This is a genomic window from Gemmata algarum (assembly GCF_034097035.1).
GTDB classification, from domain to species: domain Bacteria; phylum Planctomycetota; class Planctomycetia; order Gemmatales; family Gemmataceae; genus Gemmata; species Gemmata algarum.
The window spans coordinates 1-57671 of the sequence record NZ_JAXBLV010000233.1 but is presented as its reverse complement, the minus strand read 5'-3'; the positions used below and the strand labels follow the sequence as shown (position 1 = coordinate 57671).

Annotated in this window: 35 protein-coding genes (1 of these 35 running past the window's edge); 18 read left to right on the top strand and 17 right to left on the bottom strand. The window is 67.4% G+C overall.

Going from position 1 to position 57671, the window contains the following annotated elements; translation table 11 throughout:
* Nucleotides 1–250: the 5' portion of a 50S ribosomal protein L21 gene (gene rplU / locus R5W23_RS29045; protein WP_261190191.1), read on the bottom strand. 131 nt of this gene lie to the left of the window's left edge; 250 of the gene's 381 nt are visible here — the first part of the coding sequence; it begins with the start codon at nt 248–250; its stop codon lies beyond the left edge, outside the window.
* A 181-nt stretch (nt 251–431) separates the two neighbouring features.
* Here rplU and R5W23_RS29040 point away from each other — a divergent pair, with 181 nt between their 5' ends.
* From R5W23_RS29040 to nadD, 3 genes are all read left to right on the top strand, one after another.
* Entirely contained in the window at nt 432–962 is a 531-nt protein-coding gene (locus tag R5W23_RS29040) for a hypothetical protein (RefSeq protein WP_261190192.1), read from the top strand.
* A 42-nt stretch (nt 963–1004) separates the two neighbouring features.
* Nucleotides 1005–2033 carry a galactose-1-phosphate uridylyltransferase gene (locus R5W23_RS29035; RefSeq protein ID WP_320689402.1) on the top strand — a complete coding sequence of 343 codons (1029 nt, stop codon included), beginning with the start codon at nt 1005–1007 and terminating at the stop codon, nt 2031–2033.
* A gap of 140 nt (nt 2034–2173) precedes the next feature.
* The gene (gene nadD / locus R5W23_RS29030) at nt 2174–2785 is read left to right on the top strand and encodes a nicotinate-nucleotide adenylyltransferase (RefSeq protein WP_261190194.1); all 612 of its coding nucleotides are present in this window, start codon (nt 2174–2176) and stop codon (nt 2783–2785) included.
* A 454-nt stretch (nt 2786–3239) separates the two neighbouring features.
* Here the strand turns inward: nadD and R5W23_RS29025 are convergent, their stop codons facing one another.
* The 3 genes from R5W23_RS29025 to R5W23_RS29015 all read right to left on the bottom strand — a co-directional run bounded on the left by R5W23_RS29025 (nt 3240) and on the right by R5W23_RS29015 (nt 7285).
* Nucleotides 3240–4022, bottom strand: coding sequence for a class I SAM-dependent methyltransferase (locus tag R5W23_RS29025; protein ID WP_320689401.1), 783 nt, complete (start codon nt 4020–4022; stop codon nt 3240–3242).
* Nucleotides 4023–4489: 467 nt separating this feature from the next.
* Entirely contained in the window at nt 4490–6406 is a 1917-nt protein-coding gene (locus R5W23_RS29020; protein WP_320689400.1) for a fumarate reductase/succinate dehydrogenase flavoprotein subunit, read from the bottom strand.
* An 84-nt stretch (nt 6407–6490) separates the two neighbouring features.
* Nucleotides 6491–7285: a succinate dehydrogenase cytochrome b subunit gene (locus R5W23_RS29015; protein WP_261186676.1), complete on the bottom strand. Its 795-nt coding sequence runs from the start codon at nt 7283–7285 to the stop codon at nt 6491–6493.
* Nucleotides 7286–7549: 264 nt separating this feature from the next.
* Between R5W23_RS29015 and R5W23_RS29010 the strand changes: the two genes are divergently transcribed.
* Together R5W23_RS29010 and R5W23_RS29005 are read left to right on the top strand one after the other, a co-directional pair.
* Nucleotides 7550–10792 carry a S41 family peptidase gene (locus tag R5W23_RS29010; RefSeq protein ID WP_320689399.1) on the top strand — a complete coding sequence of 1081 codons (3243 nt, stop codon included), beginning with the start codon at nt 7550–7552 and terminating at the stop codon, nt 10790–10792.
* An 808-nt stretch (nt 10793–11600) separates the two neighbouring features.
* Nucleotides 11601–12227, top strand: coding sequence for a TIGR03000 domain-containing protein (locus R5W23_RS29005; protein WP_320689398.1), 627 nt, complete (start codon nt 11601–11603; stop codon nt 12225–12227).
* Nucleotides 12228–12385: 158 nt separating this feature from the next.
* On the opposite strand, the gene R5W23_RS29000 is transcribed toward R5W23_RS29005, so the two are convergent.
* Nucleotides 12386–13333, bottom strand: coding sequence for a DUF1559 family PulG-like putative transporter (locus tag R5W23_RS29000; RefSeq protein WP_320689397.1), 948 nt, complete (start codon nt 13331–13333; stop codon nt 12386–12388).
* Nucleotides 13334–13530: 197 nt separating this feature from the next.
* On the opposite strand from R5W23_RS29000, the gene R5W23_RS28995 reads away from it, so the two are divergent.
* Nucleotides 13531–14796, top strand: a complete 1266-nt coding sequence (locus tag R5W23_RS28995; RefSeq protein WP_261186672.1) for a methionine adenosyltransferase — start codon at nt 13531–13533, stop codon at nt 14794–14796.
* Between the two features lie 299 nt (nt 14797–15095).
* Here the strand turns inward: R5W23_RS28995 and R5W23_RS28990 are convergent, their stop codons facing one another.
* On the bottom strand, nt 15096–15530 hold the full coding sequence (locus R5W23_RS28990; RefSeq protein WP_320689396.1) for a GNAT family N-acetyltransferase: 435 nt from the start codon (nt 15528–15530) through the stop codon (nt 15096–15098).
* Nucleotides 15530–16927, bottom strand: coding sequence for a sulfatase-like hydrolase/transferase (locus R5W23_RS28985; protein WP_320689395.1), 1398 nt, complete (start codon nt 16925–16927; stop codon nt 15530–15532). The genes R5W23_RS28990 and R5W23_RS28985 overlap by 1 nt, the downstream gene beginning before the upstream one ends.
* A 546-nt stretch (nt 16928–17473) precedes the next feature.
* Between R5W23_RS28985 and R5W23_RS28980 the strand changes: the two genes are divergently transcribed.
* Together R5W23_RS28980 and R5W23_RS28975 are read left to right on the top strand one after the other, a co-directional pair.
* Complete coding sequence (locus R5W23_RS28980; protein WP_320689394.1) at nt 17474–18172, top strand: fatty acid desaturase CarF family protein; 699 nt, start codon at nt 17474–17476, stop codon at nt 18170–18172.
* Between the two features lie 184 nt (nt 18173–18356).
* Complete coding sequence (locus R5W23_RS28975; RefSeq protein ID WP_320689393.1) at nt 18357–19139, top strand: hypothetical protein; 783 nt, start codon at nt 18357–18359, stop codon at nt 19137–19139.
* 180 nt (nt 19140–19319) lie between these two features.
* On the opposite strand, the gene R5W23_RS28970 is transcribed toward R5W23_RS28975, so the two are convergent.
* Nucleotides 19320–19838, bottom strand: a complete 519-nt coding sequence (locus R5W23_RS28970) for a hypothetical protein (RefSeq protein WP_320689392.1) — start codon at nt 19836–19838, stop codon at nt 19320–19322.
* Nucleotides 19839–20394: 556 nt separating this feature from the next.
* Between R5W23_RS28970 and R5W23_RS28965 the strand changes: the two genes are divergently transcribed.
* The 9 genes from R5W23_RS28965 to R5W23_RS28925 all read left to right on the top strand — a co-directional run bounded on the left by R5W23_RS28965 (nt 20395) and on the right by R5W23_RS28925 (nt 31304).
* A complete protein-coding gene (locus tag R5W23_RS28965) occupies nt 20395–21225 on the top strand; it encodes a hypothetical protein (protein WP_320689391.1) in 831 nt (276 codons plus the stop codon).
* A 72-nt stretch (nt 21226–21297) separates the two neighbouring features.
* A complete protein-coding gene (locus tag R5W23_RS28960; RefSeq protein ID WP_320689390.1) occupies nt 21298–21819 on the top strand; it encodes a hypothetical protein in 522 nt (173 codons plus the stop codon).
* Between the two features lie 45 nt (nt 21820–21864).
* On the top strand, nt 21865–23100 hold the full coding sequence (locus R5W23_RS28955; RefSeq protein ID WP_320689389.1) for an MFS transporter: 1236 nt from the start codon (nt 21865–21867) through the stop codon (nt 23098–23100).
* Complete coding sequence (locus R5W23_RS28950; RefSeq protein WP_320689387.1) at nt 23097–24791, top strand: CHASE3 domain-containing protein; 1695 nt, start codon at nt 23097–23099, stop codon at nt 24789–24791. The genes R5W23_RS28955 and R5W23_RS28950 overlap by 4 nt, the downstream gene beginning before the upstream one ends.
* A gap of 17 nt (nt 24792–24808) precedes the next feature.
* A complete protein-coding gene (locus R5W23_RS28945) occupies nt 24809–26095 on the top strand; it encodes an MFS transporter (protein ID WP_320689386.1) in 1287 nt (428 codons plus the stop codon).
* Nucleotides 26092–27150: a metallophosphoesterase gene (locus R5W23_RS28940; RefSeq protein WP_320689385.1), complete on the top strand. Its 1059-nt coding sequence runs from the start codon at nt 26092–26094 to the stop codon at nt 27148–27150. Before R5W23_RS28945 ends, R5W23_RS28940 begins: the two co-directional genes overlap by 4 nt.
* 16 nt (nt 27151–27166) lie before the next feature.
* Nucleotides 27167–28429 (top strand): anion transporter, encoded by a 1263-nt coding sequence (locus tag R5W23_RS28935; RefSeq protein WP_320689384.1) that lies wholly within the window; start codon nt 27167–27169, stop codon nt 28427–28429.
* Between the two features lie 14 nt (nt 28430–28443).
* On the top strand, nt 28444–29928 hold the full coding sequence (locus R5W23_RS28930; RefSeq protein WP_261188938.1) for a sensor histidine kinase: 1485 nt from the start codon (nt 28444–28446) through the stop codon (nt 29926–29928).
* On the top strand, nt 29925–31304 hold the full coding sequence (locus R5W23_RS28925; RefSeq protein WP_261188937.1) for a sigma-54-dependent transcriptional regulator: 1380 nt from the start codon (nt 29925–29927) through the stop codon (nt 31302–31304). The genes R5W23_RS28930 and R5W23_RS28925 overlap by 4 nt, the downstream gene beginning before the upstream one ends.
* A gap of 369 nt (nt 31305–31673) precedes the next feature.
* On the opposite strand, the gene R5W23_RS28920 is transcribed toward R5W23_RS28925, so the two are convergent.
* From R5W23_RS28920 to R5W23_RS28880, 9 genes are all read right to left on the bottom strand, one after another.
* Nucleotides 31674–34532 carry a DPP IV N-terminal domain-containing protein gene (locus tag R5W23_RS28920; protein WP_261188936.1) on the bottom strand — a complete coding sequence of 953 codons (2859 nt, stop codon included), beginning with the start codon at nt 34530–34532 and terminating at the stop codon, nt 31674–31676.
* Between the two features lie 735 nt (nt 34533–35267).
* On the bottom strand, nt 35268–36209 hold the full coding sequence (locus R5W23_RS28915) for an ABC transporter ATP-binding protein (protein WP_261188935.1): 942 nt from the start codon (nt 36207–36209) through the stop codon (nt 35268–35270).
* Nucleotides 36210–36354: 145 nt separating this feature from the next.
* The gene (locus R5W23_RS28910) at nt 36355–38700 is read right to left on the bottom strand and encodes a hypothetical protein (RefSeq protein WP_320689383.1); all 2346 of its coding nucleotides are present in this window, start codon (nt 38698–38700) and stop codon (nt 36355–36357) included.
* 39 nt (nt 38701–38739) lie between these two features.
* Nucleotides 38740–39042 carry a MazG nucleotide pyrophosphohydrolase domain-containing protein gene (locus R5W23_RS28905; RefSeq protein ID WP_261188933.1) on the bottom strand — a complete coding sequence of 101 codons (303 nt, stop codon included), beginning with the start codon at nt 39040–39042 and terminating at the stop codon, nt 38740–38742.
* A 287-nt stretch (nt 39043–39329) separates the two neighbouring features.
* Complete coding sequence (locus R5W23_RS28900) at nt 39330–41828, bottom strand: sensor histidine kinase (protein WP_320689381.1); 2499 nt, start codon at nt 41826–41828, stop codon at nt 39330–39332.
* Between the two features lie 64 nt (nt 41829–41892).
* Nucleotides 41893–42633: a response regulator transcription factor gene (locus tag R5W23_RS28895; RefSeq protein WP_320689380.1), complete on the bottom strand. Its 741-nt coding sequence runs from the start codon at nt 42631–42633 to the stop codon at nt 41893–41895.
* Nucleotides 42634–43454: 821 nt separating this feature from the next.
* Nucleotides 43455–45320 carry a DUF4139 domain-containing protein gene (locus R5W23_RS28890; RefSeq protein WP_320689379.1) on the bottom strand — a complete coding sequence of 622 codons (1866 nt, stop codon included), beginning with the start codon at nt 45318–45320 and terminating at the stop codon, nt 43455–43457.
* Nucleotides 45321–45589: 269 nt separating this feature from the next.
* On the bottom strand, nt 45590–46783 hold the full coding sequence (locus tag R5W23_RS28885; protein WP_320689378.1) for a vWA domain-containing protein: 1194 nt from the start codon (nt 46781–46783) through the stop codon (nt 45590–45592).
* A 200-nt stretch (nt 46784–46983) separates the two neighbouring features.
* Entirely contained in the window at nt 46984–47796 is an 813-nt protein-coding gene (locus tag R5W23_RS28880) for a 3-keto-disaccharide hydrolase (protein WP_320689377.1), read from the bottom strand.
* A gap of 552 nt (nt 47797–48348) precedes the next feature.
* On the opposite strand from R5W23_RS28880, the gene R5W23_RS28875 reads away from it, so the two are divergent.
* On the top strand, nt 48349–57612 hold the full coding sequence (locus R5W23_RS28875; protein WP_320689376.1) for a cadherin-like domain-containing protein: 9264 nt from the start codon (nt 48349–48351) through the stop codon (nt 57610–57612).
* Nucleotides 57613–57671 lie beyond the last annotated feature (59 nt).

Genomic DNA, 57671 nt, shown 5'->3' with positions numbered 1-57671 from the left:
GGCGGGACGCCTTGCGGCGACGGAGCCGCTGGGTCAGGGTCTTCACGCGCGGGAAGTCGATCACTTCCGCCAGCACGCGGGCGCCCTCGACCAGCGGGCGGCCGATGACGGTGTCGGCTCCGGTCGAGAGGAGCAGCACCTTCGGCAGCTCGAGCCGCTGGCCGAGTTGGGCCTCGCGGAAGTCGATCTTGACCGTCGAACCCGGCTCAACGCGGTACTGCCGCGAGCCGTCTTCAAAGATTGCGTACATCTCAACTCACCTGAATCGTAATTCTCAGCGCATGTGCTGAAGAACTTCAGGATACGGACCGGTGCCCACACCGGCCACCTGCCCGACGGCATAAACTACGCTCGACACGATCCGGAAAGTTGTTATAGCCCGCCGGTTCGGCGGCTTCGGGGGAAGCCCGCCGGTTCGGAGGGGGGCACTGATGACGCGGTGCGGTTCGCTGCTGCTGGTCGCGGCACTCTCGGCGGCGGGCGGGTGCGCCTCGTCCGCGAAGTACATCGAGCGGAAGCCGGATTCGGGTGTGGTCGCGGTGCCCGACGACTCGGACGCCTGGCCGAATCACAACATGCGCGAGGCCCGCCGGCTGATCGAGCAGCACGTCGGGCCGAACTACGAGATCATCGACCAGCGCACCGTGAAGACCGGGCGCCAGACGCGCAGCTCGCTGCCCGACACCAACGAGACGTTGAACCCGCGGCGCCCGGGCTCGCCGGGCTACCAGTCCTCCACGCACGCGACCTCAATGCCCGAGGCGACCGAGTTCCGAATCACCTACCGGCGGAAGGACGGGGCGGCGGTCGGCGACGCCGGCACCGGGGCGCCCGCGGTGGTGCCGGCCGGCGGCGCGGCGCAACCGCGCCCGCAACCCGCCGGGGCTGTCCCGGGCGCGATGTCCTCGCCGTTCAACCGCCCGACGGTTACGCCGGTGGGCGGTGCCGCGTGCGACACCTGACGGTTCAAATGACCGAGCGCGGTCGCGCTCTACGCTATGAACATGAAGGATGATCCCCAACTGCGCCGCGCCCCGGTCACCGGGCGGTGGGTGCTGATCGCCCCGCAGCGCGCCCAGCGGCCCATCAACCTGCCCGGGCACGCACCGACGCACCGCACCAACGGCGAGCGGCACCCGTGCCCGTTCTGCCCGGGGCAGGAGGCCGACACCCCGAACGAGGTGTACGCGGTGCGCGACGCCGGGACCGCGCCCGACGGCCCCGGCTGGCACCTCCGCATTGTGCCGAACATGTACCCGGCCGTTCGCCCCGATGTGGATGCGCAAGCGCCCGCCACGGCAGACCTGTTCGTGACCGCGCCGGCGTTCGGCACCGCCGAGGTGCTCATCGACTGCGCGCAGCACTACGACGACCCCACGCAGCTCAGTGACAAGCAGTTCGCCGACGTGTTCCGGGCGTACCGCGCGCGGATGACGGCACTGGCGGCCGACCCGCGCCTCGCACACGTGTCGGTGTTCAAAAACGTGGGCGCGGAGGCGGGGGCGTCGCTCGGCCACTTGCACTCGCAGATGATCGCCACGCCCGTGGTGCCCGAGCTGATGCGCACCGAGCTGGACGGCGCCGAAGGTCATTACGCGCGCACCGGCCGGTGCGTGTTCTGCACCCTGGTGCGCGACGAATTGGCCGACGGATCGCGGGTCGTGGCCCGGTCGGAGCGGTTCGTGATCGTAACCGCATTTGCACCGCGGTTCGCGTATGAAATGTGCTTCCTACCGGTCGCGCACGAGTCCCGGTACGAGGCGCTCACCGACGCAGGGGCAGACGAACTCGCCGCCCTCCTGAAGCGGGCGCTGGTTGCACTCGACCGCGTTCAGAACGCGCCGGCGTACAACTGGTTCCTGCACACGTCGCCCTTACGCACCGGCGAACTACCGCACTACCACTGGCACCTCGAAGTGCTCCCGCGGACCGCCCGCCCGGCCGGTCTGGAATGGGGCTTCGGGTGCCACATCACGACCGTCGCACCGGAACAGGCCGCGGCCGAGTTACGGGACGCGCTGCCAAAGTCATAAGAAGAGTAATGGCCGCAAAGAAACACAACAGGCCCCCAAAAAGCCAAGGAATCGAGGGCGAGCGCGTTTGCGTCGCTCGCCTTCTTCTGAGCCTGTTGTGCTTCTTTGCGGCCATTACTCCTGTTCTTGATGGCCTGCATATGCGCATCGGTATTTTCGGCGGCACGTTCGATCCGGTTCACATGGGCCACCTGATTCTGGCCGAGCAGTGCCGCGCGCAGGCCGGGCTGGATCAGGTGTGGTTCGTCCCGAGCTACGCGCCGCCGCACAAGGCGAAGGACATCACGCGGTTCGAGCAGCGCTGCGAGATGATCGAACTGGCGACCGCCGGGCACCCGGCGTTTCAGGTGAACCGGATCGAGAAGGAACTCCCGCCGCCGAGCTTTACGGCCAACACGCTCGCGGAACTGCACGCGCGCCACCCCGGGAACGAGTTCTTCCTGCTGATGGGATCGGACTGCCTCCCGGACCTGCCCGGCTGGTACGAGCCGCGTCAGGTTGTGGAGCGGGCCGGGTTGGTCGTGGTGCCGCGCCCCGGCGTGATGCTCTGGACGGCAGCTAGGCTCGCGCACGCAATGGGTTTGCCCGAATCGACGGTGCGGTTACAGTTCGTGGCGTGTCCGATGATCGAGATCGCGAGCCGCGAATTGCGCCGCGCGATCACAGACGGGATGAGCATCCGCTACTTGGTTCCGCGGGCGGTGGAGGAATACGTTCGCGAGCGCAAGCTCTACACTGCGGCGACTCCGTGACGAAGGACGAGCGGCTCCGAATTCCTTATGGATCGGAACCAACGGCCAGTTGAATTCCGATGTTGATGAGAAACTTGAATCACTTGCAGAGCTGAGTGGGCCGATGGGTCTTGTCCGGGCTCAATCGCTCCGCTCACTTGGACGAGCACCGATCGGATGGTCGCCGGCTCTGGCACTCAACTCACACACGATTCGGCTGGCTACGTCTGATTCTTCTGGCACCGATCTTCCTACCTGGACTGAACTCGGAAGTTGCACAGGGTAGGAAGGTTGATGCCACAAATGAATCGGCCACAAACGGGCACAAACAACTGGACCGTGAATCAGGAGGTTCGGCGAGTCCCCGCCTGCCCAGAGGCCAATGTTGACCCGATCTCGTAGTCGAAACAAGAGGCCTGTGAACCGCGGGCGAGGTGCATTTCAAATCCGCCTAACATTCACAATAAGAAAACATCTAAGCTGGGCGTTCAGCGACACACACGATACAGTCCGACGCGCCGGCGACGTAACACAACCACGCCGCCAGTCGTGACGCGGGTTTCCACTGAAGAAGGCGAGCGAACGGCTCTACCGCTCCGGTGTCAGCCGCCCGTCGCGCGCTCATGCGGAGCCAGTCGCTGTGTCGGAACTGACGCACCGGGGTCGCACGGAACCCGGCCGCCCGGAGCATGGCCGTCAGTGTGCCGGGGGTGAAGTGCGTGAGGTGCCGCGGCAGATCCAGCCCGAACCACGCCGGACCGAACAGCCGATACGGAGCGCTCTCGATGTTCGGGGTCGCAACGATCAGCTTCCCTCCCGGTATCAAAAGCTTGAACGCTTCGCGCAGCAGTTCGAGGGGCCTGTGGACGTGTTCAAGCGAGTGCCACAGGGTCACCACGTCGAACGATCCTGGGGAAAGGCCGGGGTGAGGCAGTGTCCCTACCAGAGCGGGCAAGCCGTAGTTGGCACGTACGGCATCGATTACCCCAGGGCAGGAATCTATCCCGGTGACCGCCCAGCCCCGATCGGCCATCGTTTTGAGAAACCCACCCGTGCCGCACCCGAAGTCGAGGAGCCGTCCGGGACCGGGCCAGGGCAGCGCGCCCCGACGTTCGGCGCACGGGCGGCCGAATAACCGCGAGAGGAACGGCCGCACCCGGCGCGACCGGCGCGACGCCCGGGGCCGGCGGTGTGGCTCGTAATCCGGCGGGTAGAAGCGGGTGATTGCGCGTTCACTCGGCCGTGGGTTCGTGAACATGAGGCCGCACCGCCGGCACTTAACGACGGCGAATACCAAGCCTGTTTTTGGTGGTGGGAGCGGGTCCGGAGCTTCGAGCACCGGCGGCCCCGTGTCCGCGTCAGACCCGCACAGCGGGCACGACGACTCGTCCCACGCGACGGGAGACTCTCTTGCGGGCGCCGGTGCGCTGTCGGCTGGGATCGCGAGGGGCGGGCGGTTCATCATCGGCAACCCGTCCGTGGGCCGGCTGTGCGGGAGTATTCGGAAAACTTAACCTACCGCCCGTTTAGGAGTCAATATCCCTTCGAGTCAGAGCCAGCCCGACGGTGAACACCTGCCGACTACCAAGGGCCATATGCCTATGCCCAATCGCGTGTCCGACCAATCCGGCGCCTTTTGCCCTCTACCGGCAGACCTTGAGAAAACGGGCTGAAAATCCACAACCAGTGCGGCTCGTGGTTGTCAACCACGGGCCGCTCGCATTTTTACTTGTAGCTGCGCTCGACCAGTTTAACGGTTTCGAACGTGAGCGGCTCTTCGTTGCGGATGGGCGTCTTTCCCGGCCCGGCGTATTCCCACGCGGCGACGTGACAGAACCGCTCGTCGTTGCGCTTGGCCTCGCCGTCCGGAGTCTGGTGTTCGACCCGGAAGTGACCGCCGCAGCTCTCCTCGCGCACCAGGGCGTCGCGGGCGAGCAGTTCACCGAACTCCAGGAAGTCCGACACGCGGTTCGCACGTTCTAGCGCCGTGTTCAGGTCCGCCTCGCTGCCGGGGACGGAGAGGTTCTCCCAGAACTCCGCCCGGAGCTCCTGCATCCGCTTGATGGCGGCCTCGAGCGACTCCTTCGAGCGCGCCATGCCCACCTTTTCCCACATCACGTGGCCCACCTCGCGGTGGAACTCGTTGGGCGTCTTCTTCCCCTTAATGGACAGCAACTTCTTGATCCGCTCCGTAGCCTCCGCCTCGCACCGCTTGAACTCGGCGTGGTCGAGCGGGGTAACGCCGGCCTTCTCGCCCGCGAGCCAGTGAGTGAGCGTGTACGGTAGCACAAAGTAGCCGTCCGCGAGGCCCTGCATGAGGGCCGACGCGCCCAGGCGGTTCGCCCCGTGGTCGGAGAAGTTCGCCTCCCCGGCCACGAACAGCCCCGGGATGTTGGACATCAGTTCGTAGTTCACCCACAGCCCGCCCATCGTGTAGTGGACGGCGGGGTAAATGCGCATCGGGCGATCGTAACCGCTCTCGGCGGTGATGCGCTCGTACATCTCGAACAGGTTGCCGTACTTGGCCTGAATCCGGTCCCGGCCCTGCTTCGCGATGGCCGCGCCGAAGTCGAGGTACACCCCGCGTGCCCCCGGCCCGACCCCGCGGCCGTCGTCGCACGCCTCCTTGGCGGCCCGGCTCGCGATGTCGCGGGGCGCGAGGTTCCCGTAGCTCGGGTACTTGCGCTCCAGGTAATAGTCGCGCCGGTCCTCGGGGATCTCGCTCGGGTGCTTGCCGCAGTCCGCCTTGTCCCTCGGCACCCACACGCGGCCGTCGTTGCGAAGGGACTCGCTCATCAGCGTGAGCTTCGACTGGTGGTCGCCGCTCACCGGGATGCAGGTCGGGTGGATCTGGGTGTAGCACGGGTTGGCAAACGCGGCCCCGCGCTTGTACGCCCGGTACGTCGCGGTGACGTTACAGCCGATGGCGTTGGTGCTCAGGTAGAACACGTTGCCGTAGCCGCCGGTGGCGAGCACCACGGCGTCGGCGGAGAACGATTCGATTTTGCCGGTTTCGAGGTGCCGGGTGACGATGCCGCGGGCGCGACCGTCGATCACCACGAGGTCGAGCATCTCGCACCGCGGGTACATCTTCACCGCGCCCAGCCCGATCTGCCGAGACAGCGCCTGGTAGGCGCCGAGCAGGAGTTGCTGGCCGGTCTGCCCGCGGCAGTAGAACGTGCGCTGGAGCTGCGCGCCGCCGAAGCTGCGGGTGTCGAGCAGGCCGCCGTACTCGCGCGCGAACGGAACGCCCTGGGCCACGCACTGGTCGATGATGTTCACCGACACCTCGGCGAGCCGGTGGACGTTGGCCTCGCGCGAGCGGAAGTCGCCGCCCTTCACGGTGTCGTAGAAGAGCCGGTGGACGCTGTCGCCGTCGTTGCGGTAGTTCTTGGCGGCGTTAATCCCGCCCTGCGCCGCGATCGAGTGCGCCCGGCGTGGGGAGTCCTGGAAACAAAAGCTGTGGACCTTGTAGCCGAGCTCGGCCAGCGACGCCGCGGCAGCCGCACCGGCCAGACCTGTGCCGACCACAATGACGTTGTACTTCGCCTTATTGGCCGGGTTGATGAGCCGCTGTTCCTTCTTGAACCGGGTCCACTTCTCGGCGGTCGGCCCGCCCGGAACTTTCGCGTCGAGTTGCATGGTGGTCTCCGTCAAGCCCCGACCGCGTCGGCGGGGTGCTGTGCGTGAGGATACGACGGACGCCGCTCGGCAATGTGGTGCGCCTCAGGCGCCCTTGTACAGCGGCGGGGCAAGGGTGCCTTCCCAAACGCCGATCACGATCGCCAAGTTGCCTGCGAGGATCAGGGCCGCGACGGCGAACCCCACGAACCAGATCGCGGGGGCGAACCGGTTGTTCTTCAACCCGAGCGTCTGGAACGCGCTCTGGACGCCGTGCAGCAGGTGGACGAACAGAACCAGGTTGGCCACGATGTACAGCGCGCTCAGCCACGGGGTGCGAAACCCAGCCACCAGCATGCTGTACACGTCGTGCCGGCCCTTCGCGTCCTTCAGGTCGAGGTAGTTCACGACCTTGCCGGGTTCAACTTCGGCGCCGGACACGGCACCAAACGTGTAATGCGCCAAGTGGAAAACGATGAACAGGCCCACCACCACGCCGCTGTAGATCATGGTGCGGCTGGCCGCGCTGGCCTGTACCCGTCCCGGGTACAGGTACGGCACCGGCCGCGCGGCCCGCGACCGCATGCTTAACCGGATCGCGAGCGTGAGGTGCAACAGGAAGATGCCGAGCAACCCGGCCCGGGCGATCCAGATCAGAAGTCCCAGGTCATGTTTCAGGAAGTACGCGTAGCCGTTGATCGCGTCCGGCCCGCTGAACACCTTCAGGTTGCCAATCATGTGAAACACGGCAAACCCAGTCAGCCCCAGCCCACTGAGTGCCACGATCACCTTCGCGCCGACGCTGGAGTCGAACACCGCCCGGAGGAACGCGTTCGCCGCCGTGAGTGAGCCGTCTTTCTTGTCCTTGGGGTGCCGAACGGTGGAAGTCGAACCGGCCATTTGGCTGCTCGCGTGCCGTTGTGAGTGAGCGTTTTAAGGTATCTTACGTGCCCGGCGTCGGATCGCCCAAGAGCGCGCAATCGGGCGCTCCGGCGCCGGCGAGCAACTGACCGCAAGCGCGGTACCGTGCGCAACCGTAACCGACCCGCGATCCCGCGCCAGCACCGCACGCATCACGGAGCGGGCGGCTCAGCCGTGGTGTTGACGCCCGGCGCCGGGCCACGACAATTGGCACATCACGTTCGCTCTCAATCGGGACCCCTTATGCATCGATCCCTGCTGTTCGCACTAACGGCGGTCACGCTCGGCGCCGCGCACGCCCAGGCCGTGCCGGACGAAGCGCGGCTGCTCCGTTTCCCGGCGGTCCACGGCGACCAGATCGTCTTCACCTACGCCGGCGACCTGTACACCGTGCCCGCGGCCGGCGGCACCGCGCGGCGGATCACGTCGCACCCCGGGTTCGAGATGTTCCCGCGGTTCAGCCCGGATGGCTCACTGGTCGCGTTCACCGGCCAGTACGACGGCAACACCGAGGTGTTCGTGGTGCCCGCCGCCGGCGGCGAGCCGAAGCGGCTCACCTACACCGCCACGCTCGGGCGCGACGAGGTGTCCGACCGGATGGGGCCGAACAACGTCGTCATCGGGTGGACCCCGGACGGGAAGAGCGTGCTGTTCCGGTCGCGGATGCGGTCGTTCAACGACTTCGTCGGGCAACTGTTTACGGTCCCTGTCGAGGGCGGGGTGCCGGAGGAGTTGCCGCTGCCGCGCGGCGGGTTCGCCAGCTACTCGGCTGACGGCAAGAAGCTCGCGTACAACCGCATCTTCCGCGAGTTCCGCACCTGGAAGCGGTACCGCGGCGGCATGGCCGACGATGTGTGGCTATACGACTTCGCTACCAAGAAGACCGAGCAGCTTACGGACGACCCGGGCCAGGACATCTTCCCCATGTTCATCGGGGACAAGGTGTACTTCATCTCGGACCGCGACAAGAGCATGCGGTACAACCTGTACTCCGTCGATCCGGCGACCAAGAAGACCGAGCGTCACACCGACTTCACCGAGTTCGACATCAAGTTCCCGTCGGCCGGCAAGGACCTGATCGTCTTCGAGAACGGCGGGTACATTTACAAGTTCGACCCGAAAACCAACAAATCCGAGAAGGTCACCGTTCACATCCGGGAGGACCGCGCCGGCGCGCGCGGCGCGCTCACCGACGTGAGCAAGTCGGTCACCGCGTTCGAACTCTCCCCGGACGGCAAGCGGGCGCTGTTCGCCGCCCGCGGCGACGTGTTCACCGTCCCGGCCGGCGACGGCGTTACCCGCAACCTGACCCGCACGCCGGGCGCTCACGACCGCAACCCGAAGTGGTCCCCGGACGGCAAGAGCGTCGCGTTCGTCTCGGACGCCACCGGCGAGGACGAGATCCACGTCGGCCCGGCCGACGGCAGCGCGCCCGCCAAACCGGTCACCGCCGCCGCGGACACGTACAAGTACGAGCTCCAGTGGTCACCCGACTCGAAGAAGATCCTCTGGGGCGACAAGAAGCTCCGGCTCCAGTTCGTCGACGTGGAGACGAAGAAGGTGACGCTGGTGGACCAGGGGAAGGCGTGGGAGATCCGCGACTTCACGTGGTCGCCGGACTCCAAGTGGGTCGCGTTCGGCCGCCAGGAGGTGGACACGCTGCCGAAGGTCTACCTGTACTCGCTCGAAACGGCCAAGACGACCGCGGTCACCGACGGCTGGTACGCGTCCAACACGCCCACCTTCAGCGCCGACGGCAAGTACCTGTTCTTCGTGTCCGCGCGCGACTTCAACCCGGTGTACAGCAGCACCGAGTGGAACCACACGTACCGCGACATGCAGCGCGTCTACTTCGTGACCCTCGCGAAGGACACGCCGAACCCGCTCAAACCCAAGCTGGATGACGAGCCCGCCGAACCGAAGAAAGACGACAAGAAGGACGAGAAGAAAGACGCCCCGGCGGTGCGGGTCGATCTGGAGGGGCTGAGCGGGCGCGTCGTCGCGCTGCCCGGCCCGGCGGCCAACTACGGCAGCCTGCACGCCGCCGGCAACGCGATCTACTATCAGCGCAGCGCCAGCGGCAGCCCGGGGCAACTGTACGTGTTCGATCTCAGCAGCCGGAAGGAAACCGCCCTCGGGTCGGTCAGCGGGTACGAGGTCTCGGCCGACGGGAAGAAGATGCTCGTCCAGAAGGACGGGAAGTACGGCGTCATCGACCTGCCGAAAGGCCCGATCGCGATCGGCGAGGCGCTGAACCTGTCCGGGCTGGAGGTGTTCCTCGACAAGAAGGCCGAGTGGAAGCAGATGTACGCCGAGTGCTGGCGGCAGATGCGGGACTTCTTCTACGACCCCGGCCTGCACGGCGTGGACTGGGGGGCGGTGCGCAAGAAGTACGAGCCGCTGGTGGAGCACGTCGGCCACCGGGCCGACCTGAGCTACATCATCGGCGAAATGATCGCCGAACTGAACGCCGGGCACGCCTACATCGGCGGCGGCGAACTGCCGGAGGTGCGGAAGGTGCCGCAGGGGTTGCTCGGGGCCGAGTTCAAGCGCGACCCGCAGACCGGGTTCTTCCAGATCACCCGCGTGCTGCCGGGCGAGAACTGGGTCTCGAAGCGCCGCTCCCCGCTCACCGAGGTGGGCGTGAGCGTGGCCGTCGGCGACTGGATCGTGGCCGTGAACGGCCAGCCCACCGACGGCGTGAAGAACATCAACGAGTTGCTGGTGAACGCCGCCGGCAAGCCGGTGGTGCTGTCGGTCGCGGCGAAGCCGTCGGTCGCGGGCGCGCGCCGGGTGGTCGTGACCCCGACGAGCGACGAGAGCGACCTGTACTACTACGCCTGGGTGCAGGCGAACATCAAGAAGGTGTCCGACGCGACCGACGGTAAAGTCGGCTACCTACACGTCCCGGACATGCTCGCGACCGGGCTGAACGAGTTCGCCAAGCACTATTACCCGCAGCTCAAGAAGCAGGCGCTGGTGATCGACGTGCGCGGCAACGGCGGCGGCAACGTGTCGCCGATGCTGATCGAGCGGTTGCGGCGCGAGACCGCGATGGTGGGCATCGCCCGCAACGCCGAGCCGAGCATCGACCCGAACGGCACCTTCGTCGGCCCGCTGGCGTGCCTGCTGAACGAGTACTCAGCCTCGGACGGCGACATCTTCTCGTACCGGTTCCGGCACCACAAGCTGGGGCCGCTCATCGGGAAGCGGAGCTGGGGCGGGGTGGTCGGCATCCGCGGCTCACTGCCGCTCCTCGACGGCGGGTCGCTGAGCAAGCCGGAGTTCTCGCGCTACGACCTGGCCGGCAAGGAGTGGATCATGGAGAACGTCGGCGTGGCGCCCGACATCGTCGTGGACAACGACCCCGCCAAAGAGTTCGCCGGGGAGGACCAGCAATTGAATAAGGCGATCGAGGTGCTGCTGGCCGAGCTGAAGAAGAACCCGCCGAAGGTGGTCGCCCCGCCAGCGTACCCGAAGCGATAACGGTCGCCATCGGCAGACACAAAGCTAGAGCCGAACTTTGTGGCAATTCGCTCGTGCCACAGATTCAGGCGTAATGCGCCGAGAATGTTAGCGAACGTCGGGGCGTACGCGGTGTTGTGATGCGGCTTCGCGGCAAGACCGGTGGCGTGCCCGACCTCGAAAATGGTGCGTGGCCCGGGAAAGATGCCCCAGGCAACGAACCATCGTCGTGAGCGTGCCGAAGACCTGGGTTCGGAAAGCACGCCGCGAAGAACTCCAGGAGGCACGCGAGAGAGAGACGATAGGACAGACCTTCGGCGGGTTACTCTGTTATCGGATCGGGTGGCGCATGTGGTACCTTCCACCTGGTCCCAGCACAGGTAGCCCGCCGCTTTGTCCACCGCTCAAAACTCGAAAACAACAGCCACGAATGGCATTACTTTTGCTTAACAATCTGTAAAAGTTTAGTTATAGCGCCTTTCATTTCCGATCGTAGCGACATCCCGGTCTACCTATCTCACCCAGTTTGCGCCGTTTCCCTTTGACGAGTTTTTGCCACCGACCTACCATCGTGAACATCCGGGGCGTTCTCCGCGTCTCCGTGTTTCGGTCGTAGAGGTTGCAACTTATGTACAGCATCGTGATGCTTACTGCCATGTCGGCGGGAGCTGACGTCACCCCGCCCCCTGCGCCCGCGGTTGCCGTTCCGGTTGCTACTGGCTGCTGTGGTGCGATTCCGGTCGGGTGCCACGGCTCGTGCACCGGCGCCTATTACTACCGTTCATCGTGTCACGGTTCCTGCCACGGTCACGTCGCGCGCAGCGCATTCTTGGGCCTTCGGTCCTCTTGCTACGGATGCAGCGGGTACTCGTGCTCCGGCTTCAACTGCTTCGGCTCGTGCTACGGCTCGTACGTCGCGAGCTACGGTTCCTGTTCCGGGTGCTCGGGCACCTTCAGCTACGGTTCCACTTGGGGACCGCCCATCGGGATGCCGCCGTACACGCTGCACGGTTACAACACCGGACTCGCGGGCTACGGGCCGGGCGCCCCGGTCGTGGCCGGGTACACCGATCCGAATGCGGTCTGGGGCGTTTACCTCACTAGCCCGAACCGCCCGCCGGTAATGACCGTCCCGGTGGCCCCGCCGCCCGCCGCGCCCAAGTCGTCCGACGGCGGTACGATGGGTGCGAATCTGAAGTTCGTGGTCCCGGCCAACGCGAAGCTGTTCGTTGACGGTCGGCCGGCCCCCGGCACCGGCACCGAGCGCACGTTCTACACCCCGCCGCTCGTAGTCGGGCAGAAATTCTTCTACGACGTGAAGGCCGAACTCGTGGTCGATGGTAAAACGATTACGGAAGAGAAGCGGGTGATCGTGGAGGCCGGCGTGAGCGTGACCGAGTCGTTCCCGAAGTTGGTCGCCGCCGTGAAGCCCGACACCACCGTTGCTGGTAAGTAAACCAGAAGCCGGACTGGCCGCAAAGAAGCACAAGAGGCACAAAAGGAATCCAAAGACGAAGACAGAAGATGTGATTTCAACCCACGTCTTCTGCTTTCTGGCTTCGGTTTCCTTTTGTGCCTCTTGTACTTCTTTGCGGCCAGTCCGGCTTCTGCTTTTCAAAAGTCGGCCGGAACCACTTCGCCGCCGCCCCGGGTGCCGAGGGCGGCCAGCGTGCGGATCGCCATCCCTTCGCGCAAGAAGCGGACGCTTCCGTCGGCCATCGCGACGTTCGCACCGCCGGTGTGAAACGCATAGATTTCGAACGAGTTGTTGCAGTTGATCGCGCACGGCCCCACGAACGTGTTCCCGTCGGCGGAAGTGCCTTCGATCCCGAAGCCCTTGTCGTGATCCGCCCAGGTGCCGCCGATCAGCATACCGGTGGCGGTGCCGTCGCCGCCGAACGACGGGTCGCGATCGGTGACCCGTTTGCCTTTCACCCAGTACTCGGGTCTGTTCGCGTCTTCCACAAGTAAAAGCGTGTTCGACAACCCGTCGGTGATCTGTGCGACCGTTGAGCCCTGTGAGCTCATCACCCCGCGCCACACGGCCGACGGGTCCTGGTACCCGAGGTCGGTGAGGAGAGCGAGGGCCACGACCGCGACGTTCGAGTAGTCCCAGGCCGCCGCCGCGTAGGACGCCGGCCCGCCCGGCGCAGCGGACCGCGCGGTACGGAGCCCGTTCGCGCTCGGGCACAGGAACGTTTTCACCTTGCTGTTCCGCGGCACCTCGTTGACCGCGTCGTACCAGTTCGCGGTCGCCACGTAGGTGTTGCGCACGGCCTCCTGTTCGAGGTCCGGCAGGATCAGCACCGGCCACCCGTTGTACGGCCCGAACGTGTTCGACCCAGGGTACTTGCCGTTCCGAACCTCGTAGTTAGTCAGGGCCAGCGCCATCTGTTTGAGGTTGTTCTGGCAGCTCATGCGGGCGGCGGCCTCGCGCACCTTTTGAACGGCGGGCAGCAGCAACCCGATCAGGACCGCGATGATCGCGATCACCACCAGCAGCTCGATCAGCGTGAACCCCGCGCGACGCGAGGTGTGAAGGGCCGGGGAGTAAGAAGGCACGAAGTGCATTGCGTGAACAGCCTCACTCAGATGCGACCGGGCGAGACGGGATTTCTAGTGGCGGCCCGCGCGAGCGAACACCGCGTCGAAGCGAATTGCCCCGCCCCTCCACCAGCCGTATAACACGCGCATCCTTCCAAACAGGAAGTCCACGCCGGTGCGCGCACCGCCGCGACCGTCCGAACGAGAGGATTGCCGTGTCCACGAGCCGCTATCTGTTCACAAGTGAATCGGTGTCGATGGGCCACCCCGACAAAGTGGCCGACCAGATTTCGGACGCGGTCCTCGACTTCTGTTTGAAGACCGACCCGGCGAGCCGGGTGGCGTGCGAAACGCTCGTCACCACCGACCTCGCGGTGGTCGCGGGCGAAATCACCACCAAGGCCCCGCTGACGCGACAGGCGGTTGACGCGCTGGTGCGCGATGTCATCACCGAAATCGGGTACGTCGCAAAGGACCAAGCCGAGCGCGAGGAGATCGGGTTCACCGCAGACGCGTGCCAAGTTGACTGCCGGCTCCACGCGCAGAGCCCGCACATCAGTCAGGGCGTCGACGTGGGTGGCGCCGGCGACCAAGGGCTCATGTTCGGGTTCGCGTGCGACGAAACGCCGACCCTGATGCCGCTCCCCATCGACTTGGCGCACCGGCTGGTGTCGAACCACGCCGACATGCGTAAAACCGGAAAGCTGAAGTGGCTCCGCCCCGACGCAAAGAGCCAAGTGACCGTCGAGTACAACACCGACGGTACTCCGCACCGCATCCACACGGTGGTGCTGAGCACCCAGCACACCCGCGAGGTGATGACCACCCAAGACGGCAAGGACTACTTCACCGACGACGCCCGGCAGATCATCATCGATCAACTGATCCGCCCCACGCTCGAAGCCGACCGGAAGGACCTGATCAAAGGCAAGCTGGTAATGATCCCGCCGGGCCAGAAGGCACCGGCGCTGGGTGAGAACGACATCGCTTGCCACATCAACCCGACCGGTTGCTTCCTCCAGGGAGGCCCGCACGGCGACTGCGGGCTGACCGGGCGCAAGATCATCGTCGACACTTACGGCGGTCGCGGCCGGCACGGCGGCGGCGCGTTCAGTGGCAAGGACCCGACCAAGGTGGACCGCAGCGCCGCGTACATCTGCCGCTACATCGCCAAGAACATCGTGAAGGCCGGGCTGGCGCGCGAGTGCGAGGTGCAACTCTCCTACGCGATCGGGTATCCCGACCCGCTCAACATCTGGGTCAACACCAACGGCACCGCGAAGGTTCCCGAAGCGAAGCTGATCGAGCTGATCCGCACGCACTTCGAGCTGACGCCGAAGGGTATCATCGGTTCGCTGGATCTGCGCCGCCCCATCTACCGCGAGAGCGCCCGGCACGGCCACTTCGGCCGCGAACTGCCGCAGTTCTCTTGGGAGAAGACTGATAAGGCCGACGCTCTGCGTAAGGCGGCGGGAGTGTAACTTCGCAACCGGCGACACGCGGTGCGTCTCGCGCACGTTCCGCGTTTCGTCGGCCTCGGGATGGGGCTTCAAAAGTGGGCGACGTCAACCCGGCGGACGGTGCCCGAAGTCCGGGTCCTGTTGGTCGCTGTGGTCCGGGTATGGATGCCTGAACCTGCGCACGCGGTGGCGTGGTCGGTGTGGTACCGCGAGCGCCAGTACCGCGTCCGCAACTGCATTTACAGGGCTCGCAGAGCGAAGCCTCCCCAAACCGACTCGAACGGTAGTAATACCGGGTGCTGTCTGGAAAATTAGTCCGCCTACGTGTTATCACTTCGCGGCTGGCGCGGGATCGTCCAGCAGGAATCACGTTTCGTCAACCCGACGTGCGGGTAATAGGACTCGGCTTTCGGCGCCGCGAGCAGCACCAGCATGGTGTGTAGCCCAGCGGACTCGTGGGTGTGTCGAATGAGCTCGCGCCCGATCCCGCGCCGCTGGAACGCCTCATCGACTGCGAGATCTGACAAGTAAGTGCAGTAGGCGAAGTCGGTGATGGCCCGGCTGACGCCGACCAACACACCTTCGACCCGGGCGGTCAGGACGAGTTGCGCGTTGGCCAACATCCCGCGGATCACCTCACGGTCGTGGATCGGGCGACGTTCGGCCAGCGAGGATCGCACCAGGACATCGATGAACTCATCGACCGACAGACCGGGTTCCGTTTGGTATCTCACTCCGATCGGTTCGGTGCTCATTACTTTTCCTTCTTGGACGGCGGGGTCCATTCGGCTCGGAATGGTTTGGCTACGCTCAGCGGCGCCGTGTCGTCGAACCGCTGCTGTTCGGTCCCGAGCAGGGTGAGCAACTCCTTCACCCGCGCGGCATGTTCGGGCTTGGCGGACAGATCCGTCACTTCGTCCGGATCGGTTCTGAGGTCGAAGAGCTGGGTCGTGCCGACTTGCGGGTAGCGGATCAGCTTCCAGCGGTCGTCGCGCACCGCCCGCTGAACGTTCTTGTACCCGAACACGAGGTGCGGCCGGGCAGCGCGGGTCGGGTCGGCCAGAGCCTGCGAAAACTCGAGCCCCTCACTCGTTCGCGGGGGCGGTACGCCGCACAACTTACCGAGCGTGGGCAGCACGTCGAAGAGGTAACACATCGCGGCCGTTCGCTTGTGCTGCGCGATCGCAGGACCGGCGAACACGAGCGGTACACGAAGCGAATGCTCGTAACAGTTCTGCTTGCCGATCAGTCCGTGGCTGCCGCGGGCGACGCCCGAATCGGCCGCGAACACGACGATTGTGTTGTTGGCGTGTGGGGACTTGTCGAGGGCATCGAGCACGCGGCCGATTTCGGAGTCGAGGTACGAAACGTAGCGGAAGTACTCGGCGATCAGTTCCCGCACCTGCTTGGGGTCGCGCGGCCACGCGAGCAGGGTCTCGTCCCGAATGCTCATCTCCCCGTTGTTGAACGGGTGCTGAGGTAAGAAGTTGTGCGGTAGTGGGATCTGTCCCGCATCGTACCGAATGGGAAAGTCGTCGGGCACGATGTGCGGGTCGTGGGGCGCGTCGAACGGGACGTAGCAGAAGAAGGGCTTTTCGTGCTTGCGATTCAGGAACTTGATGGCCTCATCCGCGAACACCGTGCACGCGTGCTTGGACCCCAGTTTCGGCGCCGTCAGTTTTCCGCCCTCAACGTCCGCGAGCGGCGCCTTCAGCGGGTTCGTCATACCGCCGACGAAGATCCCGCGGGCCTCCGGGAAGCAGCGCACGAGCGACTTCTCGCCGTTGTGCCATTTGCCGGTGGCGAACGTGGCGTACCCCGCTTTCGCGAACGCCTCCGGCCAAGTTTCGTCGCGCAGGAGTTTCTCATCAATGCGGAACAGGCACCGACCCGACAGAAGCATTGCCCGCGACGGCACGCACGTCGCACCGTTCAGCCCGCCCTGCATGTACGCGCGGTCGAACGACACCCCGCGCCTCACCAGCCGGTCGAGGTTGGGGGTTCGAATGTGTCGGTTGCCGAGGGCCGCGATCGTGTCGGCGCGCTGGTCATCGGCGAACAGGAAAAGGACGTTCGGCCCCTTCGCCCCCGCGCCTCGAACGGTTCCCGGGGTGCAAACGGCAAGCGCGAGCATCGCAATAGCGCAACGCATGAACGCCTCCAGGAATCGGGGCTGGGGTGCTGTGAAAACGCAAAAATAGTAAGGCGAATGGCCCTTGTCCAGATGCCGCAGGCGCCACGATTTTTGGTGCTTTCCCAAGTTTCTCAGATTCAGCGACCGTTACAAAGATCGATTCCCGCCGGCGATACCATTGGTTGTGTCATTTCGTTGAAGCGAATGACGGCAAATGGGGCCTACGCTGACATCCAATATCATTCCGATAAATTCGCACTACGCGGTCCAGTCGAACGGCGTTCGTAATGCGCCGCACCGCCGAAATCTGGCTGACACACAGAGACAGTCAAGAGCGCAGGAGTGGCTAATTTTTCAGGAATCCGTTGCCGCGCTGGGCGGCATGCGGTGGGGAATACGTACAACGGAAAAGGTGCGCGCCGGATCTCACTGCGGTTCGGTGCAGACTCGTGGCACACTGTGAGACACACTGGAATGAAAATACAGCGGACCCGGGCAGCGGATGTATCGGAGTTCCCGGTACTCCCGAGCGAGGTGTTTTTTGTTCTGGCTGGGGTCACGTTGGTGATCGTTAGCCTGGTCCGTTTCGTTGCCGCGCCCGGCTTCTGGGACTGGCCGACGCTGGTTCTCATCCCCCTAGGGTTGCTCGGTGCGGACTTCGTTTCCGGCTTTGTACACTGGGCCGGCGACACGTGGGGTACCCCGAAGACGCCGCTAGTCGGTTGGCGGTTCGTGCGGCCGTTCCGGTTCCACCACGCCTACCCGCTTGACATGGTCAAGAGCAACTTCTTCACCACTAATGGGGACAACGTTCTCGGCGCGTCGCCGTTCCTGATCGCGCCGCTGTTCTTCCCGACCGAACCGATCGGCTGGCTGTACGCCGGGGTGTTCGTTTGGGCGATCGGTGCGTTCGCGATGTGGACCAGCCAGTTCCACCTGTGGGCACACATGAAGAACCCGCCGCGATTTGCTCGCGTGCTCCAGAGCTGCCGGCTGATCCTGACCAAGGACCACCACCAAAAGCACCACAAGTTGCCATACCAAGCCAACTATTGTATCACCACCGGATGGTGCAACCCGTTCCTAACCGCCATCCGCTTTTTCCCGGCGATGGAATGGGTCGTGTCACGCGCAACTGGCATGACTCCGCGCCCGGACGAGGGCGGCAACGACCCAGAGTTTTACGAGAAGATCAAGGCCGCTGCCGCCGCGAAAGAGGCGGAAGCCGCGGGCACCTCGAAGACTCAAGACGCGGCACATTGAGCTGCCACTCACTTTCATAGCTTCCTCCAGCGGCCCGCGCAGTTTGGGCCGCTGTTTCATTTCGGTCTAACTACTATCCGATCCTTTTTGTGACTTGTGGTCCCAACGCCCTGAAAACTGCAGCGAACCTTTTCCGCGCCGGCAGCCTCCGTCCCCCACTACCGTACGGGCGCAGGAGGGCGTGGTGTTTCGCGGACACTTTTGTCGGTCGGGCACGTTGCGGAGCATCTGGCACGGCCGCGAGCGGAAACGGAAACCGCTTGGTGGGGCACCCGTTACAGTTACGGGTACGCGCCACCGGTTCCGCTACCTGCCGAGCGAGGGCGACTGGCTGAGCGGCGAGCCCGGAGCCATGATGCGGTGCCTCGTCACCCTCGCCACCCACCGCGGGATCGCATTCCACCAGTCTCGCAGGGCGGTCGTTCGTAAGCTGCGCCTGCTCTGGTGCGGCTGCGCGAGAGCGCGATGGTGTCATCTGCCGGATGAGGGGCGACGCGCGATCGAGGTGGTCGAGCGGTTCGCCGACGGGCGCGCCGCGGCTCGGGCATTTCGCGAAGCGCGTCGCGCGGTCGCGGAATGGCTGCGTGGGGCGCGTCGGTTCCCGCCGGGGAGCGCGACTCCCGAGGCAGCGGAGGCGATGCGGTTCGCTGTGACTGCCGGTGAGGTACACGCGCGCCTGAGCGACAGATACGCGGTCGCGGCACCGCCGGGTGCGATTGGGTTCTTGCAAGACCTGTTCGGTAACCCGTTTCGTCCGGTCGAAGTTGCGCCCGCGTGGCGCACGGCCACGGTCGTGGGGCTCGCACGGGCGATTTACGCTGAACGCGCGTTCGACCTGATGCCGGTGTTGTGCGACGCCCTTCAGGACGCAGGATGCACAAACGAGGACGTACTCTCGCACTGTCGGGACAGAACCGATCACGCCCGCGGCTGTTGGCTGCTTGACGCCCTGATCGGAACCGAATAGCGTCGAACCAGTACAGAAGCTCAATCCGAGTCAAGCATGGTGCGGCGATTGACGCACACGTGACAAACTAAAAATTCTAATTTTATAACAATTACAAAAAACTTACTCGGCCGCCACAATGGCGATCGGGGTGATCAGGCGGCATACATTTTTAACGATTTGACAGCCCGCAGCTATACTTTACGCGGCTAGGAATGAGTCTCTGTCGAACGTCTGGAACTTCAGCCTTATGAGCGAGGCGAGAACCTCGCGGCGTTCACGAAGAACACGCTCCGTTGCCCTGCCCGCGCCTGCGTCAGCACAGGTTCCAGTTCGTCTCGAAGGAACGCGGTCTGGGCGCTCGTCGATCACTTTTTCGGGGGCAGTGGGATGGCCCCATCCGACGCCATCTCGAGCCGCGACTGTTTTGAGGAACACGCGCACCTGTGTCTCCTTCCGCCGCACCTCGGTCAACGTCGCGATCCGCTCGGTCGCTTCGGCGACGGTATGCGGCGGGCGCTCGCGGAACTCGGCCTCCAGGGTCGTCCGATGCGCCTCCAGCGCGCCGACCAGCTTACCCCACTGTAACGCCCTCAAACCGGCCACCCGGTGCCGGCGGAAGATCCCGATGTACCGGGCCACCGTGGCTTTCGAGACGCCCGCCAGTTGACCGCTGCGGACTTGGATCTCACCTTGGCTGATGAGCCACAGCACTTCCATGCGTTACGGCACGCGCGGGTCCGGGTACTCGTATCGCTCCGTGCCGAGAGTTGCGAGATCGGCGGCGGAGAACGTCAGTGTGGTGCGTCGAGCCGATCACACCAACGATCGAAAGCGCCGCGTCAACTGCCGATTCCGCATCAACGACGTGCGCCCGAAACTGAAATCGCTCTACTCCAAAATTAGAACCTGACGCAGCACTCGAACCCCGGTAAGTCCTGACGCAGCAGCCCCGCACCGCGAGGGCCGAAATTCAAATCGGTGCCACATCACTTTGGGTGGGTGGGGATCCCCCGCCCACCGGGCGAGTACCGCCCAACCTCGCGTGTGCGTGACTCCTGATCCGGAGGTGACGGCGGGAAATTACATGGCTCCAAAGCCTACAAATGTCGCGATTTTCTCTCAATTCACACGTCCGCATCTAGCCCTGCGTTTGGTCCGGCGTCCGGTTTGCTTTGGGTCCGGCGGCTCCGGCACGCTTCCCGAATCGTGACCGCTCGCGCCACCCGGCCGGACCGCAACGGCGCAGACTGTCACATGCACAACGGAGACGATCATGCGATTCACCCCCGGCCGGCTTCTCGCGCCGGCCCTGTTCCTGGCCACCGGCTTGCTGGTGGTCACCGGCGGGGCTGCCGGTCAGCCCGCCAAAGACAAAGAACCCGGCAAGGAGAAGAAAGACAAGAACAAGGGTCCGAAGGACGGTCCTAAAGGCGGACCCGAAAAGGGCGCGAAGGAGTTGCGGAAGGCGTTCGACGGGATCACCGAGATCGCCCAGACGGCTCCGGCGGGCAAGGACGCCGCACGGCTGCTGGACCACGCGAAGGCGTTCTACCGGGCCGCACTGAATGCGCACCCCGATGACCCGCGCCGGGCGGGTGAACTCGCGCTCGCCGTCAACGACGCCGTTCGTGGTCTCGAACACCTGCGGCGGTCCTCGTTCCAGCCGGTCGCGGGGGTGCCCGAACCGCCGCTCGACCGCGACGGCCCGCCCGCACCGAAGGACGGTCCGAAGGGCAAGGGGGCGCCGCCGCCGCCGAAGGACGGTCCGAAGGGCCGCGACGACGCCCAGGCTGAACGAGGGCCGTGGTCCCCGTCGCTCGACGCGCTCACGACCGTCCAGGATCAGTTCGCGGGAACCGACGCGCCGCCAAAGGGGGCGGGAAGGGATTTCTTCGACACCGCGAAAATTGTGTACCGCCAAGCCCGCACCGCTTACGAGGCGGGTGACTACCGCAAGGCGGCCGAGCTTGCGCGGGCGGCTGGCGCGTGGCTTCGGGTGAACGAGCACCTCGCTCGCGCCGAGTGGGACGGCGCCGCGGTGCCGCCCGCCGCACCCGAACCAAAGGGCCAGGGCGCGCCGCCGTTGCCGCCCATCAAGGAATGAGCCCAGCCCGTCGCGCGCCGGCCGTTCGGCGCGCCTCTCTTCACCACTCGAACCGCCAAAGGAACCTGACTCGTGGGCAAGCACCGCAACCCCGCAGGACCCGAAACCCGACCGCTCGCCGGCACGGTCCGCCAGCACAACTTCAGCCCGAAGGGCGAGATCGAGGGCGTGCTCCTCGATACCGATTCCGGCCCGGTGCAGGTGAACTTTCCGCACGGACCTGGAGCCGCTCGTTCCGTGCCGACGCCGGGCGCGCTCCTTCGCCTGATCGTCGCACCGGACCACCGGACCGCCGACCACGCCCCCGGCGACCATCCCGTGTACGAGTTCGTCTCCGATGCCGACGCCGCGGCGCCGGTTGCCGAGGGTGTCGTGGCGCGCCTGAACTACGCGCGGCACGGCGAGCCGAACGGGGTGGTCCTAGACACCGGCGACTTCATTCACCTGAAGCCGCACGGCATGCGGCAGGTGGCGCTCGCCGTCGGCACCCGCGTGGTGGCCGAGGGAACCGCGCGGCCGACCGTCACCGGTCACCGGGTGATCGAAGCGACCGTAGTCAACGGCACCGAACTCGCCCACGGCGGGCCGCACTGACGCCCGACGCAGATCTGTTCGCCGCACCATCTACTGGAGCCACACGTGTCAACCGTCGCCGGACCACCGACCGCACCGACCTTTGTTCCGGGAGCTGCCCTGCGCGACCGGGTCGGGCTGAACGCGGCCAACTTTTTTCTCGCCGAGCTCACCGGCGTAATCATGCCGTTCCTGGCGAAGCTGCTGGCCGGGGACGGGTGGCGCGACGACGCGATCCAGTTCACCGCCGCCGCGTGCGGCCTGGGCGTGTTCCTGATGCAGACGCCCGCCGGCGTCCTGACCGATCACGTCCGCAACCGCCGGCTCCTGCTCGCAATTGTGTCCCTCGCGGTCGGCGCCTGCTTCGGTGTCCTACCGCTGGTGCCTGCGACCGGGTGGGCGATCGGGCCGCTCGTGTTCGTCGGCGGCGCGGCGCAGGCGTTCTTCGTTCCCCTCCTGGGCGCGCTGGCGCTGGGGCTCGCGGGGCACACGGCCCTGCACCGGGTGATGGGCGAGAACCAGGGGTGGAACCACGCGGGTAACATCGCCGCCGCCATGACGGCGATGGCGGTGGCGAGTTGGCTCGGGCTGAGCGCCGTGTTCTACACCGTTGCGGTCGTGTCCGTGCTGGCCGCGGTGAGCGTGTTTCTGATCCGCCCGGGCGACCTCACGAACGAACCCGCGGCGCGGACCCAAGCCGGTGCGGGCCTCCGGGACCTGTTCCGCGACCGGCGGGTCCTCGTGCTGTTCGCGTCGGTGGCCCTGTTCCACCTGGCGAACGCGCCGGTGATGCCTCTGGTGGGCCAGTACATCGCCCGGCTCGGCGGCTCGGACACGCAGGTGGCCGCTGTCGTGCTCGTCGCTCAGGTGGTGATGGTGCCGGTCGCGGTGCTCGCGGGGCGCTGGTGCCACACGTGGGGCCGCAAGCCGGTCTTCGCGGTCGGGTTCGTGGCGCTGCCGGTCCGCATCCTCCTCTACTCGTTCACGTCCGACCCGTGGGTGCTGGTCGCGCTCCAGGTGTTCGACGGGATCGGTGCCGGCATTTACGGCGTGGTCGTGGCGGTGGTGTGCGCCGACCTCACCCGCGGGCGGGGCGGGTTCAACGCGCTCCAGGGCCTGCTCGCGACCGCGCTGGCGGTGGGCGGGGTGCTCGGCCCGCTCGTCGCCGGCCCACTGGTTCAACACCTGGGGTTCGCGTCCGCGTTCCGGGCGTTCGCCGCCGCCGCCGCCGTTGGCGCGGTCGTGTTCCTCGCTCTCATGCCTGAAACCCGTCCGGACGACCGCGCGGAGAGGCGACCGTGACGCTAACCCATCCGACCCCGCTCGCGCGCCTCGCCGGGCTGGCCGATCGCAACTTCCTCCCGCTGCTGCTCGCGGCCTACGTTCTGGCGGTCGTAGCCCCCGGGCCGGGGTGCCGGCTGTGCCGGTGCGAACTGGGTGCGGTGGCAGCCGTCCGCGCCACACCGCCGGTGATCCTGCTGGCAGTGCTGTTGTGGAACGCGGGCGTGTGCACCCCGGTGGGGCAGTTCCGGCAACTGCTCCGCCGCCCGTGGGTGCTCGGCGCGGGGCTGGCCGCGAACGTGGTCGCCCCGTTGCTGTTCGTGGCGGCCCTGGCGGGCGTGCTGCGGCTCTGGTCCGACCCAGGCGACCTCGCCGCCCTGCTGATGGGCTTGGGCGTGGTCGCGTCAATGCCCATCGCCGGCTCGGCGACCGCCTGGGCGAAGAAGGCCGAGGGCGACTCGGCTTTGAGCCTCGGCTTGGTACTCGGTTCGACGCTGCTCGGCCCGCTCACCACCCCGGCCGTGCTGTTCGGCGTCAGCCTGTTCCTGTCCGGCGACGACGCCAACGCGCTGCGGGCGCTGGCGACCGGCGGCGGGGGGGCGTTCCTGTTCCTGGCCGTCCTCCTGCCCACCGCCGCCGGCCTGCTGACGCGCCGGTTGGTGCCCGACCTGCCCGAGCGGGCCGGACCGGCTCTCAAGGTGCTGAACGCGGTCGTGCTGCTCGCCCTCGTCTACTCCGGGGCCTCGGCCGCGCTGGATGCGACCCTCGGCAAGGCGTCGCCGGACTTCCTGGCCGCGATGCTGGGCGTGGCGGTGAGCTTCTGCGGGGTCGCGTTCGCGGCCGGGTGGCTGGTCGGCCGGCTCACCGGCGCGACGCCCGGCGAGCGCACGGCCCTGCTGTTCGGGCTGGGTATGAGCAACAACGGCTCCGGGCTGGCGCTGGCCGCGACGGCCCTCGCCGGGCGCCCGCAGGTGCTGCTCCTGGTCGCCGGTTACAACCTCGTCCAGCACCTGGTCGCCGGCGGGGTGGACGCGGCCCGGAAGCGGTTGCCACCGACCGGGTCGGCCGCGGCGGAGTCGCGGTGGGCGCTCCTGCGGCCGGTCGCGTCGTTCGGGTTCGCGCTGGCGGCCGGGGCGGTGGTGGCCGCCGCGTGCGGCTCATACTTCGGTGTCCGCGGGCTGGCCGACACGCACCGGCAGGTTGTCCACACCCACGAGGTGCTGACGGAGGTGCGCGACACACTGTCACTGCTGAAGGACGCCGAGACCGGGCAGCGGGGGTACCTGCTGACCGGCGATGCGAAGTACCTGGAGCCCTACGACGCGGCCGTCGCGCAGGTGCGCCAGCGGTTCCGGCGCTTGCGGGCGTTGACCGCCGACAACGCGGACCAGCAGGAGCGCCTGGGCGCGCTGGAGCGGGTCACCGCGGTGCGGCTGGGGGAACTCGACGAAACGATCCGGCTACGCCGGGAAGCGGGGTTCGAAGCGGCCCGGCGGGTGGTGGTGGAGGACCGGGGGAAGAACCTCATGGACGAGGTGCGGCGGCTGACCGGCGAGATGGAGGCGGCGGAACAGGGCCTCCTAGAGGCCCGAGCGGAAGCGGCCGACGCGCGGGTCCGGCGGTCCGGCGGCACGGTGATCCTATTGGCCGCGTTCGCCGTCTTGTCCGTCGCCCTGCGGCGGTTCGACGCGGCGCGGGAGTCGAAGTCATGAACGGGGGCCGAATACACATGGACCGCGAACGACTGGAGCCCGACGCCCGTGCCTGGACGGGCACCGAAGGCCGATCCGCTCCCGACCCGGTGCCGGGCTGGCGGAACCGGGGCGCGTTGCACTCCGCGTACTTCCTTGGAATGACCGGGATCGGCTTCTGCCTGCCGTACCTGCCGCTTTACCTGAAGGAAGAAAAGGGGTTCTCGGACCGGGGCATCGCGCTCGTGTGGGTGCTGGCCGCGGTCGCCGGGCTGGTGCAGTTCCCCGTCGGGCTGTGGTCCGACCGCGTCGGCGTCCGCAAGCCGTTCCTCGTCGTCGCCCTCGCGGTGCTGGCGGTTGCGACCGCGCTGCTCCCGGCCGCCGGGCCGACCGGGGCCGGCGGCGCGGTGCTGATCGGGCTGCTCGTCGTGCTGTTCGCGGAGAACGGCCCGTGCCGGGCGACGGTCGAGAGCATGGCCGGGGCCGAGGCCACGCGCTTGGCCCCGCCCGGCGGGGTCGGCGCGGCGCTGGGGGCGCTGCGGCTCTGGCGGCCGGTTGCCGTCGTGCTGACGGCGCTCGTCGGTGGCGCGGTCGTGGAGGAGCGCGGCATCGGTTGGCTCCTTGGGCCGCTCGCGGTGGTGCAGGCCCTGGCGGTCGGGGCGGCGCTCCTGATTCGCGAGGGCGGCCGGAAGTTAGAACCGACCGTCGAGGTCCCGGCCCGGCGGGCCGACGCGCGCCGGAACGATCCGGTTCTCTGGGCGTTCGTCGCGGCGATGGTGCTGTTCCACGTCGCCAACGCCCCGCCGGGCGCGTACCTCGGCCTGTTCCTCAAGAACGACCTCGGCGCGCCGGCCCGCGACCTGTCTTACGCCTTCGTCGTCAGCATGATCGCCTGGACGGCCTGCGTGCGCCCCGTCGGGCGGCTCGCCGACCGCATCGGCCGCAAGCCGCTCCTGGTCGCGGGCTGGGCGGTGATGGCTCTGCGGCTCGTCCTACTCGCGCTCGCGCGGGAGGGCTGGCAGGTGCTGGCGATTCAAGTGCTCGACGGCTTGGCCCAGGGCCTGTTCGCGGTGGCCGCCGCCGCGTGGGTGACAGACCGGCTCGGCGGCGCCCGCCGGGCCGGTGAGGCGCAGGTGCTGGTCGGCAGCGCACTGGTCGTCGGCTCTGCGGTCGGCCCGGCGCTGGCGGGGCTGGTAGTGACCGACCTCGGATACCGGGGCACGTTCGGCCTCCTGGCGGGCGTGGGGTGCATCGCGACGCTCGTGGTGGCGCTCGCAGTGCCCCGGGAGGTCCACCGCGGCGGCAGACACGGAGAAGGTGCATGAATCCTGATGACACTGTAACGGTCCTGATCCCCGGCGATCTGCACCTGACAGAAGCCGGGCTACCGAACCACGCCGCCGCGGTCCGCACCGTCGCGGACGCGAACGAGTTGATCCGCCCGGATTTCGTTCAGTTCATCGGCGACAACGTGCAGGACGGCACCGACGAACAGTTCAGCCTGTTCAGTGACCTGTGCGCGCGACTGCGGGTTCCCTGGTTTGCGCTCGTCGGCGACCACGACGCGCAGGGCGACCCGGCGGCGTGCCGGTTCCGCGCCCGCGTCGGCGACCCGTGCGGTTCATTGTCCGTTCGCGGGTTCCGGTTCGTGCGGCTCAACACCCAAGAGGCGCACCCGGTCGGGCTCTCGGCCAGGCAGATGACGTGGTTCCGGGCGGAGGTCGATGCGGCCCGAGCGGCGGGCGAGCGGGTCGTGGTGCTTCAGCACAACTACCCGTACCAAATCTGGGAGGACTTCGCCGGGGCCGGCACCGACGCCTGGCGCGAGGTGGTCCAGACGCGCCGCGTTCACGCGATCGTGTCGGGGCACACGCACTACTGGCAGCTCGCCAACGACGGCCGCAACGCGGCGGTCGCGGTACGGTCGATCGGCGACCCGGAGGGCGGGCCGCCGGGATACGCGGTCGCGGCGTTCCACGGCGAGGATTTTGCTGTTGCGTACCGCCCGGTGGACGATTGCGGCCCGCTGGTCCTCGTCACCCACCCGCGCGAGGCGATTCTTGCGACCGGCCCGGCCCACGTCGTGACGAGTGCCGACGAGGTCCGGGCACGGGTGTGGTCGGCCGAACCGGTCCGGGCGGTCGGGCTGTGCGTGGACGGGGGCGCGTGGGTACCGATGGGGCCGTGCGGCAACGGCTTCTGGCGGGCGCCGCTGCCCGGTTCGCGGCTCGCGAAGGGCGTGCACCGCTTGGTAGTGCGCGCCGAGGACGGCACCGGTGGCGCCGGTGCCCACGAGGTCGAGTTTGCGGTGGACCCGACGGGTCGCTACACCGCCGTGCCGATGGTCCGTCCGCTCGTGACATCAACCGCTTTCTGTTGAGCGAAATGGAGGAACCGTGTCGGGAAGTGCCGCTCTTTGGCTGACGCTGTTGTGGTTCGGGCTGACCTATTTGGGGCTGGCTCTCGGCCGGGTTCCCTGGCTGCGCACCGACCGGACCGGGGTCGCGCTGGTCGGGGCGGCCGGGGTGCTGGGGTGCGGCCTGTTGTCGTTCGACGAGGCGGTGCAGGCGGTCGACTTCGCCACCATCGCCCTGCTCCTCGGCATGATGGTGGTGGTCGCGTTCCTGCGCCGCGCCGGGTTCTTTGCTCGGCTCTCCGGCTTCGCCCTCGGCCGAGTGCGGTCGCCGAAAGGGCTGCTGGCGGTCACGATGATCCTCTCCGGAACCCTGTCCGCCGTCCTGGTGAACGACGTGGTGTGCCTGGCGCTGACGCCGCTGGTGGTGCACCTCACGCGCCGGCTCGGGCTGGACCCGCGCCCGCACCTGGTGGGCCTCGCGGTGGCGAGTAACCTCGGCTCGGCCGCGACCCTGACCGGGAACCCGCAGAACATGATCATCGGCGGGCTTTCGGGCATCTCGTACCTCCGGTTCGCCGCCAAGCTTGCCCCCGCCGCCCTCATCGGCCTGCTCATCGGGTACGTCGTGGTGCTGGCCGCCTACCGCACCGCGCTGAGGGCCAAGGACGCGGGCGGGCTCGCGCCGGAGCCGGACGTGAAACCAGACCGCGTCCCTGCCGGGCGGCGGCACACCGCGCTCCTCGTGAAGGGCATCGTAGTGACGGGCGCGGCCGTCGCCCTGTTCTTCGCCGGGCACACGATGGCGGTGGTCGCGCTCGGCGCGGCCGCCGTGCTGCTCCTCGACCGGGTAAACCCGGCGAAGGTATACCCCCACATCGACTGGGGCCTGCTGCTCATGTTCGCAGGGCTGTTTGTCGTGGTCCGGGCGTTCGAGGTCCATGTCCTTTCAGTGTCCGGCGTGGACGGGTGGGCGGCCCGGGCGGACCCGGTGTGGGCGCTGTCGGGACTGTCGGCGGTGCTGTCGAACGTGGTCTCGAACGTGCCCGCGGTGCTGCTGTTCAAGCCGGTGGTCGCGGCGATGCCGGAGGCGGCCCGCGAGACCGCGTGGCTGGCGCTGGCGCTCTCCAGCACGTTCGCCGGGAACCTGACCGTTCTCGGCTCGGTGGCGAACCTGATCGTGGTCGAGCAAGCGCGGAAGGAAGGCGTTACCATCGGGTTCTGGGACTACTGCCGGGTTGGCATCCCGGTCACGCTCCTGACGCTCGTGGTCGGCGCGGCGTGGCTGGCCGTTGCACGGTACTAACGGGGCGGGATGAAATGGGCCGGGCGCGGGTGGTTGTCGTGGTACTGGTGTTCGTGGTGTCCCTCGCGGCACTGGCGGCTAGTAGCGGGCTAGCCCTGTGGCAGGGCACCGACGAACTGGCGACCCGAGATCAGCTCCGTGCTGCCGCCACCGAGCTGGCGGCGGCTCTCCCCGAACTCCCTCCAGACCACCCGGGTGCCGTCCTACCTGAGCCCGACAACCGGCGGCTCGCGGCGGCCGCCCGGCGCGCGTTGGAAAACTACCCCGGCGCGGAGGGCGGGTTCTACTTCACGGCCTCGGACCAGTTCGCCGGGGCCGTAGTGGGCGGAACTGACCCACCCCCGGACCCGCCAGCCGGGGCGGCGAATGGGGGCGGTGAGAAGCAAGACAAGAAGGGCGATAAGAAGAAAGACGCCGACAAGAAGTTGCCTCCAAAGAAAGACGCGGAACGGGGCAAGGGGGCCGTTGCGGCCCGGCGGGAACCGCCCCCGCTGGAAACAGCGTCCATCCGCCAGCAGTGCCGCGAGGCCGCGCTTGCCGAGGCCGGGTGGCCGCCGACGGTGGAGGTCCGCGACGTGGGGCCGAGCCGGGTCGCCGTAGCCGCGGCCGGCGTCGGTGGGGAGCGGCCGGCTCGCGCGGCTGTATGGGTCATGGTCCGGCTCACCGGCCCGGAGCAGCAGAAGACCCGGCTCGGGCGGCTCCAACTGGCGACCGGTCTGTCGCTCGGCGGCGTCCTCTTGGCTCTGACGCTGGCCGGCTGGCTGGTCGCCTCCCTGCGGGCCGAGGCCCGGCGGCGCGAACGCCTCGGGGAGGAGCTGCGGAAGTCGGAGCACCTCGCGGCGCTGGGCCGGTTGCTCGCGGGCGTGGCTCACGAGGTTCGCAACCCGCTGACCGCGATCCGCTCGACTGTTCAACTGTGGGAGCGGTTGCCCGCCGCGGCCCGCACCCCGGAATCACTGGCCGCGGTGGTCGGCTCGGTGGACCGGATCAACGAGCTGGTCGGCCGGCTGCTCCTGTTCGCCCGCGCTGGGCACGAGGCTCGCCGTCCCGTGGACCTGAACGCTGTCACGGCCGAAACGCTCGAACTCGTCCGCGCCCGCGCGGACGCGCTGGGCGTGGCAATCGAGTCGGACCTCGCGCCGGGCCTGCCGCCGGTGCCCGGCGCGGCTCAGGCCGTAGGTCAGGTGGTGCTGAACCTCGTGACCAACGCGCTCCAGGCGATGCACGCCGGCGGGCGGCTCACGTGCCGCACCCGCGCGACCGGCGGGCGCGTCGAGCTGGCCGTGGCGGACACCGGCCCGGGCGTCCCGCCGGAGGCGTGGGACCGCGCCTTCGAGCCGTTCTTCACCACCCGCGCCGACGGCACCGGGCTGGGCTTGGCCCTGTGCCGCGAGGTCGCCCGGCAGCACGGCGGCGACGTGACCCTGGACCCACCGGGCGGCACCGGTGCGACGTTCCGGCTCACGCTTCCCCTCACACCGAGCGGAGAATCCACATGAGCCGGCACGCGCAAACAGTCTTAGTCGCCGACGACGACCCCGCGACCCGCTCGAACCTCGCGCTACTGCTCCGCTCGGAGGGCTATCGCGTGGTCGAGGCGGCCGACGGGGATGCGGCGGCCGCGGCACTGGCCGATCCGGCCGTTGCGGCCGCGTTGCTCGATCTCCGAATGCCCCGGCGCGACGGCCTCGCGGTCCTCCGCGCGCACGCCGACCGGCTGGACGAGGTGCCGGTAGTGGTCGTCACGGCCTACGGCGGCAGTTCGGCGGCCATCGAGGCGATGAAGCTCGGCGCATACGACTACTTGACCAAGCCGTTCGACCTCGACGAGGTGCTGTTCACCGTTCGCCGGGCGCTCACGCAGCGGTCCCTCGTGGCCCAGGTGCAGGCGCTGTCCGCCGACCCGCTGCGCGACGACCCCGACCCGGACGACGACGAACTGGTGGGCCGCTCGCCGGCAATGGTCGCGGTGTTCAAGGCCGTCGGGTTGGTCGCCCCGGCCGACGAGCCGGTGCTGGTGCTGGGCGAGAGCGGCACCGGTAAGGAGCTGGTCGCCAACGCCATCCACCGGAACTCGCACCGCGCGGCCGGGGCGTTCGTCAAGGTGAACTGCGCGGCACTCAGCCCGACGCTCCTGGAGAGCGAGCTGTTCGGGCACGAGAAGGGCGCGTTCACCGGGGCGGTGGCGCGGCGCCGGGGCCGGTTCGAGCAGGCCCACGGCGGAACGCTGTTCCTTGACGAGGTGGGCGAGTTGGGGCTCGACCTCCAGGCGAAACTGCTCCGGGTGCTCCAGAGCGGCACGTTTGACCGCGTGGGCGGCGAGGAGACCCTGACGGCCGACGTGCGCGTGGTGGCCGCGACCAACCGCGACCTCAAGGCGCGGGTGGGGGCCGGTGAGTTCCGCGAGGACCTGTACTACCGGCTCGACGTGGTCGCGGTCACGCTCCCGCCCCTGCGCGAGCGCCGGGATGACATCCCGCTCTTAACCGACCACATCGTAAAGCAGTTGTCCCGGAAGCACGGGTGGCCGGGTCTGGCCCTCTCTCCGGAGGCGGTCGCGGCGTTGACCCGGCGCGACTGGCCGGGGAACGTCCGCGAGTTGCGCAACGCGCTGGCGCGGGCCGCGATCCACGCGCGAGGCCGCGTTGTGCGCACCGAACACCTCGCCGGCGATCACGAGGCCGGTGCGGTTACCGCCCCCACGCCGGGCGCCGATCCTCTCGACCTGCGGGCCGCGGTGGCCGAGACCGAACGGCGGGTGATCCGCCAAGCCCTCGAGCAGGCCGATGGGAACCGTACCCGCGCCGCCAAACTGCTCGGCATCAGCCGCCGACAACTGTTCGAGAAGACACGCGCCTACGGCCTCGACCGGTAATCCGGTCGGGTTCAGCCAACGCGCCCATTTGTAACCGTTCACGGGGTCAACGCGCTGATTTTCAAGGAGTGGGCGAGCTGATAGTGACACTTAGAGGCCTAAAAGCGCTCCATAATCCCGCAAATGCTTGATTTTCCAACGATTTATATCGTAGACGGTTAAAAATAACACAAACACAATCGTAAATATATCAGACACTCAGCCTCCCAAAAATCCGAAAGGCGAGGCAGAGAAAGACAGTAAAAGAGGGTTGGTCTTCTCTCTTCGTCTCTTCTCTGCGCACTTTCATGCCCTCTGCGGCGAACCCTCCTCAGCTTTCTTTCTGCGGTCAGCTCGCTTCAGCTTCCTCTCCGCAGTCAAATCTGCCTGTTACTTTCGCTTCACGTCCTTGATGTTGATGTCCGCACCGGTCTGGCGGTCGCCGAGCAGGTGCTCGGCGAAGAAGTCCCACATCCGCTGGTTAAAGTATGGCTGCGCCACACCGAACCCGTGCCGCGCCCCCGGGATGATGAGCAGGTCGAACCGCTTGTTCGCCTTAATCAGCGCATCAACTAAGCGCATCGTGTTCGCCGGGTGGACGTTGTTGTCGATCTCGCCGTGAACCAAGAGCAGGTGCCCCTTTAGGTTGTCGGCCAGTTCGGCGTTCGTCGGCACCTTGATCTCGAACTTGGTCAGCGGCAGCACGACTGCCGCGGCGGCCGACGCCAACGGTGGCTTAGTGCCCGCGAGACGTGGCGGAGGGGCCAGCGCAAGTTGCGACTTTGCCGCTTCGGCCTGCTGGAGCCGGGCGAGCCGGGCCTTCAGCGCAGTGATCTGCGCCTCAAGCTCCTCGACCGACCGCTGGTCCTCGGGATCGAACCGCTGCATCAACTCGATCAGTTCCTCCTCGATTAACTCCTCTTCCGCCGGCCCCTTTTTGCGCCCGCCGAAGCCTTTGCCCCCAGTGCCGGCGCCGGTCGATCCGGTCGAGCCCTCCTTTTTTTCACCCTTTTCGGTGGCCACGGGCACCTCTTTAAGGCCGTGGTACGTCTCCGACCAGTTGTCGTTGTAGATGTTGTTGTCGTGGTTCCCGGCGCTGGCGACCGCCACCTTGAAGAAGTCGTTGTACGGCTTCTGAAGCAGCGCCGCGGCCGACATGAACCCGCCGCCGGAGTGCCCGAAAATGCCCACCCGGGACACGTCAAGGAAGGAGTGCCGCGCGGCAAGCGCTTCAATGGCTGCCTTCTTGTCCACCAGCCCGTAGTCGCGCAGGTTGAAGTACCCAAACGAGTGATACGCCTTCGACCGCTCCGGGCTACCGCCGCGGTGCCCCACCTGGATCACGACGAACCCGAGCTGCGCGAGCTGCATGTTGGTGCTGTACGCCGAGAACCGGTACACCACGCCTTCGGTCTGCGGCCCCGGGTACACGTGCGCGATCACTGGGTACTGCTTCTTCGGGTCGAAGTCGAACGGCTTCCACATGTTGCCGTACAGGTCCGTGGTGCCGTCCGCGGCCTTCACGCTGAACGTTTCCGGCATCTTCCAGCCGGCCTTCTCGAGTGCGCTCAAGTCGGTGGTTTCCAGCAGCATCAGCGATTTGCCGGTGTCGTCGCGGACCACCGCGAACGGCGCCCGGTCCACCGCGGTGCTGTTCGTGACGACGAACTTCTTGCTCGGCGACAGCGTCGATGTCTGGTTCAGCCCGCGCTCGACCGACTGGCCCATCCGGTCGCTCGGGTCGAGGCAGGTGAGTCCGGTCCCGTCCAGCTTCACGCGGTAGGTGTGCGTGTAGTACGGGTTCTCGCCCGACTCGCGGGCGTTGCCGATCAGGTAGACGAACCCGGCCTTCGCATCGACTTCGACGATGCGGCTGGCCCGCCACGGGCCGCTGGTGATGGCGTTCTTGAACGTCCCGTCCCGGCCGTACCGGTAGAAGTGCCCCCAGCCACTCCGCTCGGACCACCAGATAAACTCGTCGGTCTCTTCGAGGTACCGCGGCGACTGCGTTTCGAGGTACGCGGCCTCGAACCCCTCGCCGAACATGCACTTGCACTGTCCGCTGAACACGTCGAACGCGCACACCTCCAGGTTGCGGCGTAGACGGTCCCGGCGGATGAACCGCAGTTCACCCGGACCCTTACCCCAGCGGACATCGGAGTACCGCTCGTCACGCCACTTCGGGCTGACCTTCGTAAGCGCCTTCTTCTCGGTGTCGCAGTAGTACAGCTCGGTCTTGCGGATCTCGGCCTCAGCGGGCATCGGGTACTTGTACTGCTCGAGCTTCGGTCGCGGGGTCGCGATCGAGTCCACGAGGTACAGGTCCTTGATCCCGCGGCTGTCGGTCCGGGTGACGTAAAAGGCTTTCGAGTCCGGTGACCATGTCACGTTCGCGCGGGTCTTGCGGTCACCCGAAGTCGCCCCCTTCGAGCCGTCGTTACCGCCCTTGTTGAAGGCGCCGCCAAAGCCACCGAACCCGCCGAAGCTGTACTCGTCGGCGCCGTCGGTGCTGAGCTGCGTGGCCTTGTCTTCGGGCTGTCCCTCGTCACACAGGTACAGGTTAAACTTGTACACGTAGGCGTACTTCTTCTTGTCCGGCGAGTAGTTCTTGTACGAGCCGGGACCACCCGGGTTTGCGGGGGGCTGCATGCCACCTTTGCCCGTGTCGTCTTTCTTGGTGTCGTCCTTCTTTTCGGTATCGGTCTCGCCTTCGCGCATCCGGCGGAGCATCTCGTTCACCCTCTCGTCGCCGAGTTGGCCGCGCATCCGCTCGATCGCCTCAGGTGACATGCCCCCCTGTGTCGGCGGCGCCTTCCCGAGCGATTTGAGCTTGCCCGCTTCGAGGTCGTACTCGTACCGGCCCTCCCCGAAAACGAAGTTGAGCTTCTTTCCGTCCGGCGTAACGGACACACGGTCCATGCGGAAAGTGTCTGCGTCAAGCGGCTGCTTAGACGCCTCGGACAGCGCGGCGGCCAGGCGGCTATGGTCGAACAGCGGGGTGCGTTCCAGTTTGGCCGGGTCCACCTTCCAGTACTGGGCGCCGGATGCGGTGCGGGCCGAGTACCAGAACACGTCCGTCTTGCCAATCCACTGGGGCGAAACGGACGCCTCGCGCGCGTGCTGCGCGACGAATTCCTTGCTGAACTTTTGTGCGAGCGGGTAGTTAGCCCCGGTCACACGCTCCTGAGCGGCAACCAGCGGGGCCAGCGCAATCAAAAGCAGCGCAGCTAGCGCGTGGTATCTAGTCATGTTGAGAATCCGGAATGTTGAGCGGGGGAGGGTGTTAGTTTACCCGCAATTCAGATCCGGCGGCAACAATGCAAGTCTGCGGATCTGGGAAATGTGGGAGAACCAGGCCGCCCACACTGAATCCAGTATCGCGTCGAAGCCGAGATGTGCGATCGGTTGTTCTCTGTGACCGCGGATCTTCCGTTCTCCGTTCCGGGACTTCGAGCGCTCGGCGGAATACTCTTGCCACACGCTTCACACGCATATCAGTAGGCGGCACGCCCGTGATCCCCAACACCCCTCGGAATCCCAGACGCCCCCTCGGATTCACTCGCATTCGTTTGTGCGCAACCCGTTTCCGTGCAATGGACCACACAGCGGAACCGGTCCGCCGTTCGCTGACACGCCAAGGCAACAAAATCAGTATCTTTCGAGTATTGCAATACATCTGGTAGCGCCCTTCGGGCTGTCAGCCAGCGACAAGGACGAGAAGATAGACGCAAAATTACTGGCCGGGGCGCCCCGGCCGCCCGAGGTGATTCAGCCTCTCCTCGCAAACTGTTGATACATCACAGCGTCACCTGTGAACGGTTACTCCAAACGAGTTGAACAGGCCTGTGAGGCAGGTATGCGGCTGACGACAGGCGGAAACGGTACACAGTCAACGTCGAACGAAGTGGCGCCGAAGTACAAGAAAACGCGTTCGGGGCTGGCGAACGAAATGGTTCCCCGTTCGCCAGCCCCGAACGGACGCAATCAGCTCGTGATGCCCTTCGTGATGTTCAGGAAGATGTGCTCGATGTTGATCTCTTCCTCGCGGAAGCTGTGCAGCTTGAACCGCTCGGCGATGAGCCGTTCCGGAATGAAGCTGCCGTCGTCCAACCCGGCCCGCAGCGCGACGCGGACCACCCCCGCCTTCGGGTCTACTGCCGCGGATGACACCTCTTTGTAGGTGCCGAGCTTGTTGGCGGCGTCGGGGTTGCGGTCCCCCACCGACACCAGGAACACCCGCCCGCCGCGGATCTTGCGGACTTGCTCCTCGGCCGCTTCCACGCTGCCATTGAAGATCAGCTTCCCGCGCTCGATGATCCCGAGCGTGTTACAGATCTCCGCCAGCTCCGGGAGGATGTGCGACGACAGCATGATCGTCTTGCGTTCTTGCCGAAGCCGCTTGATCAGCTCGCGCATCTCGATCCGCGCCCGCGGGTCGAGGCCGCTGGCCGGTTCGTCGAGGAGGAGCACCTGCGGGTCGTGCAGCAGCACGCGGGCCAGCCCGAGCCGCTGCGTCATCCCGCGGCTGAGGCTCGTGACCAGCGCGTCCCGCTTGTACCCCAGGTCGACGTAGTCCAGAACCTGCGCCACCTTCTTTTTGCGCGCCTCGCCCTGAATGCGGTACATGGCCGCGAAGAACTCCAGGTACTCGGTCACCTTCATGTCGTCGTACACGCCGAACGCGTCCGGCATGTACCCGATGGCCCGGCGGATCTCCGTGGACCCGGTGTAGATCGAGTACCCGCACACCGTGGCCTCTCCCCAGCTCGGGTTGAGCAGCGTGGCGAGCATCCGCATGGTGGTGGTCTTGCCAGACCCGTTCGGGCCGATGAACCCGTACACGTCGCCCGGCTCCAGCTTCAGGGACAGCCGGTCCACCGCGAACAGCTCGCCGTACTTCTTAGTCAGGTCGCGGCACTCAATCATGGCTCGCTTCGCTCGCAGTGTTTGGTATTTTCGTGTGTTGTGTTTGGTCGGATCATTTAGCCGTCACGATCCGGAAGATGCCCGGTCGAACGCCCGACACGAAACGCCAAACACGGCGACTCGGATTGCACGCACCGTCGCACGATCAACGAACCGGCAAATAAAATCGGACCCACGTTTCCTGGCGGCCGGTGCCGGGTAGTGGTTGGCGAGCGCTATGACCCGGCAACCCCTTGAGCCACACCCGCGACGGCGAGGTCGGACCGCTCAGCACCTCCTCGGCGCTGCCAGTCGGCGTCGCGACCCGACCTACCACGATCACCTCGTCGCGGGCAAGTTGCCCGTGGTACTCCGCGAACCGCCACGACTGGTCCAGCCGGCGGAGCGACGCGTTCCTCGCGACCACACCCTCGTCGTTCCGCAGCGCCCCCTCATGGAACAGCAGCCCGGTGAGCGGGAGCGGCCCGGTGTACACCGTTTGCTGTTGCAACTGCCGCTCGACGTTCTTCTGACCCGGCCGGTCAGCGTACGATTGCACCCGCCGGAGCAGTTCTTCCAGCTTCGCGTTACCGCGGAGCCACTCTTGCGTACTCTCCCCTTGAACCATCACCAGCCGCACCGTGCGACCGCGCGTGATCACGCCGCCCGGCAGCGGGTACGCCTGCCCTGCGTAGAACGCGACGCAGTCGGTCAGTTCCGGTACCGGCAGGTCGTGGCGGAACGTGCCGATCGCCCGCGAGCGGTCCCCGGGCGGGTGCACTAGGTCGGAGGTCACCGGCCCCGGCGCGCCGTTCAGTTTCGCCGACCAGTTCGCGGAGAACGCCTTCGTGGACCACACCTGAATCGGTACGCCCTCCAACCCCTCGTCGCGCCGGAGATACCGCCGCCGGGTGAGGCTCGCGCGCCCTGCACGCGGGGCACCGAACCCCGCCACCGCGGTTCCCTCAGGGAGTTCCTCGGCGGCCCAGCCGTCACCCGGCGTCAGCCCGACCGAGTATGAGTCGATGCGGGGGCTGAACACCGTGAACCACGTCGAACCGTACACGCGGTCCGAAGCCGGGTCCACATCCACGATGTCGAGTTTGTTCACCTTAAGGTCACGCCCCTTCACCGCGGACGCGGAGACGTAGGCCAGCACGCTTACCGTCAGCACGATGATCGGGAACGTGACCCAGGTCAGCTCGAGCCGCCCGAACACGCGCTTCAGCACATAGTATTCGACCGGCCCGACCAGCAGGATGTACAGCGCGATGAGGAGCGCCACCCAGCCGAAGGACACCACCGGAACGCCATCGAAGGCGTCGTTGTGGCCCCGTACCGCGACCGCGATCTCGTCCTCATCCTCCGTCATGCTGCCGGCCGACCGGGGCTTGCCATCGCCGCCGCTGGACGCGCGGCTCGCGCCGGCGTCGCGCAGCAGGAAGTCCCAATAGTCGGCCCGTGCGGCGAACTCCGCGAACTGCGGGCCGTCGAGGTCGAACGCCACCTGCGTCACCCGCCCCAGCCCCAGCGGCGCCTGCACAACGACCGCGGGCCGCTCTTCGTTCGCGACCGGCGGCGGGCTGAGCACGCGGGCGGGTTTGCCAGGGCGGGCCGCGAGATTCGCGACCGGGAACGCGCCGCCGCGCCCGCCGAGCGTCCCGCTGGCGGAGTTCTTTTCGCCCGCGGGCCACACCAGAGCGACCGCGGACACGTCGCGAGTCGGCGCCTCCGACCGCACCCGGAACGGGAGGAGCGGTTCCATCGCCGGGAGCGACGCCACGACCGGGGCGTTCACCCCGACCGATGTCACGGCGCGCCCGCCCCGGCGCACCCATTCGACGAGCGCGTCGCGCTTCTTCTGGTTTTGCGGGGTGGCGTCCGGCGCGAAGAGCTGTTTCACGAAATCGGCAGCGCCGGTACCGAGTACCACTAGGTCGGCGCCGTCATAGCCGTACCACCGGTCGGGAAGTTGGGCGACGGTCGCGATGTGCGTGAAATCCACGCGCCCGGCGCGGAGCGGCCCCGAATCGGCGGCGCCGGCGGGCCGTGGCAGCTCGAACTTGGGCGCCGTGCCTCCCAGCGCGAGCACCACGTATTGCAGCGATTCACGCACGCGCGGTTTTACCCGAAACGGCTCGGACAGGGCCGCGCCACCCTTCGCCCGCACCCAAACGGTGACCTCACTCGCGAGCCCGTTGGGGCGGACGTACCCGATCGCGGCACGGTCGGTCGCCAGGTCCACCGGCACGACCGAGGTCACGGTCACCTCGTCGGGATCGGGCGCTTCGATCACCACCTCGGCCGGATCGGCACTGGTCCCATTCACCTCGAAATTGACATACACCGGCGCCCACGCGCCGAACTTGGCGATGAACGTGTCGTCACGGCCGCTGGGGAGCCCGACCGCGGCGGCGGTGATCTTCACACCGTCTTTGGCGGTGGCGGTCGCGGCGCCGAGGAGGAACACGAGCAGCGTCGCGAGGGCGCGCACCACAGTCGCCGTTGGCATGTCGGTCTCGGCTTCTTTCTTTACCCGGCGGGGCAAGACTCACGGCTTGGCGGCGGCGCACGCGCACGGCGTCCGACCGCACTTCGGGCACCCGGCCCCGTACTTCCGTCGCACCGCGTCGTCGAGGTCCACGCCCGCGATGTTGGCCAGCGTGGCCAGCCACGCCAGCACGTCGGCGAACTCGAGCTTCAGGTTCTCAGGGTCGGCGGCGGGGTCGCGGAGCGCGGCCGACAGCTCGCCGACCTCCTCCATGAACCACATGAACGTCCCCTCGATCCCGCGGCGCGCGTCCTTCGCGCCAAACAGGTCGCGGATGCGGGTCTGCACCGCGGCAAGGGTCATCGGCGTTGGCGTTGGGTCGGTCACAAACGAGATTCTACAGGCGGCCGGAGAACGCGGCAGCCGGGCGCTCAGATGTGATACGCCGGGCGGGAAATGAATGTTCTCCACGGGGTAGGCGAAAGTCCCGGGTTGGGGGGCTCAAGTCGTCAGGTCCGGAAGTCGTCAAGTCGTAGAGCGTCGCAGACGTTTCTGCCCGTTTGAAGTACCCCGGCGCTTCAGCCAGTAAATGCGAGGGCGTGCTGTTGACGGCCTTCGACTTTACGACTTCCGGACCTGACGACTTGAGACTACCGACAAGGTAGTTCGAGCCGGAAGCACGCTCCGGGTGCCCCGTCCGCCGGCCGGTACGCGACCGTCCCGCCGAGCACTTCCGCCCACTGCTTCGCCAGTGCCAGACCAAGCCCGGCACCGCCCGCGGTCGTGTCCGCGACCGAGCCGCGGCGGAACGGCTTGAAAATCGCCCGCCGTTCGCCGGCCGGAACGCCCGGCCCGCGGTCCTCGACTTCAAACGTGACACGGCCCGCCCCGCCCCCCTTCGCCCACAGCCAGATCCGCCGGTCGGCCGCGCCCCGCGCGTACTTCCGAGCGTTGTCGATCAGGTTCCCGACGATCTGCTGCACCATAACCGGATCGGTGCTGAATTCCAGTTCCGGCGGCAGCGTCGAGACCACCACGAGTTCGTGCCCTTCGGCCGCGACCCGGTCCGCCCAGGTCTGCTTGAGTTGGTCGAGCAGTTCGGCCACGCGCACCGGCTTCAGGTCGCCGTTCCTCCGGCGCTTCTCAAGGCGCGCGAAGTCCAGCACGTTATCAACCAACCGGTGCAGCCGCTCCGACTCGACCGCCAGCGTGCGGAGGTACTCCTGCCGCTTCGCCTCATCGTGAATCATCCCGCTCGTGAGCAGGTCGAGGTACAACCGCAGCGACGTGAGCGGCGTGCGCAGCTCGTGCGTGACGGCCGACACGAACCGGATGCGCCGCTCCGCGAGATCGATAAGCGACCAGCCGCTCAGCCCGACCGCCGCAACGGCGACGAACGCCGCCGCCCACGCCAGGGCCAGCCCGAACCGCAGCGCGGTCCAGTCACCGGGCGGGAGTTCGGGCTGCGGGCCGGGGTCGAGTTGCACCGGAAGCGCGGTCATCGCACGCCCCGGCTGGACCCCGTCCGGGTTTTTCACCGGCACCAGCGTCGCGCCCGGAAACTGGTCCTTCACCTCGTCCTTGAGAAGTGCCTCGAGCCGGGGCCAGTCGAGTACCACCCCCTGATAGACGGTGCGGTTGTCGAGCTTAGCGACCCGCATCAGCACGAGCGTCTCCGTACCGTCCGCCGCGGTGAGCCACTGCGGCCGCATCGAGCCGAGGTGAATGTTGACGACCGGCGGCCCCACGAGCCAGTTTTGCGACACACCGTTGGTTAAGGCATTGCCGAGACCGTGCGATTGAACCGGGCGCGCATCGCCGACCGGGGTGAAAACGGCCGGCACGCAGCCCGCGCCACGGGCGATGCTCCACGCTGCCGCGAGCAGCGGGTTGCGTACCGCTTCCGCGCGGCACCGCTCATCGACCGCGTCCAGGCACCGCCGTCGGTCCAGTTCGATCCGGAGGGCCGCGAGCCGCTCGGTAATCGAGGCCCCGCCGGCCCGATCGCCCGGTCGCTTCTGCAACACGTCGGCGTCCTTGGCGAGTTTGGCTTGGTCGAGTGCCTCGCGGATCTTGTCGAGTTCGGTCATCGCCGGACCGATCGAAGCGCCCTTCTCGCCCTTTTCGTTGCCCATAGTCGGCGAGACGGGAACGACGCCATTCCGCACGTCGTTGTTCTGGAGCGCGCCCGGGTAGTTCTTCCCGTACATCGGGTCGGTGCCCGCATTCTTCGCTTCTTGCGTAGCCCGCTGAATGGTTTGCGCGCGATTCCAGAAGTCGTCGCGCCCGCGGTCGTTATCCGCCACGCGGGAAGAGCCTCTGGTGTTTGTTGCCTGCGATACTCCCGGGGCCGTTGCGCCCGGAGGGCCGGCCGGGGCCGGCGCGGCTGAAGGGGCGGCCCCCTCACGAGGCACGGCCGGTTGAAGGCTGTTCGCGGCCTGTGGCTCGCGCCGCGGCAGTTCCCACCCGAAAAAACTGCGGGCGTCGGGGGCGGCGGTCGTCGGAGTCAGTTCTGGTGGCGGGGGCGGCTTCGGGGCGGATGTCGGCGGACTGGTCGCAACCGGTTCGGCCGACCGCTGCCACGAATCGGTGGTGAACAGCGGGGCCGCAAACGGGAGTGAATCGGCCGGGATCGCGTGGTCGCGCGCCGCCAGCAGCCCGCAGGTCGCGGCGACGGGGTACTTCGCGCGAAGGTCGCTCAGCGCCAGCGCGCGGTCGGGGGAGTCGTTCCGGAGCGGGAGTTCGGGCCACGCCGAGGCGACCCGCTCGCGGGCGTCGGGGGGGAGCACCTGGGGCGAGTCCCACCCGGTCGCGGGATCGAGCTGGACGTGCAACCTCATCCACTCCGGCAGCGGCGCACCGAGCAGCGGGGTCGGGCCGGCGGTCACCCCCTGGAGCGGGTCGGCGGAACTGTAGTGATGAAACGGCCGGCCGTCCTCGCCGCCGAGCTGGAGCAGCACGCGGCCGTCGAGCTGCCACAGCGCGACGCGGAGCTTGTTCTCGAGTTCGGCTTCGGCGGCGGCCTCGCGCTGGGCGGTCTCGACGCGCAGCGCGACCACCGTGAGCCAGCCGAGGCCGGCAAACACGAGCGCCGCGACCGCGATGAACACCGCCGGCACGCCCACCGGGCCGAGCAACCGCCGTGACATAGGAACCCCGCCGAGCGCCGAAGTCCGTACCGCGCGGAGACTTGCCCGCAACGTTACGATGTCATCACCTCGCGACCTGTCGTTCTTCCGCGGGAACAAGTAGCGCGGGGCCGGCCATGTACCCGTGCGCCCGCACCGTGACGATCACCTCGGGCTGGTCATCGCCCTTGGCGGGGTCCCGCAGCTTGGCCCGCAACCGGGCCACGTGCATGTCAACCGCCCGGGTCTCGAGGCCGGCGGTGCCGATGCCCCAGACGCGCGACAGCAGCTCCTCGCGCGAGACGGCGCGCTCGCGGTTGCTCACCAGGTACTTCAGTAGCGCCGCCTCGGTCTCGGAGAGGTCGAGCCGGGTGCCGTCGCCCCACCGAACCTCGCGCCGCAGCAGGTCGATCGCCCCGCTCCCGAGTTGCACGACGCGCACCTCACTCACGGACCGCATGGTGCGCCGGAGGATCGCCTCCACGCGGGCGATCAGCTCCTTTGCGGAGAACGGCTTCACGACGTAATCGTCGGCGCCCATGCGGAGCCCGCGGACGCGGTCGTCCTCGCTCCCCCGGGCGGTGAGGAGGACCACCGGGCGCGTCGGGTTGGTGCGGCGGAGCTCGCTCAGCACCTCGAGCCCGTCCCGCTTCGGCAGCATGATGTCCAGCAGCACCAGATCGACCCCGGCCGATCCGGCCTCGCGGAGGCCCGCCGCCCCGTCGGCGGTCTCGGTGACGTCGTACCCGCTGAGCCGCAGGGCGTCCGAAACGCCGCGGCGGATGGCCGGCTCGTCTTCCACGACCACAATGTGTGCCTTGGGCATGACCCGAGCCCCTTGGGGAGACAGAAACTGCGGCCCGAAAATGAGACGCGAATTGCGCCCGTGCGTTGACGCGATTTCGCTTTTTCGGCCGCCGGCACTCGGCCCGGCCGGCGGCTCGCTTTGTTCAGCGGCGCTGAGAATACGACGCCGAACGCCCCCGTTTCGATTGTCCCACCGCCCACTTTCGCCCGCTCCAGTGGAATGACAAGCGACGCCTTGATGAACTTGTCCGCCGCGTTGGGCTTCGGCGAGCCCTCCACGGACCGGTCTGGATTTGCCGGTTGTGCGGCCTTCACAGTGGCGCGTCATGGCAGCAAACGGGTAGCTCGGGAGGTAGCGAACAGCCACTTTCTTGCCCCCTGCTGTCCCGTCGGCGCCCCAACTCGGGGCTACTGTAACCCCCGTTACACCTCGTGCCCCGGCGTGGGCGGTCAGCACTCCTCAGCAGTGCTGACCGCCCACGAACGGCATCGCTGGAGGTAGTCCAGCGGTAGCGGGCCGCCAGTTCCCCGGCCCGACGGGCTACCAGAGGGTAGTTCGGCGGTAGCCCGCGGGTTGCGAACGACCACCGAACGACCGCTTTCCCATCCGCACCCACCACATCGGCGCCTCGTCGGGTGTGTAGCCCTTGCCGTGACACCCCGGGCACGACTGGCCGCTATCCGGCACCCGTAACGTGGCGGCCGGAGTTCGCCGGAACCGGAGCCGCGCCGGGCGGCGTGCGGAGCGCGGAGCACCTACAGTACTGATGGCACGAGCGACCGCACGGCGCCGCCCGCGTCCTGATGCGTTCCCAGGTGGCGCCCCGTGCCCCACATCCCTTACTTGGCCAGGAACCCGCCGATGTTCACGTTCTTGTCGAGTTCCATTTTGAACTCGTAGTCGATCGTGAGCGCCTTCTCGCCGTTCTGCTTGGGTTCAAGTGTCACGTCCCACCGCAAGAGGCCACGGGCCTTCTCGTCGCGCACGTACAGCGGGTCGGTGCTCAGCTCGGGCTTCGGGTTCAGCACGTTGACGGCGATGGTTTGCGCCGTCTCGGCGTGCGGGGTGCGGTCCCACACCTGGACCGGCACCGCCGCGTTCTTGTATGACGAGAGGCGAATGCGGTACTTGAAGGTGAGCACCTGGTTCCCGCCCTGGGTGGTGCGGGTCTTGTCTACCAAGATGCGGGAGACCTGGAGTTGCGGGTCCACGCCGAACCCGACCGTGAACGGCTTCCCGGCCGCCACCAGCGGCAGGCGCGTTTGTCCCACGAAATCGCCGTTCAGGTACATCGTCGCGTCGCCCGCCAGCAGCACGAACTCGCTCGTGTTGGTCAGGTCCGCGAGCCGGTACACGTTCGGCGTGAGGACCGGCACGGCCTTGTAGTAGAACTTCGGGCTCAGTTCGATCTTGGCGATCTCGATGACCTGTTCGTCGCTGCGGCTCGGGACGGTGAGCCGCGTTGGCAGTTTGTAGGTCACGCTCGGCCCGTCGCCCGCGGCCCCTTCCGGCGCGGCGGCGGCCGCGGTCAGCTCCTCTTTCGTGGCGAACAGGTCGCGGAACTGCTCCAGCGCGGCGGCATTGTTCGCCAGGTCGTTGGCCTTCTGCTCGTTCTTCTCGCGGTAGTTGTCGGCCACCTGCGAGCGAAGGTTTTTGGACAGCTTGTCAAGGTCCTTGGCGTACTCGGTCGCGCTGGGCATCCCGCCGGGGCCGCCGCCGGCGCTCGCACCGGGTGCCACGGGCTTGGCGGGCGGCACCGGGACGCCGGTTGAAGGGTCTACGGCCGCCGCCGCGACGGTACCGACCGGGCTCACGTTGACCGCCAGCGCCTTCAGGTCCGGTGGCGCCGCGTTCAGGAGCGGCTGCGCGGTCGAGAGCGTGATCAGGGCGTTGGTCCAGTCCTCGCCGGTCCGCTGGTCGATCGCGGCCTGGTACTCAGCGACGACCGCGTCTTTGTCCTTGCCGGTGGCGCGGAACTTGTACTGCGGGCGCCACGACGCGCTGCCCACGAGGTAGTTCAGCTTCACCGTGCCGGCCCCGGCCTTCTTGTCGACCACGATGACGGCGTCGCGCTCGGTGCGGATCGACCCGCCGGCCCGCTCGCCCAGGAGCCGCTGCGTGAACGCGACTTTGGCCTGCACCTCGTCCAGTTGCTGCTTCACCAGGAGCTGGTCCTTCGTGCGCTTGGCCCGGTCCTCTTGCACGAACTTCGCCAGCGAGATGATCTTCTCCGGGTCGAGCTGGCCCTTGTCGGAGAGGTGCTCGAGCGACTTCGCGGTGAACCCCTCGAGCTTGTCGAGGAGCTTCAGGTTCTCGCCCATCGCCTTCATGTCGGCGTCCAGCGTTTGCGCCTTGGCCTGGAGGGTCTTGATTTCGGTTTCGAGCTTCCGCACCTCCTCGCGGGTGTCCTCGGCGATGGAGCGGGTGCGGAACCGGACGCTCAGGACGCGGTTGTTGTCGTTCCCCTCGGCGTACAGCGAGCTCTGCATGGTGAGCGGGGGCATCGGCGAAACGACCAGTTCCGTCAGCCCGGCGGCCTCGGGGACGCTCACCTCGCGGGTGACCAGCGCGGTGTTCGCGTACACCGTCACCGCGACGACCTTGCTCGTCGCGGGCTTCACGCGGTCCTGGTCTTGCGCGCCGGTGCGCGCGGCCGACGCAGACAGCGCCAGCCCGAGCGCGAGAACCGAAAAACGCACGAACATAGGCGTCCAACTCCCGAGAGGGAAATGTGAGGCAGCGAGAGCCGTCGGGCTCACGTTGAGCCCGACGCAAGTTTGATTCGAACGGACCGCCCGCCGGACAGGTTCGTGGTGACGGTCCGTTACCCCTTTTAGCGGTGGTCGCCGGCCATCGTGCCGGCCGGCGTGGTCCGCGGCCACACCGCGGCGTCAGCAGGCGGGTGTAGCCGCGGCCTACTCCGGCATGAAACTGCTGGAATCGTGTGTGTGGGCCGGTGGAGAACGCAGGTCGCCTACTTCTTCTCCGGGGCGATCTCGAAGCCCTTGCTCCGAGCTTGATCGCGGATCAGCGATTTGAGCGCCTCGTCCAGCGCCTTCTCGCCCTCGGTCTTGGGCATTTTGGCCAGTTCCTCGTCAACCTTCTTCTGCCGCGCGGCAGACAGGTCGCCGATCTGCTTCTTGAGCGCGTCGCGCTCCTCGGACTTCTTCTTCAGGAACGCCATGCGCTCCTCCGGCTTGATCTTCTTGAGGTCGTCGCACAGCTCCTCTTCCTTGATCTTGGTGAGGTCGAAGCCCTTCTCCTTCATGGCGTCCACGAGGTCCCAGGTGGCGTTCCGGTACAGCGCGCCGGCCTTAGTCGCGGCCCGTTCCAGGGCGACCGTCGGGGCCGCGCCCGCGCCGCCCGGGGCCAGTTTCGTTGCGTTCGCGTCCTGGGCCTTCTGGTTTTCAGCCCGGTCCTTGCCGTCTTTGCCGTAGGATACGTACGTGTTGTTCAGCGCCTCGCTCAGTTTGACGATCTTGTCGTCGAACTCGGTCTTCACGACGACCTGTTGCGCGGCCTTGTTCTGGTCGATGTTGACGTGCCGGCCGCCGGCCGATTCCGAAAACCCGGCCCAGCCCGGGATCTCGCCGTCGTGCCCGTACTTGCAGTAGATCGTGTTCACCACGACGCCGGCCTTCTTGGCCAGCGCCGCGACGTCGTCGAGCTTCACCTGCTTGTCCTGGTCGACCGGCTCGTTGCCGCACACGAAAATGAGCTTCAACGCGCCCTCCTCCGTGCTCCACTTCTGCTCGTCGAGGGCCGCCTTCGTGACCCGCGCGACGAACTCATCGCCGCCGCCGGTCCGCAGGACGTTGAGCTCCTTGTACACCTCGTCCAGGTCTTCCGTGAGGTCGGTGTGCTTCTTGACCCAGCCCTTATCGCGAGCGTAGGTGGTGGTGCCGTAGGAGTAGAGCGCGACGCGGAGCCGCGGGGCCGGCTTGATGCGGGCCAGTTCGTTCACCACGTTCCAGAGCTGGAGCTTGGCCGAGTCGATGAGGCCGTTCATGCTCCCGGACACGTCCAGACAGATGACGAGGTCGATCGGGCGCCCCTCGGCCGCCTTCACGGGTGCGGCGGGCTTGGGTTCGTCGGCGGGCAGCGGGAGCACGGCGCCGAGCACCAGCGCGGCGGCCGCGAGTGCGGTTGTGCGGAACGGGTTGAACACGGGCACCCCTCGTCAGCGGAACCGGGACATGTGCGGGCACAGTTGCCCACCCCGTCACGTCCGACGAGATTGTAAAGGGTTTCGTTTGAAGGGGGTGTAACGCTTCAGTAACGGTGCCAGCGCGGGCGTAAGAAAACGCAAGAGGCCAGAGCCGAGCGGCCCCGGCCTCGATCACCTCGCACTCGCACCCGCTTCAGAAACTATTTCTTCAGCACCTTGATCTCGACTTTGCGGAACTCGACCGGGTGGCTCTCGGCCTGCAGCGCGATGTAGCCCTCTTCGAGCAGCAGTTTCTTCTCGTCCTTGATGAGCTTCTTGGCGTCGTCGTCCTTCGGGTCGAGTTGCGGCTTCTCGTACTCCATCACCACCTTGCCCTCCACGAGGTGCTTCACGGCCCCCGAGCCGTTGACCTCGATCTCGGCGGTCACCCACACGTCCCCGTCGTAGGTTTCGGACTTCGAGTTCAAGCAGTGGGACGTGTACAGCTTCCCGCCGGACACAATGTTCGTGCCCGGGGAGCACATGTTGTTCGTGGGGCGCTTGCCCTTCCCGAGGCCGCCCAAGAACTGGGCCTCGATGGACACCGGGAACTCCTGGTCCTTGCGCATGGTCTTGGGGTCCTGGCAGTGGAACATGACCCCGCTGTTGCGGGTCGCCCACCCCGGGCCGCCCTTGCACTGCTCCCCGGTGAACCGGTACTCGACCCGCAGCCGGTAGTGCGAGAACTTGTCCTTGTAAAAGAGGTGACCGAACTGTCCGTTGAACTCTTTGTACTTGTCGTAGGCCGCCTTGATGACGCCGTTCTCGACCCGGAACGTGTCGGCGTAGTTGTCGCCGAACTCGTGCCCGGTGATCTTCGGGGTCCAGCCGTCCAGGTTCTTACCGTTGAACAGCGGGACCCACTCATCGGCCTTTGAGTCATTAGCCGCAGATGAGAGCGGCAAAGGGAGCAAAGTTGCAGTTGCGAGTGGGGCAAGAAGCAGACCCGCCCAGCACCGGTTCCACACCCTCATCGCGCACCTCCCAGATAAACGGAAGTCGAAGCCCGCCATCAGTATACGGCGCGGCCACCGCCCGGCAGTCCGGCGCCGGTCGCGAGTTCAGGCCGGTTCTTGCAACCGTGAAGAATTGAAGAGGTGTCAAAAGTTGAACTTGGCACTTATTTCTGCGCCGTAAGGATAACACCGTTGCGTAACCTGCGCGGCTTACCAGTGCGTAATTTCTCGCGTTCATCCGACGCGCCGTCGCGAGCGGTCTGGAACGCGGCTTCGGGAAAGCGAGCGGTGCAAAACAGATATGGCCCTCCAAAGCGATCACATGACCCGGCCTGCTCCCACTACGCCACCATTTGCCGATATGTAAAACCACCGCAATATCGTTTCCGCTAATACAGTGACGTTTTTTATCCATCGCTGCTTGACGCCTCCAACGAGGCGCCGGCCCGGAAGTCTACGTGCTGAACGTCGCCCAACGGCGTCCGCACCGCTCCTGTGTCCTTTGTCATTTTTCCCTGCATTCGCGACGAAGAATGCGCCCGGATGCCCGGGCATTGAGGAGTCATACTGATGTCCGTCCGTCCCCTGTGGGTGCGCAAGTTTCTGAAGCAGTGGAGCGAGCGGAAGAGGGCGAACCTCTCCAAAGGCCAGAGGGCGTCGGGGCTCGGAGTCGAGGTGCTCGAGGGGCGCGACGTGCCCGCGACGGTCACCCTGGCGTCGGGCGTCCTGACCTACGCCGCCGGTTCGGGCGTCGATAACAACATCTCGGTCACCGTTTCGGGCTCCAACTTCGTCTTCACGGACAGTGCGGAGACGATCGACACGAGCGTTTCCGGTGCAAGCGGGAGCGGCACCAATTCGGTCAGCATCCCGACCGCGAGCATAACCGGCCTCACGCTGAACCTGGGCGACGGCTCGGACACGATCAACGGCACCGGCGGGTTGGTGGTCAACACCACCAACGTCAACCTGATCGTCAACGCCCTCGACGCGCTGACGCTGGCCGGCGACGTGAACACCGGCACGGGGACGATCAGCATCCTGGCCAACCAGGACGGCGCCGGGACGCAAGGGCTGTCGCAGACCGGCGGCACCATCACGACCACGAACGCCACGGACAACGCCCTGTCGGTCACCGTCAACACGACCGCGGGCGGCACGGGCAGCGCGGCCCTCGACAGCACCGCCATCGGTTCCGGCACCACGGGCGGGCGGCTGACGGTCAACAGCAACGGCGGCAGCATTCTGTACGGCACCGCTACAGCGGCTTTGGGCACTTCGCAACAGGGCACCGTGAATGGTGGCTCGGCGCCGGCCCGGACCCTGGTGGCCCGGAGCTACACGTTCACCGCTACCGGCGCCGGCAGCATCGGCACCACCACCCGCCCGATCCAGTCTCTCACCCCCAATGACGGCACTCAGATAGCCCTGACCGCCGGCACCGGCGGCATTTACTGGACCGACTGGAACAAAGATCTCACCGTCGCCCAGGCGCTGGCCGCCGGCGGCGATATCCGGATCGTCACGGCTAACGTGGGCGGTCACGACCTGACGATCGCGGGACAGGTTTTTACCGGCAACGGCAACATCTACCTCGCGGCCGACGACAACTTCGCCATGAGTGCCGGTGCCACCGTCGGCGGAACGCTCAACAGCGTGACGTTTGCGGGCCGCGTGTGGATCCAGGGCAACCGCGACCGCGGCACGGCCGGCCAGACGTTCACCATGAACGCCGACTCGTCCATCATCACGACCAGCACCACCAACAAAAGCGTCGCGCTCACCGCGCTGCGCGGCCAAGCCGATCAGGCCGTCTACATCGACTTCGAGGGCGACGCCGGCAGCCCGTCCGTGATCACGCTGGGCAACATCACCACCGGCGACGGTGGTCGCATCGTGGTCAATAGCTCGCCGCGGGCGTACCTGAGCACCGGCGCCGAAGACGCGGCCGGGCGCGTCGCCATCGCCTCCACCAGTAACCTGCTCGACGCCGGGGCAAGCGGCACGATCGAGCTGATCGGCCGAATCACCGCCACCACCGCGGCCGACGCCATCGGTACCAGCGCCGTGCCGATTCGCGTGGCCGGCGGCAGTGTGATCGTCAACAGCAACTTCGGCAACGTGTACGTGACCGGAACTGCGGCCACTGCGTTCACCTCCGCCACCGCCGCAAACCTCACAGGTCAGAGCGCGGCGGTCAACACGACACTCGCCACGGCCGTCGGTGCGTTAACCGTCGCCGGGGCCACTACCGTACCCAACGGTGGCAACCTGAACCTGAGCGGGGCCAGCGGGGTCGTCCTCGCCGCCGCGGCCACCACAACGGGAGCCGGCGCGGTGAACATCACTGGCGGTCTCACCGGCACCGGCTCCACGGCGACCGGCACCGGGGCCACCACCGTGGCCGGAGTGCTGTCCCCGGGCACCGTCGGCACCACCGGCACTCTGACCCTCAACAACCCCGCCCTCGGCGCCACCGCCACGTACACGGCCGACCTGAACACCACCACAGCCGGTACCGGCTACGACCAACTCGTTGCTACGGGCACCGTCAACCTGAGCGCGGCCCCTACACTGCGGCTCATCGTCCCAGCCACCGGGCTGAGCGTCGGTAACACGTTCACCCTGATCGACAACCGCGGTTCCGCCGCGATCAACGGCCAGTTCGCCGGTGGCACCACGGTTGTGGCCACAAACAACCCGCTCTACACCTTCACCCTGAACTACGCGGGCGGTGACGGAAACGACCTCGTTGCCACGCTCACCAACGTTGCAGCCAACGGCACGCTCGATGAAACCAACGGTGTGGTCAGCTACTTGACCGGTCCGGCCGTCAATACCGGGCTGAGCGTGAGCATTGATGGTTCGGGCAACTACGTCGTGTCCGACACCGCGACCCCGATCACCCTCACCGCCGGTGCAGTGGCCGCGGGGTGGTCCGTGAACGCGAGCGGCGTCGCCACCCGCGCCACCGCCGGGGTCACGGGACTGGTGTTCAACCTCGGCGACGGCACTGATCAGGTGGCCGGCATCAACGCCGGTACCGCGAACGTCACCCTGAACGGGTCCGGGGCGCAAGCGCTCACCGGCGTCGTCACGACCACCGGGTCGATAACGGTCAACACCACCGGCGCGATCACCGCTACCGCAACCGGCCGGCTCGCCGCGCCGACCGTCAACCTGACGGGGTCCGGCATTGGCACCGCGGCCGCGCCGGTGCAGACCACCGCCACGACCATCGTGGCGACGGCGGGGCCGGGTGGGGCGTTCCTCGCCGAGTCCGACGGGGCCAGTGTGACGGCCAGCGCCACCGGCACGGGGGACATCAGGGTCGTCAACGCCACCGGCACGTTGACCATTGCCGGGGCCACCACAACGGTTAGTGGCAACATCACCCTGACCAGCGGCGACGCGCTCGTGCTCAGCGCGAACGTGAACGCGGGCAGCGGCACCGTCACGCTGGCGGCTAATACGGACGGGGCGGGCACCGAGGGGCTGAGTCAAACGGCCGGCACCGTCACCACCACGAACGCAACCGACGCGGCCCTCGTCGTCACCGTGAACACGGCGGCCGGCGGAACCGGGGATGCGAGCATCGACAGCGCGGCGGTCGGCAGCGGCACGGCCGGCGGCCGATTGAGCGTGAACTCGAACGGCGGGAGCATCCTGTACGCCGGCACCGGCGCCCTGAGCGACTCCCAGCGCGGGATCGTGAACGGTGGCACCGCACCGGGCCGCACCCTGGTCGCCCGAAGTTACGTGTTCACGGCCACCGGCGCCGGTTCCGTCGGGACCGACGCCCGTCCGATTCAGACCGCGATGCCGAACGAGAGCACCAGCGTCAGCATCTCGGCCGGATCCGGCGGCATCTACATGACCGACTGGAACGGGGACGTGCTGTTGAGCCAGGCCGTGGCCACCGGCGCGGGCAACATCCGGGTGGCGACCGGTAACGCGACGGGGCACAACCTGATCGTGGACGGCCCGGTCAGTACCGGCAGCGGTAGCATCTTCCTCGGCTCTGACGACGACCTGACCGTGAACGCGGGCGTCACCATCGGCGGCGCCGGGTTCAGCGGAACCGTGTGGCTGTCCGCGAACCGCGACCGCGCGACCAACGGCCAGTCCATCACGTTCGCCCCGACCGCCTCGATCGTGACCTCGAGCACGGCGAACCAGGATGTGGCAGTCGCCAACCGCAACCTGACCACGCAGGCCGTGTACATGGAGATCGGGGGCGGCACCACCAACCCGGGCAACATTCAGGTGGGCAACATCACCACCGGCGACGGCGGGCGGGTGGTGCTCAACGGCAGCAACCTGGCCGATCCGACCCAGACCGGCCTCATCCGGATGGCCGCCGCGGATAACGTGCTCAACTTCGGTACCACCGGCACCCTTGACCTCCAGGTCATCGGCGCCGCCACCCTGGCTGACAACATCGGTACGGCGGCCCTCCCGATCCGGGTCGCCGGCGGAAACGTGGTGGTGCGGGACACGAACGGGAACGTTTATGTCACCGGAACCGGGGCTACCACATTCGTCGCGAACACGACCACCGGGGGCTCGCTCGCTCTGGCCACCACGGCCGGCACACTAACCGTATCCGGTGCCACCGGTGCGGCGAACGGCGGCAGCATCAACCTGAACGGAGCCGGCGGGGTTGTCCTCGCCGCCGCGGCCACCACAACGGGAGCCGGCGCGGTGAACATCACCGGCGGGCTCACCGGCACCGGCTCCACGGTGACCGGCAGCGGGGCCACCACCGTGGCCGGAGTGCTGTCCCCGGGCACCGTCGGCACCACCGGCACCCTGACCCTCAACAACCCCACCCTTGACCCGACCGCTACCTACACGGTCGATCTGAACACCACCACCGCCGGCACCGGGTACGACCAACTCGTCGCCACCGGGACCGTTAACCTGAACGGGGCCACACTTGCCGTGTCGGCCGCGCCGAACTTCCAGGTCGGCGACACCTTCACAATCGTGTCGAACACCGGCACGGACGCGGTGACCGGCACCTTCGCCTCGGGGGCGACGCTGACCGCCGGTAAGTACGTGTTCACGATCAACTACGCCGGAGGCGACGGCAACGATGTCGTGCTCACGGTCAGCCAGATCATCAACGCCGCTCCGGTCAACACGCTCCCGGCCGGGCCGCTGACCGTGGCCGAAGACGGGACGCTGGCCGTGACCGGCGTGTCGGTCAGCGACATCGACGCCGGGACGGCCGCCGTTGTCGTGACGCTGAGCGTTGCGCACGGCACGCTCGCGACCGACGCCACCACCAACGTCACCGCCACCGGCACCGGTACAGCCACGCTGACGTTGACCGGCACCATCGCCAACCTGAACACCGCCCTGGCCACGCTCCGTTACACCCCGGCGGCCAACTACTTCGGCAGCGACACGCTGACGGTCACGACGAACGACCAGGGCAACACCGGCAACGACGGGCCGAAGACCGACACCGACACGGTGAACATCACCGTCACCGAGGTGAACGACGCCCCCACCGCGGCCGATGACACGCTGCCGAGCGTCGCGGAAGACAGCGCGCCGCTGACGATCCCGTTCGGCACCCTGACCGGCAACGACTCCCAGGGGCCGGCCAACGAGTCGGCGCAGAGCCTGACCGTTACTGCCGTCGGCAACGCCGTCGGCGGCAGCGTGGCCATCGTTGGCGGAGCGGTGGTCTTCACCCCCGCGGCCAACTTCAGCGGCACGGCCAGTTTCACCTACACCGTGACCGACAACGGAACCACCAACGGAGCCGCCGACCCGAAAACCAGCACCGGCACCGTAACCTTCACCATCACGGCGGTCGCCGACACGCCCAGCGTGACTGGCGCGACCACCAGCGCGGGGGTCCAAACCACCGGCGGGTTGGTCATTAGCCGCAACGGGGCGGACGGCGCCGAAGTCTCCTACTTCAAGATCACCGGGATCACCAACGGTACCCTGTTCCTGAGCGACGGTGTCACGCCTGTCGCCGAAGGCTCGTTCATCACCGCCGTGCAAGGCGGCGCGGGCCTCAAGTTCACCCCGGCCACCAACTTCACCGGCACCGGCTCGTTCCAGGTGCAGGCCTCGACCGGCGCCACCAACACCGGGCTCGGCGGGGACGTGGTCACCGCAACCATCACCGTCACCGCAGCTAACCTGCCGACCGTCACCGCCACCGGCGGCAACGTTCATTACACCGAAGACGACCCGGCCACCACTCTGTTCACCGGCGTCACGGTGAGCGCGGGTGCCGGGTTGAACATCGACCAGATCGTGCTGACGGTCCAGTTCGCGGCCGACCCGGGCTTCGACCTCTTGCGCATCGACGGCACCGAATTCGTTCTGACCGACGGCACCACCGGCACCACCGCCGGTAGCGGCCTGAGCGTGAGCGTGCAGAACAACGGGATCGCAACGATCACGATCACCAAGACCGGCGGCATCTCCGCATCCGCCGCGGCGGATCTCCTGAACAGCCTCGCGTACCGGAACTCGTCCCAGCGCCCGACCTCCGGGCACTTCTTTGATGTCAAGATCGTGAGCGTTCGTGACACCGGCGGAGCCACATCGGCCGCCGCCCCGGTTCTCACAACCGTTCACGTAGATGGGGTGAACGACGCACCGGTGCTAACGAGCAGCAACGACTTCACCCCGATCGCCGAGGACCTCACCAGCAACAGCGGCGTGCCGATCGCGGCCCTCCTGGCCGGCCACGTGAACGATGTCGACGAGCCGGGCACGATCCGGGGCCTCGCGCTGACAGGCACCAACACCGCCAACGGGACCTGGGAGTACACCGCCGACGGCAGCGGCCTCAACTGGCTCCCGGTCGGCACCGTCAGCCAATCCCAGGCGCTGCTACTGAACGCCGACCCGAGCACCCGCCTGCGGTTCGTCCCCAACGCGAACTTCAACGGCACCGTGACCGCGGGCGTCACGTTCCGGGCGTGGGACCAGACGACCGGCGTCATCGGCACCAAGGTCGATGTTTCCGCGGCGGGGGGAACGACCGCCTTCAGTGCGGCAACCGGCACCTCGGCGATCACGGTGACGCCGGTCAACGACGCGCCGGTGAACACCGTTCCGAGCACACCGCGGACCGCGCTCACGAACGGCACCGTCGCGGTGACCGGCGTCAGCATCGCGGACATCGACGCCGGAACGGGTTCGGTCTCGGTGACCTTTAGCGCCGGCGCGGGCACGTTCGCGGCGAGCGCGGGTGGCGGGGTCACCGTCGCCGGCAGCGGCACCGGTGCGATCACCCTGTCCGGCACCGTCGCGAACACCAACGCGCTTTTGGCCGGTGGCGCCCTGACCTACACCGCCCCGGCGGTTAGCGGGGGCGTCGCCGTCACGGTGGTGACCAACGACCACGGCAACTCGGGCGCGGGCGGCGAGTTGACCGACACCGACACGTTCACCATCAACGTGTCCGCCCGGCCCACGGTGGCGCTCCTCGTCTCCTGGGAAACGATCTCCGAAATCGGGGGCGTGACCACACTGACCGCGTACCTGTCCGCCCCCACGGACGTTGACGTGGCTGTCACGCTGAAGTACGCCGGCACGGCGACGCTCGGCGCCGACTTCACCGCGCCGACCACGATCCTCATCCCGGCCGGCCAAATCAGCGGCAGCATTACCATCGCTGCGACCGCCGACGGGGTTATTGAGGGGCGCGAGACGATCGACATCACCATCGACTCGGCGACCGTTGCCACGGTGTCCGCCAACCCGGTGACCGTAAACATCCTCGACGACTCGCCCCAAAACCAGGCTCCGGTACACACCCTTCCCGGAAGCCTCACCACCGACGAGGACGTGCCGGTCGCGTTCACCGGGACGAACGCGATCCGCGTGACCGATCCGGACAACAGCCCGGGCGCGCTGACCACGGTCGTCTCGATCGCTCCCGACAAGGGGACCCTCACCGCCACCGGGGCCGGCGTCACCGGGAGCGGCACGGCGACGCTCACCTTCACCGGCACGGCCGCGCAAATTAACGCCGCGCTGGCGACCCTGGTTTACACCCCGACGCCCGACGGGAACGACACCACGTTCGACGGCGCGACGACGATCCGGATCGTCACCACCGACTCGCGCGGCGGCTCCGCGGAGGACGCGGTCGTCGTCAGCGTGCTCCCGGTGAACGACCCTCCGACCTTTACGATCGGAGCCGACCAGACGGTTAACGAGGACGCGGGCGCGCAGACGGTAAATGGGTTCGCCACCGGGTTCGCCCCGGGCGGCGGCGAGGTGGGCCAGACCGCCGCGTCGTACACCGTCACCGTAACCGCCACCACCGGGAACTTGGCGTTCGCCGTAGCCCCGGCGGTCGGCGCCGACGGCACGCTGACGTACACCGTCGCACCGAACACCAACGGCACGGCCACGGTCGCGGTGACCGTCACGGACAGCGGCGGGGCCATGAGCGCGCCACGGACCTTTACCATCACCGTGAACGCGGTGAACGACGCGCCGAGCCTCACGCTCGCCGGTAACGTGACCGCCGCGGCGTCGCCCAACACGGCCGGCATGGGGCTGGGTGGGACGTACATCCAGCGGAACTTCGCCACGTTCGCCCCGGGCGGCGGGAGCGACGAGCAAGGGCAAACGCCCGCGTCGTACAATCTGACCAGCAACCGGCCAGACGCGTTCGTCGCGCCCCCGACGATCGACGGTAACGGCACCCTCATGTTCACCCTGGTGAACGGCTTCGCCGGCGTGATCTCGGTGACCGTCACCGTGACGGACAGCGGCGGCACCGCCAACGGTGGCGTCGCCACCAGTTCCGCGCAAACGTTCACGATCTCGGTCAGCGAGCTGGAAAGCCCGCAGTCGCCCCCCGTCCCGCCGGCACCGGGCGGTAACGCGACCGGTGCCCAGTACATCGCCATCGGAACCGAGGCGGGCACGCTCGGCACGGTTCGGGTGCTGTCGGCGATCAACCGCATCCCGGTCCGCGACATCGTCCCGTTCCAGGGGTACAACGGGGGCCTCCGGGTCGCCCTCGGCGACGTGAACGGCGACGGCCGTGAGGACCTCATCGTCGGCACCGCCAGCGCCAGCTCGCACGTGAAGGTGTTCGACATCGTCACCGGGGCCGAGTTGCACTCGTTCCTCGCGTTCCCCGGCTTCACCGGGGGCGTGGATGTCGCCGCGGGCGACGTGACCGGGGACGGCAAGAGCGACATTATCGTGGGCGCCGGGGCCGGAGCTGCGGGCGGGCACGTGAAGGTGTTCGACGGCGCCACCGGGGCCGAGTTGCGGTCGTTCCTCGCGTTCCCCGGCTTCACCGGCGGGGTGAAGGTGGGCGCGGGCGACCTGACCGGCGACGGCAAGGCGGAGGTCGTGGTGCTGGCCGGCCCGGGCGGGAACGGGCACATCAAGGCGTTCGACGGGGTCACCGGCGCGGCAGTCACCTCGTTCCTCGGCTACACGGGGTACGCGGGCGAGGTCGACCTGGCGGTCGGCGACGCCGACGGGAACGGCCTCGACGAGATCGTTACGGCGGCTCAGAACCCCACCAGCGGCACGCACATCAAGGCCTTCGACAAGGACGCCCGGGCGGTGCGCAGCTTCTTCGCCCCGCTCCCGGGGGACCCGCTCCAGCGGAGCGACCAGTTCCCCGCCCTGCCCCCGGGCACCACGGCCCGCATCGCGATCGCCGATTTCACCGGCGACAACGTTGCGGACTACCTGCTCGGCAGCCCGCCCGGCGCGGGCGCGAGCTGGGTGCTGCTCCTCAACGGGGCCAGCGGGGCCGTGGTGGAGAACCGGCACGCGTTCGACCCGACCTACGGCCTCGGCGTCTACGTCGATATGTAACCGGAGCCGAGACGGGGTTGCGGGAGCGGGGGGGGGGGCCACCCCCACCCCCCCCCCCC

Bases quoted from the DNA above. Each gene is read 5' to 3' on its own strand.
- R5W23_RS29040 (WP_261190192.1), top strand. From the start codon at position 432: ATGACGCGGTGCGGTTCGCTGCTGCTGGTCGCGGCACTCTCGGCGGCG.
- R5W23_RS29035 (WP_320689402.1), top strand. From the start codon at position 1,005: ATGAAGGATGATCCCCAACTGCGCCGCGCCCCGGTCACCGGGCGGTGG.
- nadD (WP_261190194.1), top strand. From the start codon at position 2,174: ATGCGCATCGGTATTTTCGGCGGCACGTTCGATCCGGTTCACATGGGC.
- R5W23_RS29025 (WP_320689401.1), bottom strand. From the start codon at position 4,022: ATGTTCACGAACCCACGGCCGAGTGAACGCGCAATCACCCGCTTCTAC.
- R5W23_RS29020 (WP_320689400.1), bottom strand. From the start codon at position 6,406: ATGCAACTCGACGCGAAAGTTCCGGGCGGGCCGACCGCCGAGAAGTGG.
- R5W23_RS29015 (WP_261186676.1), bottom strand. From the start codon at position 7,285: ATGGCCGGTTCGACTTCCACCGTTCGGCACCCCAAGGACAAGAAAGAC.
- R5W23_RS29010 (WP_320689399.1), top strand. From the start codon at position 7,550: ATGCATCGATCCCTGCTGTTCGCACTAACGGCGGTCACGCTCGGCGCC.
- R5W23_RS28990 (WP_320689396.1), bottom strand. From the start codon at position 15,530: ATGAGCACCGAACCGATCGGAGTGAGATACCAAACGGAACCCGGTCTG.
- R5W23_RS28985 (WP_320689395.1), bottom strand. From the start codon at position 16,927: ATGCGTTGCGCTATTGCGATGCTCGCGCTTGCCGTTTGCACCCCGGGA.
- R5W23_RS28970 (WP_320689392.1), bottom strand. From the start codon at position 19,838: ATGGAAGTGCTGTGGCTCATCAGCCAAGGTGAGATCCAAGTCCGCAGC.
- R5W23_RS28965 (WP_320689391.1), top strand. From the start codon at position 20,395: ATGCGATTCACCCCCGGCCGGCTTCTCGCGCCGGCCCTGTTCCTGGCC.
- R5W23_RS28945 (WP_320689386.1), top strand. From the start codon at position 24,809: ATGGACCGCGAACGACTGGAGCCCGACGCCCGTGCCTGGACGGGCACC.
- R5W23_RS28940 (WP_320689385.1), top strand. From the start codon at position 26,092: ATGAATCCTGATGACACTGTAACGGTCCTGATCCCCGGCGATCTGCAC.
- R5W23_RS28930 (WP_261188938.1), top strand. From the start codon at position 28,444: ATGGGCCGGGCGCGGGTGGTTGTCGTGGTACTGGTGTTCGTGGTGTCC.
- R5W23_RS28925 (WP_261188937.1), top strand. From the start codon at position 29,925: ATGAGCCGGCACGCGCAAACAGTCTTAGTCGCCGACGACGACCCCGCG.
- R5W23_RS28920 (WP_261188936.1), bottom strand. From the start codon at position 34,532: ATGACTAGATACCACGCGCTAGCTGCGCTGCTTTTGATTGCGCTGGCC.
- R5W23_RS28915 (WP_261188935.1), bottom strand. From the start codon at position 36,209: ATGATTGAGTGCCGCGACCTGACTAAGAAGTACGGCGAGCTGTTCGCG.
- R5W23_RS28910 (WP_320689383.1), bottom strand. From the start codon at position 38,700: ATGCCAACGGCGACTGTGGTGCGCGCCCTCGCGACGCTGCTCGTGTTC.
- R5W23_RS28905 (WP_261188933.1), bottom strand. From the start codon at position 39,042: ATGACCCTTGCCGCGGTGCAGACCCGCATCCGCGACCTGTTTGGCGCG.
- R5W23_RS28900 (WP_320689381.1), bottom strand. From the start codon at position 41,828: ATGTCACGGCGGTTGCTCGGCCCGGTGGGCGTGCCGGCGGTGTTCATC.
- R5W23_RS28895 (WP_320689380.1), bottom strand. From the start codon at position 42,633: ATGCCCAAGGCACACATTGTGGTCGTGGAAGACGAGCCGGCCATCCGC.
- R5W23_RS28890 (WP_320689379.1), bottom strand. From the start codon at position 45,320: ATGTTCGTGCGTTTTTCGGTTCTCGCGCTCGGGCTGGCGCTGTCTGCG.
- R5W23_RS28880 (WP_320689377.1), bottom strand. From the start codon at position 47,796: ATGAGGGTGTGGAACCGGTGCTGGGCGGGTCTGCTTCTTGCCCCACTC.
- R5W23_RS28875 (WP_320689376.1), top strand. From the start codon at position 48,349: ATGTCCGTCCGTCCCCTGTGGGTGCGCAAGTTTCTGAAGCAGTGGAGC.